This is a genomic window from Gramella sp. AN32 (genome assembly GCF_023718305.1).
GTDB lineage: Bacteria > Bacteroidota > Bacteroidia > Flavobacteriales > Flavobacteriaceae > Christiangramia > Christiangramia antarctica.
On the sequence record NZ_QEYO01000016.1, the window covers coordinates 57,672 to 115,342 of the forward strand.

Sequence of the window (57,671 nt, forward strand, 5' to 3'; positions counted from 1 at the left end):
TACTGCTATCCTGTCTAATATCCAGGGTAGCGAAATGATAGCCGAACAGATACAGTTTATTAAGAAGATCATCTACTTCCTCCACAAAGAGTGATTGATGTTTTTCTTCTAATACTGTACGAACATCTTTTAATTTCTGCTTGAAATCTTCCAGACTTAATTTTATCCTTCCAGATTGTGAAACGGCAGAATAATAAATATCGTTTTCAATTTCAGACATAGTGTCCTGAAGTCCACGGAAGGTTAATCTTCTTTTCAGTTTTCTAACATCGCGATAATAGTTGAGCAGGATAGTTCTTCTTAATCGTTCTGCAACTTTTAAAGTAATTTCAGTGGTCACAAAAGGATTTCCATCCCGATCACCTCCAGGCCAAAAACCTAAGCTGATTACTTCATTTCCAATATCTTCCCCATCAAAAACATTCTGCTGAATGTAATTATGAATCTTACTTGCACTCTGATAAAATACATTTTCAAAATACCAGATCAGGGATACCGCTTCATCATAAGGAGTTGGCTTTTCTTTATTAAAAAACGGTGTCTTTCCTAATTGCGCTAGTAACAACCGAATTTTAATCAGGTCATTCTTTTGGATCGCTTTATCCAAATCTGTGATTATCCCTAATACAGATCCTGGATAAAATTGTGTGGGATGAGCGGTAAGCGTAGGGCGTACACTAAACCTTTTTAAAAATTCCTGCAACTCCCCCAATTTTTGTTTTGCTTCGGCTTCTTCCTTTACATTCCGTAAGGTTCCACGACCTTCCATATTATTTACGATGGGAAAAGAAGCATCTTCAATAGCATCAAATAAAACCACCTGTCTTTCGATATATTGGATAAATCTAAAGAGCAAGTCTATTTTTTCTTCTTCTGAAGGCTTTTCCCCATATTTATCAAAGAAGCGTTCTACGATTTCTGAAGGATTCTTATTCATTTGAAAACCTTTCTCACAAATCTCCTGAAACAAAGGCAGTAATGCTCCCGTTTTTTTGATTTCAGTATAAGGTAAGGTTAGAAAAATGCTGTTATAGACATCATACTTGGCAAGTACATTGTCATTAAATCGGTCTAATTTTGGTTCTCTGTTCATAAATTATGTTTCGAGGTGGTTAATTTTTATAAAAAAACCCTTTAAACCTGGCAGCTTAAAGGGTTATGAAAATAAGTTCAAGCTGCCTACATTTCTTTAAAAATAGAATGCATCAGGCGTTTTTTATCATTAATACTTTCTTCCATAGAGATCATAGTTTCAGTACGGTAAACGCCTTCAATATCATCTAACTGAAAAATAATTTCTTTCGCATGTTGGGTATTTCTCGCACGAATTTTACAGAATACATTGAATTTACCAGTAGTCACATGGGCTACCGTAACAAAAGGAATTTCATTGATTCTTTCTAAAACAAATTTCGTTTGTGAAGTATTCTGAAGAAAAACTCCTACGTATGCAATAAAAGCATAACCAAGTTTTTTATAATCCAAGGTTAATGAAGAACCGATAATAATTCCCGCTTCTTCCATTTTCTTTACGCGAACATGAACAGTTCCCGCTGAAATGAGTAATTTCTTTGCAATATCCGTAAAAGGTGTACGGGTATTTTCAATCAACATATCAAGAATCTGATGATCTGTTTCGTCTAATTTAAACTTGGCCATTTTTAAAAGCTGTTTTTTAATGAAGTTCAAAATTAATACAAAATCATTGAATATTTAATAATTAATTGGATAATTCTGCCGGAAATAAATCTAAATCTTCACTATTTATGACAATTTTATTAACTATAACGTTTTCGATAATTTTATCTTCGGTGATAATCTGGACATTATCAGTTTCTGCATTAATTTCAAGATGGCCATACTTTAGGAGGTCATTTTCTATTGAATCTATAACCGGAACGAATTTTATCTGATTATTTTTCAATTCTTCCCTAAACTGAATGGAGATATCTTTTCTCTTGCCTTTGAGCTCATAATTTCTGATTAATATATCATTAAACAGTTTTGCATTTTCAGGAATTTCAAAATATTTTTTATAATCTTTTTTTAGATCTGAATTTTGAGCGATTTTAAACAAACAGGTTATAATTGCTTTAAAAACATATTTCCTGGTTTCCTCCCGGGAGTAATCTTTCGGAAAATGTCCGGCTTCAAATAAGATGGTAGGCGTATTCAGGCTTTGAAAAGTATCACCCGCGCAATTTATATTAAAGGCATCATCATATCTACCCACTTTTCCCGGGATCCATTTTTGAAGTTCTGCATTGATGCTGGCTATTAAACCCATACTTGCTTTTCTGCTTTCATCAATCGAACGCTCTTCATTCCTGGATGGTGTTAAAAAAGATAATGTAGCTGGCTCTTTTTTATCTCCCGCACTAAAGATGGTGCGCTGATCGTGAAGATTAAGACAGAAATCAGGTTGAATTTTATGATATTGTTCTTTAAGAATCACGCTTTCCGGCTGACTTAATTCCTGAAGGTCTCGGTTCAGGTCGATCTTGTTTGCATTGAAACGGGTATAATTTTTAGCCCCATCTGGATTAAGAATAGGGATGACATATATAATGATAGATTTTTTTAAAAATTCTACCAGCTTATTTTTCGGTTCTAGATTGAAAAAATTAAAAAGATCAAAAACGGCTTTGGTGGTCGTAGCTTCATTTCCGTGCATTTGTGACCAGGCCAGAATTTTAATATTTCCCTCTCCAAATTGAATTCTGAAAATAGATTCCTTCTCAACAGAGTTTCCAATTTCAATTTTTTGAAAGGAATCATCTAAGCAATTCAGAAATTTTTTAAGATGCCCCGCATGCAAATGTCTGCCTTTGATACCAGAATATTTTTGCGTTAAATAAGCCTCTTCTGAAATAAATTTTTCAAGATTTAAAGTATCCATGTTTACAAAATTAAACATCTTAAATTTTACAATTGTAAACATTTAAAAATACTTTATTCTTACACAATTGTAAACAGAAATAGTTCAAATAAGATTATGAATTTTGGAAATAATCCAACTGATTAAAAATTGTAAGTTAAATAATTGTATTTTAGTATTTTATATTTGTTTATATGAAGTAAAAGATACAGTTATTCATTTGAGATATTCTTTAATATACATAAAAAAATAAATTATAATTACAATTGTAACAAGGGAATTTGCTATTTTAGATTTCACAATGGTAAACACTAAAAACTTCACCGAAAGACTCGAGAAAATCATGAAATATTATGATTTATCGGCTGCTTCATTTGCTGATAAAATTGAGGTGGGCCGCTCCTCCATCTCCCACCTTCTTTCCGGAAGAAATAAACCAAGTCTGGATTTTGTCATGAAGATTGTGAAGAGTTTTCCTGAAGTTGAATTGTACTGGCTACTAAATGGAAAAGGAACTTTTCCCTCCTCTCATCAAAAACCTGGAAAGTCAAACCCTCTCACAATTCCAGAAGACCTAAATCCTGGATTGTCCTCAGAGAAGAATGATCGTCCCGAAAAAACTGACAAAATTCAGCCAGGCGCGTCAAAAGATATACAGAGAATAGTGATCTTTTATAAAGATGGGACTTTTGATGCCTTTGAAAATTGAATTTTAGAAAGAGATTGAGTTATTTTGCAGTATGAAAAGATTGCTGCTTCTATTCTTCCTTTACCTTTTAACTTCTTCATGTTTCAACCAGGAAAAGAGGTGTACTGACTTCCATACAGGTACTTTTCAATTCGAAACTTATTTGAATGGAGAATTGGTGACTTCTGAATTTATAAGAAATGATTCTATTGAAATCGAGAAATTTCAGGGAAAGACAGATACTTCAAAGGTGCGTTGGATAAATGATTGCGAATATATCCTCAGAAACACCAATCCGAATAGTATGGCGGAGGAGAAAGCAATCCACATGAAAATACTCACCACCACTAAAGATGGCTATACCTTTGAATATGGACAGGTGGGAGAATCTCAGAAAGCGCGTGGTTCAGTAAAAAAGATAAGCGACTAAAGGTTTCTTTCTTTCAGGATGCGGTTTTGCTCTTCCATAAGGTCGTTCAAATTGGCCAGCAATTCAATGTCTTTAGGGGTAACCACTTCCTTGTTTTTAGGGTCCTGGGCTTTGTTGCGAAATCGGTTCATCAGTTTTACGATAATAAAAACTACGAAGCCAATGATGATGAAATCTATAAAAGTTTCAATTAAAAGCCCGTAGCCAATGGAAACTTTTTCCACATAGTTTTCGCTCCCTTCAACCCCAATGGCTTCCTTAAGCACGACCTCTTTATCTGAAAAATTTATGCCGTTGGTCATCATTCCCAGAGGCGGCATGATAATTTGTTTTACGAGAACGTTCACAACATTATTAAAAGCGGTACCAATAATGATCCCCACCGCCATATCTACCATATTACCTTTTACGGCAAATTCTTTAAATTCTTTAAATATACCCATTGTTATTCGTCAAATAATTTTGTTTGAGACTCTGAAGAATTCTCCGGATCGGGTTTGTTTATGTCTCCATTTTTAATCACTTCTCCGGTTATTTCCGAAATATTTATTTCGTCATCTTTCTCTTCCTCAGTCACTTCTTCCTGGCCTTCGTAGGGCATGGGATCCAGTAAATTAATTTGGTTTACCTTTTCAGTAGTTAACTGGTTACCAAGAGCTTTAATACCCTTCACCGAAATAAATTCTTCAATATTGATTTCCTCACTTTCTTTACGCTCTTTACCTTTGGTTTTAGTAAAAACGATCTCTGCCATTGGATAATAATCTGTAGAAACAAGCTCCAAAAATGAATCCTGATGTTCACTGATAAAAGATTCTTCTTTATCTGAATTTTCTAATAGAAAACGCTTTACATAATAACGTTCCTTCTCCGGTTCCCAATAAATTGCGGAAATTGGCTTGTCTTTGATCCATTTCTCCAGCACGATCATTTCTTCATCAAAACGCGTAGTGAGTTCTGGCTTTATAGTTTTAGCAACCCCATCCTGGGTAATGATCAATAAGCGATCTTCTCCTTTAAATTCGCCTAAAAGTTCACCACGTTCATCCACATTCAATCTTTTCACGGTTTCATCAAACCATATTCTACGCGGTTTTAAGGTAGAAACCCCTTCTTCTTTTAATTCTATTTTCTTAACCGAATATTTAGTAACAATATTCCCTTTTACTTTACGGCCTTTTATAAGGATTTCAGAGAAATCAAGATCAAATTTCAGCTTTTTGATACTTCCCATTTGCCTTAGGAAAATAGTGATGATCTCTGCCTCTCCATTAGGATTGGCCGAAAAATAGAGCACTTTAGAATCTTTCTTTCCCTGTGCCATATCATAATCCCTATCCCGGGTTACTGAAGTTACACTGAAACGCTTTACATAGGCCTTCCCGGCCTTCCCATCACGATAGATCATGTTGTAGATAGTGCGCTTATCTTTCTTCTTGAAAATGGCCACATGAATGATATCTTTACCAATAAAGGTTTTTGCGTCCACTTTAGTGACCATCATTTTTCCATCTGCCGTAAAACAAATCACATCATCAATATCTGAGCAATCAGCAACATATTCATCCTTTTTAAGACTGGTTCCCACAAAACCTTCCGCTCTGTTCACATAGAGTTTTGTATTGCGAATAATCACTTTGCTGGCTTCTATGTCATCAAATAATTTAAGCTCTGTCTTACGCTGCTTTCCTTCGCCGTAATCTTTTCTTAACTTTTTAAAGTAATCTACCGCAAAATCAACAATATTGTCAAGGTGATGCTTTACCTGAGCGATCTCACCTTCCAGTGCTTCAATCTTTTGTTGCGCCTTACCTAAATCGAATTTTGAGATTCTTTTAATGCGAATTTCTGTAAGCCGAACGATATCTTCTTCAGTAACCGCTCTTCTTAAATGTTTTGTATGTGGCGCCAAGCCTCGATCTATCGCCTGGATTACACCTTCCCAGGTTTCTTCTTCTTCAATATCCCGGTAAACCCTGTTCTCAATAAAAATCCTTTCCAGGCTGGCATAATGCCACTGTTCCTGAAGTTCATGTAGTTTTATTTCAAGTTCCCGCTGAAGCAAATGCAACGTATGGTCTGTAGATCTGCGCAATACCTCAGAAACTCCCAAAAATATCGGCTTATGGTCGATAATTACACAACCTAAAGGCGCAATAGAGTTTTCACATTGGGTAAATGCAAAGAGCGCATCAATGGTTTTATCAGGAGAAATGTTGCTGGGAAGATGAATAAGAATTTCAACTTCGGCAGCGGTGTTATCTTCAATTTTTTTGATTTTGATCTTTCCTTTGTCGTTAGCCTTCAGGATAGAATCTATTAAACTGGTTGTAGTTGTGCCATAAGGCACTTCAGAAATGATAAGTGTATTTTTATCAAGCTGATTTATTTTTGCCCGCACCCGAACCCTTCCGCCACGAAGGCCATCATTATAATTTGAAATATCGGCAACACCACCGGTAGGAAAATCGGGATATAACACAAATTTCTTTCCGCGGAGATGTTTTATCGAAGCATCTATTAATTCCAAAAAATTATGCGGAAGCAACCTGGTGCTCAATCCCACCGCAATACCTTCAGCTCCCTGGGCCAGTAATAAAGGAAATTTAACCGGTAAATTCACCGGTTCCTGTTTTCTCCCATCATAGGATAATTGCCACTCTGTAAGCTTGGGGCTATATAGAACTTCCAAGGCAAATTTGGAAAGCCTTGCTTCAATATATCTTGGCGCAGCAGCTCTATCCCCGGTTAGGATATTTCCCCAGTTTCCCTGGGCGTCGATCAAAAGGTCTTTTTGGCCAATTTGCACCATGGCATCACCAATACTGGCATCTCCATGGGGATGATATTGCATGGTATGGCCCACGATGTTTGCCACTTTATTGTAACGCCCATCATCGAGGTCTTTCATAGAATGCATAATCCTGCGTTGTACCGGTTTAAAACCGTCTTCTATCGCAGGGACGGCCCTTTCCAGGATCACATAAGATGCGTAATCCAGGAACCAGTCCTTGTACATTCCGGTAACTTTTATTAATTCTTCGTTATTTTCAAATTGCTCGTCCTGAGCATCAATATTTTCTTTCATTAGGCGGTAACTTTCGGTGTGGTTTCTAAAACTTTGTTTAAGGAAGCCACCATCCCCTTTTTCTTTTTACTGCTTAAAAATGTTGTGTTGAAGGTGTACTTTTTATATCCGCTCCTTCTTCGGGATTTAATATAAATTGTAAGTGCAGCATAGAACCCGACATCTACGAATTTGAATTTGGCTAATTTGCGTTTAGGAAATTCGGCTTTTTTTACCCGATATTCCATGAATTTCGAAAAGAATACTCCGTTATTTTTAAAATTCAAGGTTTCCCCATCACTATCAAAATCAAACGACTGCCCGATTCTATGCACATAAAAAGCAAGAATGAATGTGATAATATTGGGTAGAAAATGGCTGAAGCTTATTTCCTGCTCGCTATCAGAAGCCATGATCTCAATATTCACAAAAATATTGGTCACAAACACCGCTATCAAAACAATGTAGATAGAAGGGATTATTTTTATCTCACTTTTGTTATTACACTTCATGCGCCCAACTCTTCAATTAGGTCCACTTCAACTTTGAGATTATCTATAATGAATTCCTGGCGATCAGGTGTATTCTTGCCCATATAAAAACTTAACATTTCTTCAATAGATTTATCCTTATCCAGCATCACCGGATCGAGACGGATATCATCCCCAATAAAATGTACAAATTCATTCGGGGAGATCTCCCCCAAACCTTTGAATCGCGTAATCTCAGGTTTTCCGGATAACTTCTGGAGTGCTGCCCGGCGCTCCATTTCACTGTAACAGTAAATAGTTTCCTTTTTATTTCTTACCCGAAAAAGTGGCGTTTGTAAAATGTACAGATGATTTTCTTTGATCAATTCCGGAAAGAACTGCAGGAAAAAAGTGATCAATAATAACCGAATGTGCATTCCGTCAACATCGGCATCTGTGGCGATCACAATATTGTTATATCTAAGATCTTCCAGCGATTCTTCAATATTTAATGCCGCCTGAAGCAAATTGAATTCTTCATTTTCGTAAACGATCTTTTTTGAAAGTCCGTAACTGTTTAAAGGTTTCCCTTTTAAGCTGAATACCGCCTGGGTCATCACATCCCTACTTTTAGTGATCGATCCGCTCGCGGAATCTCCCTCGGTAATAAACAAGGTAGTTTCCAGACATTTTTCGTGTTTACTATCACCTAAATGAATTCTGCAATCCCTTAATTTCTTATTATGTAAACTGGCTTTTTTCGCACGATCTTTGGCTAGTTTCCTAATCCCGGAAAGATCTTTTCGTTCCCTTTCTGCCTGAAGGATTTTTCGTTGGAGTTTATCAGCCGTTTCGGGATTTTTATGCAGATAATTATCCAGATTGGTTTTTAAAAAGTCGTTAATATGAGTTCTAACCGTTGGAAATTTCCCGCCCATATCTGTAGAACCAAGTTTTGTTTTCGTCTGACTTTCAAAAACGGGCTCCATTACTTTAATACTTATCGCCGAAACGATAGATTTTCGAATATCACTCGATTCATAATTTTTTCCATAAAAATCACGAATCGTTTTCACGATAGATTCCCGAAAAGCCGCGAGATGTGTTCCACCCTGTGACGTATTTTGCCCATTTACAAACGAATGATATTCTTCGCTGTATTGGGATTTACTATGCGTCATGGCAACTTCAATATCATCCCCACGAAGGTGAATAATAGGATATAACATATCTTCTGCGTTGATGCTATCTCCAAGAAGATCTTTTAAACCATTTTCTGAATAGAATTTTTCCCCATTAAAAAGGATAGTCAATCCCGGGTTGAGATACACATAATTTTTAAGCATTTTCTCTATATATTCATTTCTGAATTTATAGTTTTTGAAAATTGCTTCGTCAGGTATAAAAGTAATCTTGGTGCCCCTTCTTCTGGAAGTTTCATCAAGATGTTCTTCCTCGGTAAGATTTCCTGCTTCAAATTCAGCAGCGTGGCTTTTACCGTCACGAGAAGATTCTACACGAAAATAAGAGGATAAAGCATTTACGGCTTTTGTACCAACTCCATTAAGCCCTACAGATTTTTTAAATGCTTTGGTGTCATACTTTCCTCCGGTATTCATTTTCGAAACCACATCCACTACTTTACCAAGCGGAATTCCACGTCCAAAATCACGCACAATTACGCGCTGGTTCTGTACAGAAATTTCAATAGTTTTCCCGGAACCCATCACGAATTCATCGATACTGTTATCGATTACTTCTTTTAGGAGGATGTAGATCCCGTCATCCTGACTACTTCCGTCGCCAAGTTTCCCAATATACATCCCGGGACGCATGCGGATATGTTCTTTCCAGTCCAATGACCGAATGTTATCTTCGGTATATTTAGTTTCACTCATAAAAATTGCGGAGTTTCGGTCTAAATATAAGGTTTAGCTTAAAGAGCTGAAATAGCAAACGCTTAAAGTAATTAACAATGATTTAAGGAAAAATGTTAATTAGTTTGGGGTTCGTGGTTCGGAGTTTATAGTCTATAGCGCGATTGCCTTCGGGGAATTATATAGATTAAATAATCAAGATTACCACCTACAACTAACGACTACCAACTACGGACTAACTATACGTTAAATCGGAAATGCATAACATCGCCATCTTTTACGATATATTCCTTTCCTTCCACACGCATCTTTCCGGCTTCTTTTACTTTTGCTTCGCTACCGTGTTCCACATAAGTATCATAGCCAATAACCTCAGCACGAATAAAGCCTTTTTCAAAATCGGTATGAATAACCCCGGCAGCTTGTGGCGCAGAAGCCCCCACAGGAATAGTCCAGGCCCGCACTTCTTTTTCACCAGCGGTAAAATAAGTTTGCAGGTCTAATAAAGTATAAGCTCCTCGTATCAGTTTAGCTGAACCAGGTTCATCCAGGCCAATATCCTGAAGGAACATTTGTCTTTCTTCAAAATCTTCCAGCTCGGCAATATCTGCTTCGGTTCCAACGGCAAGCACCAAAACCTCGGCGTTTTCATCTTTTACAGCTGCTTTTACTTTTTCAACAAAATCATTGCCTGTAGTTGCTGAATTTTCATCTACATTACAAACATACATTACCGGTTTATCTGTAATAAACTGAAGTGGTTTTATAAATTCTTTTCGGTCGTCTTCAGAAAGTTCTATTGATCGAACAGATCTTCCCTGTTCCAATCCCGCCTTTATTTTCAATAAAGCCGCTTCTTCCTTTTGAGCTTCTTTATTTCCGGTTTTGGCCGCCCTTTTTACTTTCTCGAGTTTCTTATCTACCGTTTCAAGATCTTTCAACTGCAATTCCATGTCGATAGTTTCTTTATCTCTAATTGGGTCTATAGAACCATCTACATGCACAATATTATCATCCTGAAAACATCTGAGGACGTGGAGGATCGCATCTGTTTCGCGAATATTGCCGAGGAACTGATTTCCCAAACCTTCACCTTTACTGGCACCTTTTACAAGACCTGCAATATCTACGATCTCTACCGTTGCAGGTAAAATTCGTTGCGGATTTACCAATTCACCCAATTTCTTTAAACGGGAATCCGGAACGTTTACCACACCAATATTAGGTTCGATGGTACAGAAGGGAAAATTGGCACTTTGAGCTTTGGCATTGCTCAAGCAATTAAAAAGCGTTGATTTTCCAACATTAGGTAATCCTACAATTCCGGCTTTCATATATTCTGAATTAAATGCTTTGTTTTTGCGGCTGCAAAGATAGGAATTAGAAATAGAAAATCCCGGCATTCAGTAAAGTGAAAACCGGGATTAATTTTGAGTTTGTTTATCTATTTTTTTAACTTCTCATTTGGCTGAAATAGAGGATGGCCAGATTGCCAGTAAAAAAAGGAGAAAGCATTGGCAAAACTTTCAAAAGCCTTTGTTTTATTATCTCCAATCCCATGGCCACTTTCAAAATCGGTTAAAAATAAAATAGGGGCATCTGAAGAGGAATAATTTTGAGCTTTTGCCGCGAATTTTGCCGGCTGCCAGGCAATTACCCGTGGATCGTTCATTCCCGCAGTAATAAGCATGGCGGGATATTTTCCACCTTCCTTTAATGCATGATATGAATCCATAGCCATTAAACCTTTAAATTCACCTTCATCCTTTACCGTCCCAAATTCAGGAGCATTAACAGGTCCATTAGGGGTTTCTTCAGCTCGAACGGGATTCATTACACCCACTTCTGGTGCGGCCGCAGCAAAAAGATCTGGCCTTTCAGTTATAGACCTGCCCACAAAAATTCCGCCAGCACTTCCACCTAAAATTGAAAGTTTATCTGAACTGGTATAACCATGATCAATTAAATATTCCGCAGTAGCAATAGCATCTTTCCAGGTATTTGGTTTATTCTGTTTTTGTCCCGCTCTATGCCAGGCATCTCCTAATTCTCCGCCACCACGAACGTGGGGAACTACTAAAATACCACCATAAGTGGTGTAGGCAAGAGTAATAGGACTAAAAAACGGACCTGTAGATATCCCGTAAGAACCGTAACCATAGATCATAGCTGGGTTTGAACCGTCCATTTTTAAATCTTTATTATATATTATGGAGACCGGAACCTCAATCCCATCATGTGATTTTACCATAATTTCCTCTACCATGAGGTCTTTTAATTCAGGATATTCCACTGCTGAACTGAGAGTTTGTAAGGTAAATTTATCCTCTTTAACATTATAGTGATAACGTTTTAAAGGCTGCGTCCATCCAATTAAATTCACCCATACATCATCTGAAGAACCGGCCGTACCAGAAAGTCCAATATTCCCTGCTACAAAAGGCAATTCGATTTCACTGGATTCTTCTGAATCTTTTGAAAGATAATAAAGCCTACTGCGAACACCATTCTCTTTTATGGAATAAAACAATCCCAGATTATTTGCGAAAATCCCGGTGATAGTCCCATTTTTTGGTTCTTCTACCACGACTTCTCCAGAACCTGGTGAAGGATCTTCCAGAGATGACTTTACTATTTTATAATTCGACGCATCTTTAAAAGTTAAATAGTAAACTCCGTGTTTGGTGATATTTGGGATTTCGATCATATCTTCTTTGGAAGCAACCTGTTTCCATTTTCCGGGAATCTCATTTTCTGCCATATATATTTTAGCAGCTTTATCTACGCTAACCACAGCTCCATAATATTGATCGGTAAGATCTTCATATATAAGAATGGGTAGTTCCATTGGGCTAATCTTCAATTCAGGATTGGTAGTATTTGAAAAGACTGGAATATCGTTTTTTGGATCATCCCCTAAAATATGCTTATAGGTTTGCGTATTCATTTGCCGGGTCATATCTGAAATATCTGCAGAATTGAAGCGTGGATAAAAGATTGCCTGGTCATTCTTATCCCAGCTTATATTGAAAGCAGCAAGTTCTAAAGTCTCAGAATGTTGTGTTCCATCTTTATCTATAAATACAATCTCCCCGGTTTCAGAACCATTGGGCGCAAGTCTTACTGCCACCATTTCTCCACTAATACTGGGTTGCATTCCATGTATGGTATAATTTACCTCTCCATCTTTTTTATAGTTTTCAGGATCAAAAATTAATGATTCTGCACCTTCAAATCCTTTTCTATAATAAAGTTTTCCGGTTTCATCTTCAGGAAGACGTTTTAAATAATAATAATCATCATTTTTTGAAATGAATAAATTCGAGACAATGGAGCTTTGCCTGCTGTCCATTTCCAGCATTTTCTTCATTAAATCTTCCTTTCCCGGGATTTTATCCAGGACAGATTCAGCATAACTGGCGCTTTCTTTCATCCAGTTGAGCACTTTTGGATCCTGCATATTTTCTATATACCGGTAATCATCCTCTACTTCTACACCATGGTACGTATCAACTACTTTTACAGGTTCCAAATGTTCTGGGGATACAACTTCTTGTGCAGATAGATTTATTGCCAGAAGCAAAACTAAAATTGCTAGAATGTTTTTCATAATTTTTGGTTTAGATAAGTGTTAGAACTAGCTGGTTAGCATGGAAAAACAAACATCGGATGAGAAATATCTATAAATATAGTAAAATACTGAATAACAGCTAGTTGTATTTTTATATTTCTACAGAAGAAGAACGTTAAATAACTCTCCACATTTTGTTTAGTATTTCTTTAACTGACAAGGCCTGGGTTATTTTCTAAATTTAAACTTCATTAATTTTATTCAAAAATTTTAAAAATTAGTCCATGACCGAAAATTCCGGCAACAAAGAAAATTTATGGTATAAAGACGCCATTATTTACGAATTACATATAAAAGCATTTTTTGATAGCAATGGTGACGGAATTGGCGATTTTAAGGGTTTATTACAAAAGCTTGATTATCTTGAAGATCTTGGTGTAACCGCGATCTGGTTACTTCCCTTCTACCCTTCTCCATTAAGGGACGATGGCTATGACATAGCCGATTATTATAAAATTAATCCTTCCTATGGAAATATTGAAGATTTTAAACGCCTGGTTCAGGAGGCGCATGATCGTGGCTTAAAGGTGATCACAGAACTGGTGATCAATCATACTTCAGATCAACATCCCTGGTTTCAAAGGGCCCGTAAAGCACCAAAAGGTTCTCCGGAAAGGGATTATTATGTCTGGACAGATGACCCGCAACAATATAAAGACGCCCGTATCATCTTTACAGATACGGAACCTTCCAATTGGAGCTGGGACGCTGAAGCTCAGGCATATTACTGGCATCGCTTCTTTTCACATCAGCCAGATCTAAATTTTGACAATCCCGAAGTTCAGAAAGAGGTTTTCGATATTTTGGATTATTGGTGTAATATGGGCGTAGACGGTTTTAGACTGGATGCTGTGCCTTACTTATTTGAAAGGGATGATACAAATTGTGAAAACCTTCCGGAAACACACGAATTTCTAAAAAAACTCAGGGCGCATGTAGATAAGAACCATGATGGGAAATTATTACTCGCTGAAGCCAATATGTGGCCGGAAGATTCCGCGGCCTATTTTGGGGATGGGGACGAATGCCAGATGAATTATCATTTTCCTATTATGCCCAGGATGTTTATGGCGGTAAAAATGGAAGACCGCTACCCTATTATCGATATTATTGACCAAACCCCCGATATTCCCGAAAATTGCCAGTGGGGAATATTTCTCAGAAATCACGACGAGCTTACTCTGGAAATGGTCACCGACGAAGAGCGTGATTATATGTATAAAGTTTATACCAAAGATCCGCAGGCCAAGATCAATGTTGGGATTCGTCATCGCCTTGCCCCTCTTTTGGATAACAACCGGAATAAGATCGAGTTGATGAATGTCTTATTATTCTCTCTTCCAGGAACCCCTATAGTCTATTATGGTGATGAGATTGGAATGGGTGATAATTTTTACCTGGGCGATCGTGATGGCGTTAGAACTCCCATGCAATGGACCTCAGATAGGAATGCCGGTTTCTCGATGGCAAATCCGCATAAATTATATCTACCCCTAATCATCGATCCCGAATATAAATATGAATCGGTTAATGTGGAAACACAACAAATGATCTCTTCGTCCCTGCTTTGGTGGATGAAACGAATCATTGCCATGCGTAAAAAATATAAAGCCTTTGGTCGTGGGGATATAGATTTTTTCGCACCTTCAAATTCAAAAGTGATCGCATATACGCGTACTTATGAGGATGAAAAAATTCTGGTTATCGGGAACCTTTCCAGATTCTCGCAACCTGCGGAATTAGACCTGGAAGAATTTAAAGGTTATACTCCGGTAGAAGCTTTCAGTCATAATAAATTTCCGAAAATTACGGAGAGGCCTTATTTATTCACTTTATCACCTTATGGTTATTACTGGTTTATTCTGGAAAAAGAACGGGATCGTGTGGAAGGAGATCATAATATTCCGCTGATTAAAATTAAATCATGGGAAGATTTACTGAAGCCAAAAACAATGGCAAAGCTATCCGGAGATATTTTACCACCTTATTTACGCAATCGCAGATGGTTTCAAAGTGAAGGAAGAATTATACAGGAGATTAATATTCAGCAAAATATCCCACTGGATATTGAAGAATTCCAAAGCAGTATTGCCATTTTAAATATTGTTTATAATGATGGCCTTCCTGAATTTTACCAATTACCCATAGCTTTTATTGAAGAAGATCAAACCCATATTTTAAGTGAAATTCCTAAAAAAGGCTTTATTGCTGAACTTCATATTAGTGGAACAGAAGGTTATTTGGTGGATGCTGTTTTTGCTGAAGCTTTTAGAACGCATCTTATTTCAGAATTTATATCTGATAAAAATTCATTGAATAATGGATTAAAATATCAGGTGAAAGAAGGTTGTTTTGAAAAAGATGAAGAAATTCCCGGATCTGAATTAGCCGATACCGAAAATAGACAAACCTATATAAATTATGAGAATAAGTTCTCTTTCAGGCTATATCGCAGGTTAGATAGAACTTCCAATCCAGATGTGGAAACCATAAAATTCCTTTCAAATTCTAATCATTTTAAAAATATACCGGAATACTGTGGACTTTTAAGTATCCCGGGGGCTCAAAATTTTGTGCTGGGAATGCTTCAGAAACCTGTAGAAAATCAGGGGGAAGCCTGGATACATGTTAAAGATGCAGTAGATCGATTTATTGATACGTTGCTTACAAGATCAAAGGAATTTGAATTTCCAGAGAAGAAGGAAAACTTTCTAGTGCCCTTACAATATGAGGAACTTGAGGAGCAACAAAAGATACTACTGGGAGCAGTGTTGCCAGATCGTATTATGGAGCTGGGAATATTTACTGCGCAAATGCATAAAGCACTCTCCAGTGATTCTTTAGATTCAAATTTTGATAAGGAAGCTTCTTCGCTGCATTACCAGCGCTCATTATTTTCTGGGTTACAAACATTAACACGAACTACCTTAGAAAATCTTAAAAAAAACCTTGAGAATTTACCGGAAGATCACCGGGAAGAGGCAAAAGTTGTTCTAAAACTAAAAAGTGAAATCCTGCAAAGTTTTAAAAACATCTATGATCATAAAATAGAGATGATGAAAATTAGAACGCATGGAGATTTTCATCTGGAAAAGATCTTATGGACGGGACGTGAATTTATTATGAATAGTTTTGAAGGGGATTCTTCCAAATCATTTAGTGAACGAAGGATAAGAAGGTCGGCTATGCGCGATCTTGCTGCTATGATAAGGTCTTTTCACTATGTCGCTTATAGCAGTTTGTTGAATTCTGAATTTATACAACATCGCAAAGGTGGAAATCTGGAAGATTGGGTCGAGCTCTGGCATAATCATATTACCAAGCTTTACCTTTCAGCTTATTTGGAAGAAGCCAATGATGCAGATTTTGTTCCGAAGAATAAAGAAGATTTCAACATTCTTATGCGAACATTTTTGCTGGAAAAATCACTTTTGGAACTAAATTATGACCTAAAGCATCGCCCGGAATGGGCAATTATCCCTATAAGGGGAATAAAAGCGGTTATTAGTTAAACAGCTATTTCCCTTATATACCTCCCGCGGAAAGACAATTATTTTCCTGAAGACAAAAATTGATTCAAAAACTGTTTGAAAAGTTTAAATTCTGACAGTTTTTGGATCAATTTTTTTGTAATCTATTTCTTCTCCTCTTTTTTAACTAATCCCTCGCCTGGTGTTATCTTAAAAATATTTACATCAAATACAATGGGATTCATATCATTAAACCCTTAATTTTCATTATATTGTATAAGTTTATGTTAACTCAAAATAATCTGCCATGGAAAAAATAAAAACACTGAATTTTGCGGGATATTTTCGCAACTTCGCACCGATATTACTTTTGTTTTTTATTACCTCTACTGGCTTCGCATTTCAGGATGATAGGGATTTTAATGAATACAGCGGGGAAATTTTAAATAATAAAAACGGAAAGGCAATTTCCTCGGCCTATCTTTCCTTAAATAATTCAAATATTTCAACCGTTTCAAATACCGATGGGGAGTTTTCCTTAAAGGTCCCGAAAGATTTAATGGATGCTACGGTCACCGTTTCAGTTTTAGGATTTCAGAGTAAAACCCTGCCTTTAGATTTTTTTAAAGTAGAAGGTACTGAAGTAAGGTTGATTGAAAATGTTGAAGAACTTTCCGAAGTAACTCTTTATAAAGCTACCAATGCGAGACTGCTGGTACAGGATATGCTGGCAAAGAAGGATGAGAATTATTTAAGTGATGAAAGTATTATGACTTCTTTCTACCGCGAAACTATCAAGAAAGGCTGGACGAATGTAAGTCTTTCTGAAGCTGTGGTGAAAATTGCCAAGAGTCCCTACAATTCTTCAAAAAAGGATCTGGTATCGCTTTATAAGGCACGAAAAAGCACCGATTATGATAAACTGGATACCATCGCCTTAAAATTAAAAGGTGGCCCATTTAATACCTTATTTCTGGATATGATGAAGTATACTGAATATGTACTTCGGGATGAAATGTTAGATAGTTATAATTTCTCTTTCGATCAACCCACGAAGATCAATGATCGTTATATGTATGTGGTGGATTTTAAGGAAATTGATGAAAGCGATCCATGGTATTATGGAAAATTATTCATTGATGCTGAAACTTCAACGCTGGTAAAAGCAGATTACAGCCTGAATGTAGATGATAAGAAAAAAGCTGAAATGATGTTTGTAAAGAAAAAACCCAGTGGTTCAAAAGTATATCCTACCGAATTGAATTATCAGGTAGATTATGCGCAAAATGGGGATAAATGGCACTATGCATATGGAAGGGCGCAAATGGAATATGTGGTGAACTGGAAGAAGAAAATCTTTAATTCCAAATATAAGATCGATAGTGAAATGGTAGTGACCAATTGGGAAAAGTATGCCGGTGATAACTGGAGAAGTGAAAATACCCTGATAAGACCAAATATCGTCATGGTAGATGATGTGTCAGGATTTAATGATGCCGATTTTTGGGGAAGCAGTAATATTATAGAACCTGAAAAATCTATTCAAAATGCCATTGATAAGATCAAAAGAAAATTAGATTAGGTGATTTAATTAATAGTTGATAAATGCGAACGCCCGTTGACTCCTGGTCAACGGGCGTTCTGTTTAGAAAAAGCCTTAGTTTTTAAATGGAGATTTTTTCAGTAAAAACTTTGTTGTCTAGTTTTACCGTAGCAGAGTAATCACCTTTTGGCATTTGTGAGAAATCAAGCATTTTCTTGATCACTACATTATCACTCTTTGCAGTTCCCACTAACTGGCCGCTGTTATCATAAATTTCCAGAACCGCGTTTTTAGAGTCAGGATTAGCCAGGAAAAAATATATCTTCTTCCCTACTTTCTTAAAAGAAGGTTTAAAAAGAATATTCATTTCCGGGGTTTCCACAGTTATTTCTTCTCCTCTTTTTGTGATGGTGGTAGAAAGAACAGAGAATTTCTTATCGAGGCTTAGAACATATTCGCCATTTGGAAGATCATTAAAATCCAAGGTTTTAGAATAGGTGTGTTCTTCAAAAAATTTGTCTTTAAATAAGATAAGGCCTTTTTCATCCTTTAAGATCAACACTGCACCTTTTTCAATCTGCTGAACATTCACTACTAAGTTTTGCCTGTTGTTCACTTTTAGATCTAAATCATCAGATGCTGTAGCACTCATTGCAAATAAAGCCACCAGTACCAATACCATTGTTTTCATCGTTTTTTTCATAATCATAAATTTTAAAGGTTATAACTTCGGTTAAAATCTAAAGTAAAATTACCTCAGGATCCCGGTTTTAAATACAGCAAATTATGCCAATGTATATGCTTAATTAACCTAATTGTTAAGACTGAAAACGTTTTCGGTTAAAATAGAATAGTTAGCGGTAAATTCTGTATATCTTCCGTTTTGCTAATCCGCTTAATTTTATAAAAAAATCTATATGCCATTACTCCAACAACCTACCCTAGAGAAAATAGATCCTGTATTTGGAAGCTCTTTCAGCTATCGTACCTATTTACCTAGTATGAATCAGCGTAAGGATTCATTCTGGCACTATCATCCTGAAATTGAAATTGTATATGTGAATGGCGGTTCAGGAAAAAGGCAAATAGGAAGCCATATTTCATATTTCAGAAATGGTGACCTTATCCTTATTGGTTCTAATCTTCCCCATTGCGCATTCACCGATAGTTTGACCGAACATAAATGTGAAACGGTTATCCAGCTAAAACCCGATTTTCTCGGAGAGGCATTTTTCGGAATTACAGAAATGAAGGGAATTAGAAATTTGCTGGACATGGCTCAAAAAGGAATCATCTATCATGGAAATACTAAAAGAAGGATTGGTAAACAAATTGAAGGCCTCTCTAAAAAAGAAAATTTCGAAAAGCTGATAGGCCTATTGAAAATATTTCGAGATCTGGAAACTGCTGAAAATCATACCGTTTTAAATGCTCAGGGTTTTGTATTGGAAACAAACCTACAGGATAATAATCGAATCAATATTATCTTCAATTTTGTAAAAGAAGAATTTAAGCGACCTATTAGCTTAGATGAGATCAGCGAAAAAGTGAGCATGACCAATCCTGCTTTCTGCAGATATTTTAAGAAAATTACGGGGAAGACATTTACCAAATTCGTGAATGAATATCGCCTTGCGCATGCTGCGAAGTTGCTACATGAAGAACAAATGAGTATCACTGATGTTTGCTATGAAAGTGGCTTTAATAATTTTAGCCATTTTAATAAAGAATTTAAAAAATTTACTGGAAAATCGCCTACAGTGTATCGCAACGAGTTAAAATATATGATGACATAAAAAATCCCGCTCTGTTGCGGGATTTTTATTCTTATAGAGCTTTACACTCCATTATGCATAAATCGCTGCTTCTCCAGTAAAGTTTCTTCACTTTCCACATGGTCTTCATCGGGAACACAACAATCTACCGGGCACACTGCCGCACATTGTGGTTCTTCATGAAAACCTTTACATTCCGTACATTTATCCGGGACGATATAATATATTTCGTCACTTACTGGTTCCTGAGCTTCTTCTGCATTCGCCGCTTTTCCGTTAGGAAGTACAACATTCCCTTCCAAATCAGTTCCATCAGCATAACGCCAGTCGTCAGCGCCTTCATAAATTGCGGTGTTGGGGCACTCCGGCTCACAAGCTCCGCAGTTTATGCATTCATCGGTTATTACAATTGCCATAGCTACTTTTATTTGTAAATTTAAAAAGACTAAGAGAAAAGATCCCTGCTTTTACCAAAAATTATGGTTTTAAGCTTAAGATACTTTAATTTCGCTGCACAAATTTAAGTCTCGATTAACTCTTAACCAAATATCCAATGACAATTGATAATCACAAGTCACATCTTGTGGAACTTGGCAAGTTTCTAGGGCAGTTTCAATTAGAAAAAACTGAAAAGGATGACACTATAAAAGGAAATGCCCGGTTTTTTGAAAAAATGCAGCAGGAAATCGATGCCGCAGTTCATTATAATGGCTGGTTCAATAAAGAAAATGTGATTTTTGCCCTTCAGCAATGGTCTCAGGCTTTGACTCCGCGCAACCTGCATTTATGGCTTACAAATTATACTTTTAAACCTCTGGAAGAAAAAACTGTTGGGATTGTAATGGCTGGGAATATTCCCCTGGTTGGATTACATGATTTTATTTCTGTATTGGTTTGCGGTCACAAGCTTAAGATTAAGCTTTCTTCAAACGACCAGCGACTTGTTCCTCTTATTGCCGAATATTTAAAATTCCTGGATTCTCGCTATGAAAATAGAATCCTTTTTGTTGAAGATCATTTAAAAGGTTTTGATGCAGTGATCGCAACGGGAAGTGACAATACAGCACGTTACTTTGAACATTATTTTAAAGGGAAACCCAGTATTATTCGAAAAAACCGAAACTCAGTAGCCATTATAACCGGTGAAGAATCGAAAGAGGAACTGGCAGTGCTCGGAGAAGATATATTTCGCTATTATGGTTTAGGATGCCGGAATGTTTCAAAATTATATGTACCGAAAAACTTCAAATTCGATAACTTTTTTGAAGCGATTTATTCCTGGAATGATATCATCAATCAGAATAAATATGCCAATAATTATGATTACAACAAGGCAGTTTATTTAATGAGCGAATTTAAATTATTAGATAATGGGTTCTTAATGCTAAAGGAAGATGCAAGGTTTGGCTCCCCTATCGCAACCTTGTTTTATGAACAATATGAAGATGAAAACGATTTACAATTAAAACTGAAGGAGCAGGAAGATAAAATCCAGTGTATCGTAAAAAATGAAGCTGATAAAACCGAAGTGAGTTTTGGTAAAACGCAACATCCTGAATTATGGGACTATGCCGATAACGTGGATACTATTGAATTTTTACTGAATCTATAAGGCTTTAATTATAGTTTTCCTAACATCAATTCTTTTCGATTTTCTCATCTTTGTTTTAAATCATTTACCAGCTTATGAAAAAGCATAATTTTAGCGCAGGTCCCTGCATATTACCAAAAGAGGTTTTTAAAAAGGCTTCTGAAGCAATTCTGGATTTTGATAATTCCGGTCTTTCTTTATTAGAAATCTCGCATCGAAGTCCGGCATTTGTCGACGTTATGGAGGAAGCAAGATCGCTGGCTCTGGAATTATTGGATCTTAAGGATAAAGGTTATAAAGCCTTGTTCTTACAAGGGGGTGCCAGTACTCAATTCCTAATGACAGCTTATAATTTATTGGAAAATAAAGCGGCTTATTTAAATACGGGTACCTGGAGCGATAAGGCGATCAAGGAAGCAAAGTTATTTGGAGAAGTAATTGAAGTAGCATCAAGTAAAGAGAAGAATTTCAATTATATACCAAAATCTTATACCATCCCTAAGGATACAGATTATTTTCATTGTACGAGCAACAATACGATCTTTGGAACGCAAATGAAATCCTTTCCAAATACAGATAAGCCTTTGGTTTGCGATATGAGTTCAGATATTTTTTCCAGAAAATTGAATTTTTCAAATTTTGACCTTATTTATGCCGGGGCTCAAAAAAATATGGGTCCGGCCGGGGTAACTTTAGTTATTATAAAAGAGGAAATCCTGGGCAAGGTAACCCGAAAAATTCCTTCGATGTTAGACTATGCTGTCCATATTTCCAAAGACAGTATGTTCAATACACCTCCGGTCTATGCCGTTTATGTTTCTCTATTAACGTTAAAATGGATTAAAGAAAATGGCGGAATTGCCGGTATGGAAGAAAATAATAATCGTAAGGCGACACTTTTATATGCTGAAGTAGATCGAAATCCATTATTTAAAGGTTTTGCTGAAAAAGAAGATCGCTCCCCCATGAACGCCACATTCAATCTAACCAATTCGGGGCATAAAGAGGCTTTTGACAAACTTTGGAAGGATGCCGGAGTAAATGGGTTGAACGGCCATCGAAGCGTTGGCGGCTATAGGGCTTCTATGTATAATGCCCTGCCGATAGAAAGCGTCCAGGTGGTTGTAAATTGTATGAAAGAACTGGAGCATAAAATTTAAAGATTAAAATATGAAGGTTCTTGCGAACGATGGAATTTCTGAAAGTGGAAGGCAAATGCTAGAAAGTGAAGGTTTTGAAGTTATAGTTACCAAGGTGGCTCAAAATCAGTTAATCGATTTTCTGAATAATAACAATATTGAGGTTATTTTAGTGCGCAGTTCTACAAAAATTGGCAAAGATATTCTGGATGCCTGCCCTAAATTGAAAATTATTGGTCGTGGTGGTGTTGGCCTTGATAATATTGAAGTTGGTTATGCCCAATCTAAAAATATTGAAGTGATCAACACGCCAGAAGCGTCTTCAGGCTCTGTAGCTGAACTTGTTTTTGCCCACCTCTTTACCGGAGCTAGGCATTTACATGATTCTAATAGAAATATGCCTTTGGAAGGTGATTCCAGATTTTTGGATCTTAAAAGATCATATGCTGCGGGAGTTGAACTTAGGGGTAAAACTTTAGGGATTATTGGTTTTGGGCGAATTGGTAAAGCAGTTTCAAAAATCGCCCTGGGACTTGGAATGAAAGTAATTGCGAGCGATAGTGAAGTGGGAGAAGCAAAGATCGAGCTTACTTTTCATAATCATCAAAGTATAAAAATTCCAATTAAAACTGAACCCATTGATCAGTTAATACAACATTCAGACTTTATTACGTTACATGTCCCCGCGCAGATATCGCCTATTCTTGGAGCTAAAGAATTTGGTGAAATGAAACAAGGTGTGGGGATTGTGAATACAGCTCGTGGTGGGATAATAGATGAAGAAGCTTTGGTCGAAGCCCTAGAAGATGGCCATGTTTCCTTTGCAGCTTTAGATACATTTGCTGATGAGCCAACACCATCAATAAAAATCCTGATGAATGAAAAGATTAGTTTAAGTCCACATATCGGCGCTGCGACACTTGAAGCCCAAAAAAGGATTGGGGAAGAACTGGCTACTCAAATCATCTCCATATATCAAAAAGAAAAAGCTTAAATTCAAGACCTATGGCATCTATACTTGATCTTTTAAAAACACAAACCGGTTCTCAACTCATTAGCAAAGCTAAAAACGAAACCAGTTATAATGATTCAGAAATAAAAGCTTTGTTAGGAGCAGCATTACCTTTGCTGGTAAGTGTCATGGTAAAGAACTCAAAATCTTCAGAGGGTGCCAAAAATCTAAATGAAGCACTTGCAGATCCCAGGCATAACGGGGATTTACTGCAAAATTTATCTTCAGCCAAATCAAATATGCTGGAACAGGAAGGTGGTAAAATCCTGAACCATGTTTTGGGAAATAATCAGGGGGATATTTCTAAAGTCCTGGCCAACACACTGGATCTCGATGCAAATTCAGTTACAAAAGTACTGAAAATTGCTGCTCCAGTATTACTGAGTATCTTAGGTAATCAGAAAAGGAAGGATAATGTAAATGAAGGCAGTATTTCCGATTTGATAGGTTCAGTACTCGGAGCAAATTCATCCCATGACCGCTCATTTCTGGAAACTATCCTGGATAAAGATAATGATGGAAATATTATTGATGATATTGGCGGTATAATTCTTGGTGGTGGATTAGGAAACAAAAAAGGCGGAGGTAGCATATTAGGAGGTTACGCCGGCGGAAGATAAAATTTCAAATTATGATCAAGAATATTCTTTACGTTGCTGCAATTGTACTATTTATAGCATCTTGCGGAACAACTAAAAACAGAAATCTTGGAAATTCCAACGCTTCCAACGATACAGTAAGAATTGCCAATGATAGCCTGGAATATGAAATTATTATCATTGAACCCGGCTTTAATTCTTTTATAAACTCTTATGCTAAACCACGCGGTTATTTTGAACAAAATTACCTGGAAAATAAAAACAGGTTTTTAGTTACTGAATATAACCAGCGGGTGAGGCAACCATTACAGTATAATTCGAATCTCTATTTGAATGAAATTAATTATGACCAAAACGTAGATTACGGTTATGAAGTGAATTATTTACTATACAACTACTTTGTGTATTTTAGTAGACAATACAACCAGTCGTTTGGAATTCCAACCCGTATTTGATTTTCTAATGATTCCCCTATATTTGCACTATGAAAAGACTCAAGAAAAAATGGGGGATCGATTCTAATTTACAACTCACCCTTATTTTTATTGTTTTTGCGATCACAGGTTCTACCGCAGCAAAGATTGCCGCACCTGTATGTGAATTCCTGGGGGTTACTAAAGATAATAGTGAATGGTTTGTCTACTGGCCGCTTAGGGTTCTTTTAGTTTTTCCAATTTACCAGGTATTGCTGGTTGTATTTGGAACCATATTTGGTCAATTTCAATTTTTCTGGAATTTTGAAAAGAAAATGTTATCTCGCCTCGGTCTTGGAAAAATCTTTAATTTAAGTTGAATTCAGTAAAAAAAATAGGGCTTATAATTTCGGCACTGGTGATCCTATTTCCACCAGTTGTTGAATTTTTCCATATTTTTTTAAAACACGATCATAAAATATGTGATCAGTACGCTGAAGTTCATTTTCACAAAAAGAATGTGGATTGTCAACTTTATAAATTTCATAAAAATCCTATTCTGGATTTTGAAATCTTCAATTATGAATTAGTTGAATTTGCAGATGAAATTCAGCAGCCTACCTCCTATTATCAATTTTTAAATAATTATGAGCCACTTGCCTTCGATACTCGTGGCCCTCCCCTTCTCATTTATATTTAGTAAAAATTTCTTAAACCGACTAGCTCCCTAAGCAGAGCCGTCGTGGAATTATTAGAGTAAAAGAGAATTAATTATTTAAAATACAATCATGAAAATTTATTTTTTTGGATTACTGCTTTTAGCAGTAATACCATCATTATACAGTCAACATACTTTAAAAGGCATAATTACAGATGCTGCTACACAAGAACCGGTATTTAACGCCAATATTTATTTGCCTCAGGTTGAAAAAGGGAGCATGAGTGACCTCGAGGGTAATTTTACCATTCAAAATCTACCTTCAGGTAATTATAAGATCCTTGTTTCCATTCTGGGATACGAAACCTATTCTTCAACGATAACGATTCCATCTGAAAATTTGAATATTAGCCTCAAACCCACGGCAATGGAAATGGAAGAAGTGATCGTCTCTACACCTTTTCATCAATTACAAAGTGAAAATGTGATGAAGGTAGAGAGGGAAAGTGTTTCAGAATTAAATAAAAAGGGTGCCATCACGCTTGCCGATGGAATTAGCCAAATTGCAGGAGTAGAAAGCGTGACCACAGGAATTGGAATTGGAAAGCCGGTAATACGTGGCTTAAGTTCTAACCGGGTATTGGTATATACCCAGGGCGTACGTTTGGAAAATCAGCAATTTGGAGATGAACATGGGCTAGGGATAAGCGCTAAGGGGATTTCCAGTGTGGAAGTAATAAAAGGCCCGGCTTCTTTACTTTATGGGAGCGATGCTATTGGCGGGGTACTGTATTTAAATCCTGAAAATTATGCCCCTGCAAATTCATCTAATGCAGGATTAAATACAGATTATTCCAGTAATACCCTGGGTTATCAAACAAGTTTAATGGCTAAATCTTCTGGTGAATTCTGGAAGTTTTTGACGCGGGGAAGTTATACAGCGCATAGTGATTATAAAACCGGCAGCGATTATCGTGTTACCAATACCAGATTTAATGAAAAGGATCTAAAAGCCGGAATTGGTTTTCAGAAAAATAATTACAAAGCTGATTTACGCTATAACTATAATAATAGCGACATTGGAATTCCTGAAGAATTAGGCGCTCAAACCTTAACCAAAGATCCTCAACTTCCCTATCAGGATTTGCAGAACCATATTCTTAGTTTAGAAAACCGACTTTATTTTGGAGAATCTGAGCTTAATCTTAAGATTGGTTATCAGTTTAATGACAGGAAAGAGTTTGAAGAACACGCTGGGGAGGAAGATTCTTTGGAGGAGGTTGAAACCCCCGCCTTAGAAATGCACCTGGAAACATTTAATTATAACCTGAGATTTAATTTTCCGGAAAAAGGGAGGTTTCAAACGATTGTGGGAACTCAGGGAATGTTTCAAACTAATAAAAATTTAGGTGAGGAAATTTTGATACCCGATGCACAAACTATTGATTTTGGTATTTTTTTAACCAGTCATTATCATGTTGAAAAATGGGATTTCCAGGGAGGTTTGCGTTATGATCTTCGGGATTTAGATACAGAGCAGTTTTCTACAGAAGGCAATGATATAATACCTGGAATAGAAAAAAATTATAATTCTTTCAATGCAGCTTTAGGAGCCAAATACCAGTTTGATGAAGGATTAAATGTAAGGCTCAATCTTGCTAGCGGATTTCGAGCACCAAATATTTCTGAACTCACTTCAAACGGAACTCATAATGGGGCCAATCGCTATGAAATTGGGAATTCTAACTTGAATAATGAGCAAAATTTTCAAATAGATTTGGCTATGGAATTCCGCAATGAACATTTTGAAGCTTTTATAAATGGTTTTCATAACGCGGTGAACGATTATATTTACATCGCTCCTACAGGCGAAATCATAGACAATGAGAATGTTTACAGTTATACACAGAAAAATGCAAATCTCTATGGTGGTGAAGCTGGTATCCATATTCATCCCCACCCATTAGACTGGTTACATTTTGAAAGTAGTTTTGAAACAGTAACCGGAAAATTAAATAGGGATACATATCTTCCATTTATCCCTGCAAATAGCATAAATAATATGTTAAGGGTTGAATTCGCTCAGGGCGATTTATTTACGGAAAAATTTGCCTTTATTAGATTGCAAAGTACAATGGATCAGGAACAGCCCGGTAATTTTGAAACCAGAACGGGAGGTTATAGTTTGCTGAGTTCAGGTTTTGGTACCAGTTTAGTACTTTCAACAGGAATCCTTTCTATAAATATCTCCGGAAATAATTTACTGGACAAAGATTACGTTTCACATTTATCCAGGTTAAAACCGGATGGAATCTCCAATATTGGAAGAAATTTCCAGGTGTCCCTGAATTGGGATATCTAAAATTAAAAAGGCTGCCTGTAACGGCAGCCTTTTTAACATAGGTGTTAAGGGTAGATTAATATGCTTCCACTTCGATAACCTGTGGTTGTTGTTCAGGCACTTTTTTCCAAACATGTGTATATATATACATGAGTGTAAATGATGGAATTACATCTGTAAATGGTAAGATCTCTTCTATAAATACTAATACAGATGCAATTTTACCTTGTTTCCCGGGATACATTTCCTGCATTTTCTTTGCGGCATAAGGTGCCCAAAGTATATCCAAAAATGGTCCTATGAGCGGAATTCCAACAGTTGCCATACCCACAGCGTCGTAAAAAAGTCCTTTTATAAATTTTTTATTGTTTAAAAGTTTCATGTTTCCTGAATTGGTTCAATAACGAAAAGCAAATAAAATGCCAAAGATTATTTGAGGTCTGAGCTTATTAGTTTTAAAAATTCATTTCTGGTTTCAATTTCCTTAAACTGGCCACGAAAACCCGAAGTTGTAGTTGCAGAATTTTGTTTTTGAACACCGCGCATCATCATACACATATGTACGGCTTCAATCACAACAGCAACCCCCTGGGGTTTCAAAGTTTTATTCAAACATTCCAAAATGTCATGGGTTAACCTTTCCTGAACCTGTAGCCTTCGGGCAAAAACATCTACCACTCGGGGCAATTTGCTAAGACCTATTATTTTGCCATCAGGAATGTAAGCAATATGGGCTTTCCCAAAGAAAGGCAACATATGGTGCTCACATAATGAATACAATTCAATGTCTTTTACCACAACCATTTCATCGTAATCTTCATTAAAAATGGCTTTGCTCAGAATTTCTTCTGCATCCATTTCATAGCCCTGGGTTAGAAATTGCATGGCTTTGGCCGCTCTTTCAGGGGTTTTTAGAATACCTTCCCGGTTTGGATCTTCACCGACTCCGGTAATAATATCCTTAAAATTATTTTTTAGTTGATCTGTGGTTTCTATATCGTATTCTTCAAAAAATTTATAAGACATTATTTATTTTACTTTTAATTTTTCTGAAAATAATTTATTCAATTTCGCAATTTTGGGATCTATAATATACTGGCAATAGGGTTGCTGCCTATGCTGATTGTAGAAATCCTGATGTTCCTCCTCTGCTTTGTAAAAAGTCTCTGCTTCAGTGATCTCTGTAACTATAGGTTTACCTTCGAAAACATTCTGTTCCGTAAGTAATCCCACAACGTCCTCTGCATCCTTTTTTTGAGTTTCAGAATGATAAAATATAGCGCTTCGATATTGCGTACCAACATCATTTTGTTGACGGTTAAGGGTTGTAGGATCGTGCGTGGCAAAAAACACCAATAAGATATCTTTAAAACTTATGGCTTCAGGGTTAAATTTAATTTCAATAGCTTCTGCATGTCCGGTCCTCCCCTGCACAATTTCTCTATAAGCTGGATTTTTTATAGTTCCACCGGTGAAACCTGAAGTAACACTTTCCACTCCCTCCAATCTTTGAAAAACCGCTTCTGTACACCAAAAGCATCCGCCGGCAAGCGTTGCGGTTTCCAATTTATTCTGAATTTTCAAAGTACTATTTATTTTTGTTGATCAAATTTAAATTTTATTTAAACGAATAAGTTTGGTTTAACTTCATTTTATCAATTTTTGTTGGTCTTTCGAAATGCGCAGACTATTTTTGCGGAATCCATAATTTCCAGCCTTAAAAATGCCAATTCGCTACCTATTTTCAATTATATTTATTTTGATATTTTTTGGCAATTCTTCTGCCCAAAAGACTTCCGAAAGAAAAGTCTTTCAGGTTAGCAGAATTACTTCGGAACCAGAAATTGATGGAATTTTTAACGAAGATATTTGGCGAAACCTCCCATCTGCCGAAAATTTTGTGATGGTTGAACCCGGTGATGGCAAATCGATTCCTGCCAGTCATGATACTAAAGTGCAAATTGCCTATAATGATGAGGCAATCTTTTTTGCAGTGAGATTGTTGGAAAATGAACCCAATGAGCTTGTAAAACAATTTACCCAGCGGGATAACCTTCAGCAATCAGACTTTTTCTCAATTGATCTTAATACCTACGATGACGGTGAAAATCAAACAAGATTCATAGTTACGGCCGCCGGCACCCAGGCCGATGCGAAAATGACCGGAGATAGGGAGGATTATAGTTATAATGTTGTTTGGGAATCTGCAGTTTCAAGAGATGATGATGGCTGGTATTTGGAAATTAAAATTCCGTATGCTGCTTTACGTTTCCCTGAAGCAAAGCAGCAATTGTGGGGAGTTCAATTTTCAAGGAAAATAACCCACCTAAATGAAACCTATGTATGGAATTATATTGATAAATCGGTTGGACAGGCCAGTCAATACACCGGGCTTCTCACCGGAATTGAAAATATAGATCCCCCGGTGCGTCTTAGCTTTTATCCCTATTTATCTTCGGCGGTAGATTATTTTGACGTCGATACGCAATTTAATTTTAGTGCCGGGATGGACCTCAAATATGGCATAAACGAATCGTTTACACTGGATATGACCCTGGTGCCCGATTTTGGTCAAACTGCCTATGATGAAGTTGAATTGAATTTGGGGCCTTTTGAGCAAATCTTTGGAGAAAACAGGGCATTCTTTACCGAAGGCACCGAGCTCTTTACCAAAGGCAATTTATTTTATTCCCGAAGAATTGGTAATGCACCCATTGGTTTTAACAATGCGCAGGATGCTACACTTGAAAATGAACGAGTTTTAGAAAATCCTTCCAGAACCGATCTTTTAAATGCCCTGAAAATTTCCGGGCGTACTCAAAGCGGTCTCGGAGTTGGATTTTTTAACGCAGTTACCAATTCTGCTGAAGCCTCTATTTTAGATACAATAACAGGGATCCAGAGAAAAATAAAAACCGAACCCCTGGCTAATTATAATATTTTGGTGCTGGATCAGCGTTTTAATAAAAATTCATCGATCTCGCTGGTAAATACAAATGTTACCCGGGATGGACATTTTAGAGATGCGAATGTCTCCGCATTCTTGTTTGATATTTTTAATAAAAAGAATTCTTATAATTTCTCCGGACAGGCAACTATGAGCAATGTGAATTTCCCGCAACAGAATATCACCGGTTTTGCTTCAGAATTAGAAATTGAAAGAACCAAAGGGAATATTCGCTATGGTTTGGAACATGAATTTGCGAACGAGACCTATAATATTAACGATCTTGGTATTAGCCAGATCAATAATTTTAATAATATAAGTGCCTATACTTCGTACCAGATTTTTGAGCCTCAGGGAATCTTTAATTTCTATCGAATTGAAGTGTATGGCCAGCATTTAAGAAGATACAAACCTGATATTATGGTGAATACAGGAATGGGTGGTGGATTTTTTGCTTTTACAGCTTCCCGCTTTGCTTTTGGGGGAAATATAGATGTGAATTCAAAATTTCGGGATTTCTTTGAAACCAGGACCGCAAATCGTTATATCACCTATAAACCAAGTACGTTTGCCAGAGGATTTGTCTCGTCAGATTATCGAAATCCCTTCGCTTATGATATTAAGGCTGAATATCAGCATTACTTCAATAGTGAATATAAAGAGTATGAATTGAATATCGAACCTCGCTTTAGGTTCAATGATAAATTCAACATGGTTTATGAATTTCAAATTGGACTGGAAAAAGGCCGGCCCAGTTTTGTTGGAAAAAGTTCTGGAGAAATTATTTTCGGTTTAAGAGATTTAAAAAGTCTTGAAAATAGTCTTCGGGCAAATTATAACTTCAGCACTAAGCAGGGAATCAATTTAAGTTTTAGAAATTTTTGGTCTACAGCAAATTTTTCCGAAGATAAATTTTCCACGCTTCAGCAAAATGGAAATTTACAGGCTTATAATAATGATGATTATAGTGAGGATAGAAATCCCAACGCTAATTTTAATATCTGGAATTTAGACCTTAGTTATCGCTGGCAATTTGCACCAGGAAGCGAAGCCGTTTTACTGTATCGAAATTCTATCTTTAATCGCGATGCACTTAGTAAATTAAGTTATCGCGAGAGTCTGGATAATTTATTTGCTCAACCGGCAAGACATAATTTAAGTTTGCGCGTGGTCTATTTTGTGGATTATAATCAGTTGAAAAACTTATTCCAGAGTTAAGCTTTGCGGAATGCCTGCAAATTGGCTATTTTCGGGATTCTAAATTTTGCAGATGATAATTGCTAAAAATATCCATAAATATTACGGTGACCTTCATGTTCTTAAAGCTGTGGACCTTCACATTAAAAAAAGTGAAATTGTATCAATAGTTGGAGCTTCCGGAGCAGGGAAAACTACCTTGCTTCAAATTTTAGGTACTTTGGATAGGCCGGCTAAAAATGAGCAGTCTCAATTGGAGATTAATGGCATTGATATTTACGGTTTAAAATCCAAGGAACTTTCCAAATTCAGAAATGAACATATTGGGTTTATTTTTCAGTTTCACCAGCTTTTACCAGAGTTTACTGCAATTGAAAATATTTGTATCCCGGCATTTATAAAAAATACCTCGAAAAAGGAAGCGGAAAAGCGGGCGAATGAGTTACTCGGTTTTTTGGGTTTGCAAAATCGGGCGTCCCATAAACCCGGAGAATTAAGTGGTGGGGAACAACAAAGGATTGCCGTGGCCAGAAGCCTGATCAATAATCCGGCGGTGATCTTTGCCGACGAACCTTCAGGAAATCTGGATAGTGAGTCTGCTGAAAATTTACATGAATTATTTTTTAAACTTCGGGACGAATTTGACCAAACTTTTGTGATTGTCACCCATAACGAAGAACTCGCAGATATGGCCGATAGAAAACTTACTATGGTGGATGGTAAGATCATTTAAAATCTAATTTTTGAAAAGAGACGAAGTAAAAGCATTTTTGGATTACAAAGCCCAACAGTACAATAATCCCAACTTTATTGAAACCGATCCAATCCAAATTCCGCACAGATTTTCCAAGAAAGAAGATATCGAAATTGCCGGTTTTTTAACTGCCACTATTGCCTGGGGCAATAGAAAAAGTATTTTGAACAATGCAGATAGGATGATGCAGATGCTGGATCATGCTCCTTATGATTTTGTTATAAACCACTCAACTTCTGATCTGGAGAACCTTAATGGTTTCGTACACCGTACATTTAATGAACGTGATCTTAAATATTTCATTATAAGCCTTAGAAATATTTATCAAAATCATCATGGACTGGAAAATGTCTTTTCTGAAAATGCTTCGGATACTTCAATACAAAAATCCATTCATCATTTTAAAAAATTATTCTTTAGTCTGCCGCATGAAAACAGAACTCAAAAACATGTGAGTGATCCATTAAAAAATTCCGCAGCAAAAAGAATTAACATGTACTTGAGGTGGATGGTTAGAAAAGATCAAAACGGTGTAGATTTTGGTATTTGGCAAAAATTAAAACCCTCTCAATTGTCCTGCCCCTTGGATGTTCATTCCGGGAACGTGGCCAGGAAATTGAAAATTCTCCACCGGAAACAAAACGACGCCAAGGCATTGAATGAATTAGATACTTATTTGCGAAGTCTAGATGAATTTGATCCGGTAAAATATGATTTTGCCCTGTTTGGGCTTGGAGTATTTGAAAAATGGAATAAATAATGCAAATATTCACTCACCTTTACCTACTTTAACCAATTATATTAAAATTTAGTGATTAAACCAGCCTTTCCTTCTAATGAAAATCAGCGACTTAAGTCGTTGGAAGATTTAGATATTTTTAAAAGCATTCCAGAAGAGAGTTATGATAATATTACACGCCTCGCCTCTTTTATTTGCGAGACACCCATTGCTTTAATTTCTTTGGTAAATTCGAACGAACAGTGGTTCAAATCTAAAGTTGGAGTAGATTTTACAGGTGGTGAACGTGAATTATCCTTTTGTGGACATGCTATTTTAGAACCGGAAAACATCATGGAAGTACAGGATACAACTAAAGATTTACGTTTTATCGACAATCCTTTTACTCATGAGGATGGTCATGGAATAAAATTTTATGCTGGTGTTCCTTTAAGGAATGAAAAAGGTGTCGCTCTGGGTACTTTGTGTGTTCTGGATAGAAAAGCTCATAAGCTTACAAATGACCAGTTATATGCATTGAAGGCTTTGGGAAAACAGGTGGAATCATTATTCGAGTTGAGACGAAAGAATATTCAATTAGAGAGAGCTACAAAAAATCTTAACGAAACAAATAGCGTTTTAAGGGAATTTGCCAGTAATGTATCCCATGATCTAAAAATGCCCCTGGCCAATATGATCCTCACTTCAGATTTTCTTAAGATAAAGTACAAAGATCTAATGGACGAGGAAGGTTTGGAACGTTTAAATTACCTGAAGCAAAGCGGCTTGAAGCTAAGTGATTATATATCGGGATTGTTGGAGCATTACTCGAGTTCCAATTCCAGTATACCAACCTATGAAGAATTTTTCCTGAATGATATTTTAGAAGATATTATAGATTTACTACAAATTGCAGAAGATTGTGAGATTTCTATTCCAGATCACAACCTTAAAATTTATGCGAATGAGGTTGTTATTGGGCAAATCTTTATGAATTTAATTAATAATAGCCTAAAATATAATAATCAGGAGAAAATTATAATTTCAATTGACTGTGTGGAAAATGAAGAATTTTTCACTTTTAGCGTGAAGGATAATGGAATTGGTATTCCCCCTGATAAACTTCCTTTCATATTTGATCTTTTTGCTATTGTTGGTGATAAAGACCGAAAAGGTAAGACTGGGCACGGGATTGGACTTTCTACCGTTAAAAAACTGGTTACCGGAATTGGCGGGGAAGTGCATGTTGATTCTGAAGTTGGTGTAGGAACACAGTTTACTTTTACCTCTAAGAAAGCCAACCTATTAGATTAGCATTTTTTTATAATATTCCAATTATTATTTAGATATCTTTAGTGTCGATTCTATGGGGGAAATGCCACACAAAACAGTACCATTTAACGAAAAACTAAGGCTTGCTGCACTCAAAGAGTATGCAATCTTAAACTCAGGACCAGATCAGGATTATGACAGCCTAACTTTCTTAGCTGCCAAACTCTGCAATGCCCCTGTTTCCAAGATTAGTATTGTAGATAGTGAACGTATTTGGAATAAATCTACCTATGGAGCACAAATTTCTGAGATCTATCGCAAAAACTCATTCTGCGATTATGCAATTCATAGTGATAAAGATATTGTAATTCTTAAAAAGTCTCAAAACAAAGGGATTTTTGATCGGGCTAAGGGGATTTACGATAGGGAGTTTTCTTTTTATGCCGGTGTACCACTTCATAGCCACCAGGGTCACGCCATTGGTGTACTTTGTGTATTTGATACTGAAGAACGTGATATTGATGAGAACCAGAAAAAAGGTTTAAAAGCACTTGCAGATCAAACCCTTAATTTATTTGAATTTAGAAAGCAAAAACGAAAGCTATATAAAGTTCAAAATAAACTGAAGGAAAAATATGGAGAATTGGAAAAATTTTCAAGTCTAGTTTCCCATGATATAAAAAGCCCCCTGGCAAATATTATCTCTTTAAGTGAACTTTTGCGTGAAGAGAACCGTGGGAAATTTGATGAGGATTCAGAACAATATCTTGAGTTTTTGGTAGATGCATCCTATACCCTTAGAAATTATGTGGATGGTATACTAGGTTTTTACCGAAGTGATCATGTATTAGAAAGGGACCATGAGAATGTAAATTTAAAGAAATTATTAAAGGGTATTGCTGATCTGTTTCAGGTTGCAGATGATATTGAGATCAACTATCCAGATGACGTAATGCTTCACAACGTAAATAAAGCTGCACTTACGCAAATTTTTATGAACCTTATTGGTAATGCTTTAAAATACAATGACAAGGAAACTCGAATTGTTAATGTGGAATTCAGCAAAGACGCAGAGTTTTATAATTTTAAAGTGACAGATAATGGGATGGGAATTCCGCAGGAAAAATTCGATCAAATCTTTGAATTATTTTCAACTTTAGACAATACAGATAGGGACGGAAATGTGGGAAGTGGGATTGGCCTTGCAACAGTTAAGAAGTTAGTGGAATCTTTAGATGGTTCCATATCTATTGAATCAAATCCAGGCAAAGGAAGTTCCTTTAATTTTAGCATTAGGAGAATTTAAGCTCTTCAGGATTTTCTATATTTGAGAAATCATTTCCTGAATATGCAATTTCAACATCCGGAATTACTTTATGCGCTTATTCTTCTCGTAATCCCGTTGATTGTTCACCTTTTTCGCCTTCGGAAATTTCAAAAGGAAGATTTTACTAATGTAAAATTTCTGAAACAGGCCATTCAGGAGACCAGAAAAAGTGCAAAACTCAAAAAATTTTTAATCCTATGTACCCGCCTACTCCTCCTCGCCTGCCTGATTTTGGCCTTTGCACAACCATTTATTCCATCTAAAAAAATATCAAAAGAAGATTCTAAAGTTTTAATCTATCTGGATAATTCCTTGAGTATGCAGGCCCGTATAAATGGTTCTTCCCTCCTAGCTTCAGCAGTGAATGATCTTTATGAAAATTTGAATAATGAAAGAACCTATTCTTTGATCACGAATAGCCGTGAATTTTATGAGGTCTCGGGTTCAGAATTAAAGCAGGAAATTCAAAATATCGACTTTACTTCTGAAAAAATAGATTTTAGCGGCCTTAATTTAAAGGCTGGCTCTTTCTTTCGAAATTCAACTTTCAAAAATGAACTGGTGATCATTTCAGATTTTCAATCAAATCTTTCAGAAGTGAAAAATGATTCACTGGAGCGAAATTTTGTAATCACCAATATTCTTCTAAAGAACGCGAACCGAAATAATATTAAAATTGATAGTGTATATCTGGAAAATATAGATCCGGAAAATTTCAATCTTTCAGTTAAAATTAGTGCAAACTATGAGGCTTCCCCTACTTCAGTGTCTGTTTATGACGGTGAACAATTATTAGGAAGGAATTCAGCTAATTTTGAGACTGGAGAACAACAACTACTCAATTTCAGATTAAATCAGGATAGTATTACCAACGGGATTGTGGAATTAGAAGATTCGAACATTGCCTATGATAATAAGATTTTTTTTAGTTTAACCAGGAAATCACCTGTACAAATTGGGATTATTGGAGATGCGCCTTCTAATTATTTAAATCGAATTTTCACGAAACCTGAATTTGACATTAAAAGTTATTCGCCCAATCAGATTGATTTTGATGTTTTCTCCAATGCAAATCTTTTGATTTTGAATGAAGCCAAAAATATTTCAGCTTCGCTAAAGACAAATATTGAAAATACTATTTCAAATGGTGCCAGTCTTATTTTTATTCCAGCATCAACTTCTGAAAATTCGAATAATTTTGGATTTAACTTCGGGAATAAAGCCAGCGGTCAGAAATTAATAACAACCATAAATTACGAAAGTCCGCTCCTTAGGGATATTTTCGATGAACAAACTCAAAACTTTGAATATCCTTCAGTTCAGGAAAATTTACAATTAAGAGGTGGAAGATCCATTTTACAATTTTCAGACAATGCTTCATTTCTATCTGCCCGGGATAATGTGTATGCATTTTCAGCCCCTATAAATTCAAATAATAGTAATTTTCAGAATTGTCCTTTGATCGTTCCTATATTTTACAAAATAGGTTTGGAAGCATTAGCTCAACCAAAGATTTATTATTCTCTTGGAATAGAAAATACGATTGATGTTCCTGTAAAGATTAACAATGACGAGGTTTTGGAAATTTCGAACGGAGAAGAAAATTTAATCCCACAACAAAGGAATTATAACCATAAAGTTCAAATTTCTACGGAGCAATTAAATCTTAAGCCGGGAACTTATAAGGTTTTGCAAAAAGATTTACCTGTTGGCAGGATAAGTATGAATTACGATAGAACTGAAAGTGAATTACCTTACCTGGATATGAGTGAGTTTAATTCAACTAAAATTCACGAAACCGTCGATGATTATTTTTCAAAAATGAAAGCTGACACAGAAATTACCTCGCTTTGGAAATGGTTTGTTATTTTTGCGCTTATATTTTTAGGAATTGAAACACTTCTATTAAAATTCTTCAAATGAAAATACTCTTAAAATCTGTTCAAATTTTTGATGAGAATTCCAAATTCAATAATTCGAAAAAAGATATTTTGATTGAGGATGGAAAGATAAAGAAAATAGATTCTTCCATAAAAGTAAAGACTGATACAGAGATTGCTCTTGATGGGCTTTCCGTTTCACCGGGCTGGTTTGATAGCAGTGTAAGTTTTGGGGAGCCTGGTTTCGAAGAACGTGAAACTATCGCCAATGGCCTGGACACCGCGGCTAAATCTGGATTTACGGCGGTAGCTTTAAATCCCAATACGCAACCGATTTTAGATAATTCCGGAGCAATTGCTTCGGTTAAAGCTAAGTCTGCAGGACATCCAGTTACTTTATACCCCATCGGTGCCTTGACCAGAAATGGTAAAAATAAGGATTTGGCGGAGTTACTGGATATGCAGGATGCCGGGGCGATAGGATTTTACGATTATAAATCTTCTATTTCCAATGCTAATTTGCTGAAAATTGCCCTGCAATATGCCCAAAATTTTGATGGCCTGGTACAAAGCTATCCGCATGATCTTTCAATTTCAGGTTCTGGAAATGTAAATGAAAACAGGAATAGCACCTATTTGGGACTAAAAGGCATTCCTAATTTAGCCGAAGAATTGAATGTGATAAGGGATTTATATCTTCTTGAATACACCGGTGGAAAACTTCATATTCCAACCATATCTACACAAAAATCTGTTCAGCTTATTAAAGAGGCCAAAAAGAAAGGTTTGGATGTAAGCTGCAGTGTAGCCATTCACAATCTATTTTTAACTGATGAAGAATTAAAGGAATTTGATTCTAACTCCAAGGTTTTACCCCCTTTAAGAACTGAAAAAGATAGAAAAGCATTAATCAAAGGTTTAAAAGAGGGCACCATAGATATGGTAACCAGTGATCACAATCCCGTTGATATTGAGCATAAAAAAGTAGAATTTGAAAATGCCATGTTTGGGACTATAGGTTTAGAGTCGGCTTTTGGGGCGCTAAATACACTATTTTCTACGGAAGATTCGGTGAAGTTTTTAACTGCCGGAAAAGAACGATTTAAAATAAAAAAACATTCAATTGAAGAAGGTGCAATGGCCGATTTTAGTTTATTCCTTCCAACTGAAGAATACAAATTTAGAAAAGAGCACATTTTTTCAGCTTCAAAAAACAGTATTTTTTTAAATAAAAAACTGAAAGGCAAACCGATTGGAGTTATAGCCAATGCCCAAATTCTAATTCAGAAATAAATTATGAGTGAACGCAATTCACCAAAAACTACGGCTATGGTGGCCTATTTGACTATAATTGGGACCATCATCGCTTATTTTATGAATCTGGATAACAAAGATAAATTTGCCAGTTTTCATATTCGCCAGGCATTTGGAATCCATATACTTTTCTATGTTATTGGGGCTTTAATCGGAATTTTTGATAGTGCCCTCATAGTGGGTGCATTTTATATTTTTTTCATCGTCCTTTGGGGATATGGACTATTTACCGCAATTTCAGATAAAACAGAACCCGTTCCAATCTTAGGTCCCCTTTTCCAAAAATGGTTTAGCTCAATAACTTAATGACAGCAAATTTTTCCCTACAACACCTCGTTCGTGAACCCAAAATTAAAACTGAAAAATCCCCGGTACTAATTATGCTTCACGGCTATGGCAGTAATGAAGAAGACCTATTTTCATTTGCCAGTGAATTACCAGATGAACTTTTAATAATTTCAGCAAAAGCGCCCTACCCTATGCAACCTTATGGAAATGCGTGGTATACAATTCACTGGGATACTCACAACGGGAAATTTAGCGATAATGAACAGGCAATAGAATCCCGGAATCTTATTAAAGATTTTATAAGTGAAGTCAAGCAGCATTATCCTGTTGATCCAGATAATCTTACTCTTCTAGGTTTTAGCCAGGGAACTATCTTAAGTTATGCCGTTGCGCTTTCTTATCCTGAAATTGTTAAAAATGTGGTGGCGTTAAGTGGATATATCAATCAGGATATATTAAAAGAAGATTTTGAAAATAATGACTTTACAAAATTGTCGTTTTACTGCTCCCACGGTTCACAGGATCAGGTAATTCCCTTAGCCTGGGCCAGGAAATCCAAACCTTTTTTAGATGCATTAAATATTGAAAATAAATATTCTGAATTTCCCGTGGGCCACGGCGTTGCGCCCCAAAATTTATTAGAAATTATCCAATGGCTTAAAGAGAAAATTTAAGATTGCGGATAGAGAAAAGATTTTTCTGTAGTATAGGTTATGGTGCCATCATCTTCCACTACGTAGGTTATAAACAATTCTCCCCAGTAGGTTCCATCGGTAAAATCTGCCAAAATCCATTTATGATTAAGCACCTTCACCTTATTGATTTTCATCGTTCCGTTCATTCCATCAAAAGGGACTGATGAATTATCTATAGTTGCCGAATTCTGATTGATAAGATCCTCTTCTAATTTTACTTGTAGTTTTTCAGGATCTATGCCCCTATTTTCAAAATAAGTATAGGCACTTTCATTATCCTGAAAAGAAAAATAATCCTCATTATCCATGTTACTTTCGACAGTTTCAGAAGATTCAATATCTGATGCCGCAAGCTTAGTTTCCAGGCTTTGAATTCTTTGTTCTTTCGAATCTAAAATCTTTTTGTCATTTACATAAATAAAAATGACAAAAAGCATTGAAAAAATGAAAAGATACATGAAGATTTTACTGCGCATTTGATATTTCTATTTTTAAATTATCATAAGCCAGATAGACATTTTCAGGTAACCTGGCCTGTACTTCATCATGAAATCCCATCATATGGCTTATATGGGTGAGATATGCTCTTTTCGGATTTACCAGCCTTATGAATTCCAAAGCTTCTTCCAGGTTAAAATGAGAATGATGCGGTTTAATTCTCAATGCGCTAACTACCAGTGTATCAAGATTTTTTAGCTTTTCTATTTCCTGATCTTCGATAGACTTTAAATCGGTTAAATATGCAAATTGCCCTATTCTGAAACCAAAAACCTGCAGCCTATTATGCTGAAATTCTACCGGTATAATTTTTAAACCTTCAAATTCAAAAGGCTTATTGGTAATCTCATGTACCTTAACCCCGGGAGCTCCGGGATATTTATTTTCCGTAACAAAGATATAATCAAACCTTTTACTCAACGCATCAATTACCCGTTTATGGGCATAAACAGGAATATCTCCCTGCCTAAAAAAAAATGGTCTAATATCGTCAAGACCTGCTGTATGATCATTATGTTCGTGGGTATAAAGAATGGCGTCCAGATGTTTGACGTGATTTGAAAGCATTTGCTGTCTAAAGTCTGGACCACAATCTATAAGAATATTAAACTCATTCCAGGAAACTAATACAGACACCCTTAAACGTTTATCTTTTGGGTTATTGCTAAGACACACGGGATGATCACTCCCTATAATTGGAATTCCCTGAGATGTTCCTGTACCAAGAAAAGTAACTTGCAATCGGTCTAATTTTAGCATTGCAAAAATGCGAAAAAAAGATACTTCTCACAATTGATTGGCTATTATTCGAATTCTATTTTAATAAGCTAAAAGATTGAATAGCGATGCCGAGGATAAGAATAAGAAGTAGTTTAAGCCCGGAAAGAAAATTAAAAGTTAGAACCGATCTTTGAGCAATAAATTTTTTCTGTTTAATTCTATTTCTTTCTTCCAGAGAGTTAATCAGAAATACAAACGCAATCACATTAAACACTAACAACCCGATAATTAATCCCATGTTTACCTCTTCTATTAAAGGAAGTATGGTAATACTCCCACATTTATTCCCACAATTGAGAATCCAACTACATTTATAACTTTCAGATTAATTGATCTAAAAGATCGATCAATTAATTTTATAAATTTAATTTTTCCTACCTTTCATAAAACCTAAACTATTGTTAATAAATCTTTTATAGTATTAATTATAGGATATGGGTTATTTAAGATGAATTTTATAAGAATTACTTACAGAAATAATTTGAACTATCAAAGATTAAAGAACTTCGGTTAAGTGATTTTTTTTTGGGTAAGATGTAAGTTCACTCATATATTCAAATTCATGGAATAGTTATTGAATTCACAAAGAGGTGAAGATTAGGACGAAAATTTATAATTGATAATATTAACACAAAAGCATTTTAATTTTTTTGAATGGCAAGCCTATTTAGTACTTTTAACCATTCAATAAAGTGCTGACTTAAAAGAAAAAATATGCCAATTACTATAATGGGCGATAAGGAATTTGAAAATGTTCCATCTATAAACAGTAAAGCCCTCCGCATTAATCTTAATGATAATATTTACGGTACTTTTTCAGAAATTGGTGCAGGACAGGAAACGGTACGTAATTTTTTTCGTGCTGGTGGAGCTTCAGGAACAATTGCAAAAGCAATGAGTGCTTACGATAAAGATTTCAGTGATGCCATTTATGGAATTGAAGAAGATCGCAGATATGTTACAGAAGCGCGGTTAAAAAAAATGCTTTCTCATGAGACCGGTTTGATTGAGCAAAGGATTTCCAGAGAAAAACATCCGACTAAATTATTCTTCACTTATGCGAATACTGTAGCGACAATAGATTTTGCGAAAAAATACAAAGGGCATGGTTGGGTTGGTGTTCGATATCAGGTAGATCCTAAAGAAGACTATAATGAAATTCTTCTCCACGTACGATTTCATGAAAATGATGCCAGGCATCAGCAGAATACGTTAGGAATTCTTGGGGTAAACCTTATTTATGGCGCTTATTATAAATATGATAATCCGAAGAAATTACTGCGTTACCTATACGATCACATAGATAAGGATCAAATTGAAATTGATACCATTAATTTTAGCGGACCCCGTTTTGCCAGTGTAGACAATAGATTAATGAGTTTACAATTAGTTAAGAATGGAATGACCGATGCCGTGATGTTTGGACCAGACGGTAATAATGTATTACCTGCCAAGATCCTTTATAAGAAAAATATCCTTGCCTTACGAGGTAGTTTTAGACCTGTGACCAAGGTAAATATGGATATGTATGAAAGATCAAAGGAGTTATTTTTAAAGGAAAGTAAAGTTGCTGAAGATAATACAGAGATCATTTTTGAAATTACCCTTTCCAACCTTCGGGCCGAAGGTGAAATCGATGAACGCGATTTTATGGATCGTGCAGAACTTTTATGTTCGCTTGGTCAAACTGTAATGATCTCGAACTTTCAGGAATATTATCGTGTCGTAGAATACTTCTCGCGCTATTCAAAACAACGCATGGGATTAACGATGGGCGTAAATAATCTTGTAGATATTTTTGACGAAAAATACTATCGCCATCTAAGTGGTGGGATTTTAGAAGCTTTTGGGAAAATGTTTTTCAAAGATTTGAAAATTTATTTATATCCACTTAAAGATCCTGAAACTGGAGAACTTATGACGAGTGATACCCTGAAAGTCCATCCTCGTATGAAAGAACTTTATAAGTTCTTTAAATACAATGGAAGGGTTGAAGACATTACAGATTTTGATCCTAAAATTCTGGACGTTTATTCCAGAGAAGTTTTAAAACTGATTAGTGAAGGAAAAGATGGCTGGGAAGAGATGCTGCCGGAAAAGACCACAAAAATGATAAAAGATCAAAATCTATTTCATTATAAGGAGAATAAGAAAAAAGCTGAAACTGAAGTGTAGTGTAATCCGGCTTGATATAAAAAAAGCTGCTCCTTCGAGCAGCTTTTTTTATGGGTAATAATTTTTTATTCGATTCTCTCAATCTTTGCACCTATCGCTTTTAAGCGGCCTTCAATATTTTCATATCCACGATCTATTTGTTCAATATTGTGGATAGTTGATGTTCCCTTAGCCGAAAGGGCGGCAATTAATAAGGATATTCCGGCTCTAATATCTGGAGAGGTCATCGTAGTTGCCTTAAGTTGAGATTCGAAATTATGACCAATTACCGTAGCGCGATGTGGATCGCATAAAATAATTTTAGCGCCCATGTCTATTAACTTATCTACAAAAAATAACCTGCTCTCAAACATTTTTTGATGGATTAGGACACTACCCTTTGCCTGAGTGGCGATTACCAACATGATGCTTAGTAAATCAGGAGTGAAACCCGGCCAGGGTGCATCACTAATATTCATTATGGAACCATCGATAAAACTTTGCACCTCATAACCATTGTTATGGGCAGGAATAAAAATATCATCACCTTTCCTCTTAATCGTTATTCCAAGTTTTTCAAAAGTTACCGGAATTAATCCCAGCATTTCCCAATTTACATTCTTAATAGTGATCTCACTTTTGGTCATGGCAGCAAGGCCAATCCAGGAGCCAATTTCAATCATGTCTGGCAAAATGGTATGCTCACAACCTCCCAATTTTTCAACACCTTCAATCGACAATAAATTAGATCCAACTCCGCTGATCTTTGCTCCCATTGAATTCAGCATTTTACAAAGTTGTTGTAAATATGGTTCGCAAGCCGCGTTATAAATGGTAGTGGTGCCTTCTGCAAAAACAGCCGCCATCACAATATTCGCTGTTCCTGTTACTGAAGCTTCTTCCAGAAGCATATAACTTCCCTTTAGTCCGTTTGGTGCTTCCACACCATAAAAACGGTCTTCTTTATTATATCTAAAATCGGCCCCCAGTTTCATAAAACCTTCAAAATGGGTATCGAGTCTTCGTCTTCCTATTTTGTCACCACCAGGTCTTGGGATAAATCCTTTACCAAATCTTCCCAATAAAGGACCAACGATCATGATAGAACCACGCAATCCTCCCCCGTCAACCTTAAATTGTTCGCTTTCCAGGTAATCCATATTCAAATCATCACTTTGAAATGAATAACTGTTTTTTCCCAATTTTTCGACCTTCACCCCTAAATTCCGAAGTAAAGTGATAAGCTTATTTACATCCAGGATATCTGGGATATTGTTGATTTGTACTTTTTCATCAGTACATAAAACAGCGCATAAGATTTGCAGTGCTTCGTTTTTAGCTCCTTGAGGTTGAATTTCTCCGCTTAAACGATGCCCGCCTTCAATTTTGAAAGTTCCCATTAAAAGTTATTGAAATTAGTGGCGTTTGTTGCGTCCGCCTTTTCGGTTAGACTTTTTATTACTGCTTTTTACGTATTTCTTTTTATTTGTAGTATTACTACCCCTAATAAGTTCTGATGCCTGAGTGAGATCTTCATCGGCATTTTTGAGATTGATCTTTCCCTGGCTAAGATCACGAAGATGTTCAAAGATTACTTCATCATCAACCGTATCGCGATTCCAGTTTAAATAAGATTTTTTCATGTGATTGGCGATAGTCAACACCAAGGCATCTTTAAGATCGCCTTCTTCATAATCTTTTGCCTCATCGATCATACGTTTAATATTATTGCCGTAGAAACGATATTTTGGGTTGTTTTCAGGATATTGAAGCATTTCCGGGCGCTCTGCGAGCATTTCTCTGGTGGGCTTGGGAAATGGGGATTCTACATCCAGCTTAAAATCGCTGATCATAAATAACTGATCCCATAATTTATGCTGAAAATCTGGTACATCGCGCAAATGCGGATTCATGTTTCCCATCACGGCGATAATCGAATTCGCAACCTTATTGCGTTCTTTATCATCCTCAATGCTCACACAATGTTCTACCATCTTTTGAAGATGTCTTCCGTATTCGGGAATAATCAAATGACTCCTTTCAGAGTTATATTCTAATGCGTTTATCAAAATTGAAAATAGTTTGGTATTGTTCTGAAGTTAACTTCTGCCGCAAAATACTAAATATTACGCAAGTTTAGCAAAAAATCACCCCTATTCGTTAAGATTTTAAAGAGAAATTACACCTTCCACCTTTTCTGCCACTTCCCTATATTTAGCAATCACTTCGTCTGGATCCTTCATACGAACATTAATGGAAACACTGGTGTATTTTCCTTTTTTCGATTGCTTGGTTTCTATTACAGCTCCTAAATTGTCAAAAATGTCCTCTACCTGCTGGATTTGCCCGCCTTGTGTAGGAACTATAAATTTGTAAAGATATTCTGCCGGCCATAAAGAGGTATCCTGTAATTGTTTTTTCAATTTACTATAAAACTCTTCTGGATTAATCGATTCACTCATAAATTTTCTTCTTCTTTTTCACAAAGATACAAGGAATGCAATTATTTTTATAATCAAATGTAATTTCCGAAATTTGGCGGGTGAAAAAGTTAAAAATCGTAATTACCGGTGGCCCCGGAACCGGAAAGTCTTCTATTATTCACGAGCTTGAAAAAAGGGGAGAAAAATGTCTCCACGAAATTTCCCGGGATGTCATCCTGGAAGCGAAGAAAGAAGGTATCGACCAACTTTTTTTGGAAGATCCCATCTTATTCAGCAGGAAATTGCTCGAAGGACGTATCAAACAATTTCATCAAGCAGAAGGTATTTCCGAAAATTTAGTTTTTATTGATCGAGGTATTCCTGATGTGGTTGCATATATGGAATATTTAGGAACGGAATATTCAGAATTATTTGTAACTCCCTGCGTGGAGTATAAATACACCAAAATTTTTTTATTACCTCCCTGGCAGGAAATCTACCTGAACGATAATGAGCGCTATGAGAATTTTAATCAGGCTAAGAAAATTTCCGCTTATCTTTATGATACTTATAAAAAATATGGTTATCAACCCATGGAAGTACCGAAATTGAGTGTTAAGGAACGTACTGACTATATTTTGAATACTATCTAAACAGTGAATAAAGAAGCTTTAGAAATACTTAATAAATACTGGGGCTTCAATAATTTTAGACCGCAACAGGAAGAAGTTATTCAATCTATTTTAGAAGGAAAAGACAGCCTTACCTTATTTCCAACAGGTGGGGGAAAATCCCTTTGCTTTCAGGTGCCTTCAATGATCCTAGATGGCATTTGTATTGTGGTTTCACCATTAATTTCCCTGATGGAAGACCAGGTGCAAAATCTTCAGCAGAAAAATATTAAAGCGATGGCTATAACTGGCGGGATATCCTATCCTGACCTTGATCGCCAACTGGACAACTGCATCTTCGGAAATTTTAAATTCCTCTATCTCTCACCGGAAAGGCTTCAACAGGAATTAGTAAGGGAACGCATCAGGCAAATGAACGTAAATTTAATTGCCATTGATGAAGCACATTGTATTTCACAATGGGGCCACGATTTTAGACCTGCCTATCGTAATATTTCAGAAATTAAAGACCTTCTTCCCGGGGTTCCTTTTGCCGCCTTTACTGCTACTGCCACGAGTATTGTCGCTGAAGATATTTGTAAACAGCTTCAGCTCAAAGCTCCAGCCATTCATAAAGTTTCCTTTGTGCGGTCTAACCTTGCTTACGAAGTCCTGAGGACTGAGGATAAATATTTCAGGCTAACCCAAATACTCAAGAAGGATTCAGCGATTATATATGTTCGTAGTAGGAATGCCACGGTAGAAATTTCAGGATTTTTAAAAAAGCAGGGGATTTCAGCCGCCGCTTATCATGGGGGGATTAAAAAAGAATTGAAAACGAAATATTTTAATGACTGGCGCAATAACTCCTTGCAGGTTATGGTGGCAACCACGGCATTTGGGATGGGAATAGACAAACCAGATGTTAGAACCGTCATTCATATGGATTTACCCGAAAGTTTGGAAAGTTATTTTCAGGAAGCTGGAAGGGCGGGTAGAGACGGGAAAAATTCCCGGGCGATCATCCTTACCAATGAAAGTGATATTCCGGTTTTAAAAAATCAATTTTTAAATAATCTTCCTTCTGTAGAAGAAGTAAAACTCGTCTACAGGAAATTGAATACTTATTTTAGAATAGCTTATGGTGAAGGGGATGAAACTGAACATGATTTCAATTTTTCAAATTTCTGCCATCAATATCAATTACCATCCGGAAAAACTTATAATGCCCTACAAATTCTAGATCGATGCAGTATCCTGAAACTCTCGCAAAACTTTCAGAAAAAAACCGAAATTCAAATCTTAATTTCCGGAAACCAAATAGATTATTTTATTGATAACAATCCGAAATATTCAGCATTGCTAAGAGTGATCCTTAGAAATTATGGTGGAGTTTTCGATAGCATCATCCCGGTGAATTTAAATTCAATTTCAGAAAAGAGTATGCTTTCCGAAAGTGAAGTAATTGAATATTTTGAGGAGTTAAAAGCTCAGGAAATAATTGACCTCAATATTTCAAAACACGATGCGAGTATTGTTTTTCTGGTTCCCAGAGAGGATGATCATAGCATAAACCCGTATTCCAAGTTTATTGAACTATATAATCTCTCTAAACAGGCTAAAATAGATGCCGTCCTGGAATTTGTTTATAATGACGAAATTTGTAAGCAAAAACTGCTTCTCGCCTATTTTGGAGAAGCGCCGGGAAAGGAGTGTGGAAAATGTTCTGTTTGCAAAAAGAAGGATAGCACACTTAGCAAGGTTGATATGAATGAAATTTTTTTAGGTATTAAAAAAATTCTTGGAAAAAATGCCAAAACCTCCAGGGAAATCACGAGTAATTTGAATTATAATGAGAAGTCTGTAGTAAAAGTTTTAGGTTTGTTATGCGAGAAGGGAGTTATAAAAAGAACTCCAGATAATAAATATAAATATGTTTCTTAGATGAGAGAACTTCGGGTTTTATTCATGGGCACGCCAGAGTTTGCCGTAGAAAGTTTGAAAGCAATACTTGAGGCAGATTTTAAAGTAGTGGGTGTCATTACTGCTCCAGATAGACCTGCGGGCCGCGGACGTAAGCTTACTGAAAGTGCAGTGAAAAAATTTGCAGTTTCTAAGAATCTGAAAATTCTTCAACCCACCAATTTAAAATCAGAAGATTTTCAGGAGGAAATAAAGGAATTAAATCCAAATGTCTCGGTTGTCGTAGCTTTTAGAATGCTTCCAGAATGGCTCTGGAAATTTCCGGAGTTTGGCACTTTTAATCTGCATGCTTCGCTCCTACCCGATTATCGCGGAGCTGCTCCCATAAACTGGGCTATAATGAATGGGGAAAACCGAACAGGAATAACGACTTTTTTTATTGATGAAAATATTGACACGGGAGCAACCATTCTTCAGCAGGAAGTAAAAATTGAAAAACATGAAAATGTAGGACATTTACATGATAAGCTAATGGAAAAAGGATCGGCCTTGGTTGTGAAAACACTTCATCAGATTCAAAAGGATAATATAGAGAGAATTCCACAAAAGGATAATGGACATTTAAAAAAGGCTCCTAAATTAGATAAGGAAAATACCAAGATCGACTGGAACCTCCCTTTAAAGGATATTTATAACCATATACGCGGATTGAATCCCTATCCAGGAGCCTGGTGTTATTTAGAGAATTCTTCGGAAGAATTTCAGGTGAAAATTTTTGATGTAGAAGTGATTAGCCAGGAACATCATTTACCAACCGGAACCGTTACTGTACAGGAGAAAAAAATAAAAGTTGCGGCTAAAAATGGTTTTATCATCATTAAACAAATTCAGCTTCCAGGTAAAAAAAGAATGGATGCAAAAGATTTGCTCAACGGCTATCATTTCGCGCCGGACAGCAAACTGGGTTAAACCCTTATTAACACTGATTCTGTTGCATTTTAATAAAAAACAATTATCTTTATTAACAATAAAGTGAAGTTATCAACAAATACGGCCTTTTCCCTTGTCATTCCTTGCATGGACGAGAAATCCGTATAAATTTGTATATCAGTTTAACAGAATGTTTAACCAACAATTAATTTAAAATTCAAATTATGAACAAAACAGATTTAATCGATGCAATGGCTGAGAATGCTGGAATTTCTAAAGCTGCAGCAAAAAAAGCATTAGAGTCTTTTCTTGAAAACGTAGAGAAATCACTTAAAAAGGGAGATCGAGTTTCTTTAGTAGGTTTCGGATCATGGTCTGTATCTAAAAGAGCAGCTCGTGAAGGTAGAAACCCTCAAACTGGAAAAACTATTAAAATTGCAGCTAAAAACGTTGTGAAGTTTAAAGCGGGTGCAGATTTACAAAAAGCAGTAAACTAATCACCTATTAGTATAAAATTTTAAAAGCCTTCTTTTAGAAGGCTTTTTTTATGCAAAATTTTTCGTGAAGTATTGTTTTATTAACAATTAATAATTAGTTTAGACCAAAACACTGCTACAAATGATTGCGTTAAGACCAACCAAAGGCCATCTTCTAGTTGCAGAACCTTCCATAATTGGGGATGTTTCCTTCAATAGATCGGTTGTGTTACTAGCCGATCATTCCGATAATGGATCTGTTGGATTTATCCTTAATAAGATTTTGGATTTCAAACTAAAAGATCTTATTCCAGATATAAAAGGAAATTTCAAGGTTTACAACGGGGGTCCCGTAGAACAGGACAACCTTTACTTTATACATAAAATTCCCGACTTTATTCCTGAAAGCATCGAAATTGCCAATGGGATTTACTGGGGTGGGAATTTCGAAGCGGTTATAGACCTGATCTCTAAAAAGCAAATTACCGATAAACAAATTAAATTCTTTTTAGGTTATTCTGGTTGGGATGCAAACCAGCTTGAAGAGGAACTAAATTCTGGCAGTTGGATAGTGACTATGAATGATGACCAGACAAATTTGATAGAAAAGCCTTACAATTCTTTCTGGAAGGATAAAATGGTAGCTTTAGGTGGGGAATATATGTTATGGTCTAATTCTCCTGAAAATCCCAGCTATAATTAAGCTAATCTTGCCCTCATATTAAGTTTGGCCAAGAGATCCTTGGCTACTTTATCTTCATATTCCTTTTTTCGATACTTGGTCACAGGCTGTATCCCGATCCCTACATTGGTGATAAATAGTTCATCGGCTTTTTGTAGTTCGAAAGGAGAAATCGATTCTTCGGAAAAGGAGTAAGCGGGGAGTTTTTTTAAAATTTCGATAATTTGTTTCCTGGTAATTCCATTTAAAGCGCCATCAGTTATTGGCGGGGTTTTAATGTGATTATCCTTCACAAGAAAAAAGTTAGCATTCAAAGCTTCACAAACCTGCTTTTTTTCATTGAGCAAAAGGCAATTATCATAGTTATTTTCAGAAGCAAAAATACTTCCCAATACATTTATGGCGCGATTATTATGTTTGATTGTAGAAAGCAGCCCACTATTGATATAATGGTCTTTAAATAATTCAATCTCATAGGGAGAATCATTCAGAAGATAAAAGGCGTTTTCCATTTCCCAGGCCTGAATAAAATATTCAATATCCCTAAATTGAGGTGTATACTTTCCTCCCTCTTTTCTAAAAACCGAAAATTTAATCCGGGCAGGCTTATTTTCAAGATTTCGAGCCTTTATTAAATCCACTATTTCTTCTTCGAGAAACTCCGGAGAAAAAGTAGAAGGAATTTCCATACGCATAATCCTCATAGAGGCCATTAGCCTAAAATAATGATCTTCCCAGAACATTATTTTGCGGTGGATCACACGAATAGTTTCAAAAACCGAATCGCCATAGGCAAAACCACGATTGTTGATTGAAAGATTAGCTGTTTCCTTATTTATTATTTTTCCGTTAAAATTGACCATAAAAAAACCCCGTTTTTTAGAACGGGGCAAAGGTATAAATTTCTATATATTTTAAGCAGATCCCAGGATTTGTTTAAGATCTGAAATCATATTATCCCATAACATTTTACCCTCTTCAATTTCATCGTCTTCAGCAAAATCTGTAATCATCAAGGAAACATCTTTAGTAATATCATCAACCTGGATGCGTAATTCGAAAAAATATGGTGTGTCCTCGTCTTCAACCCATTTGAATTTTATGCGCTCATCGCTTTTTTTGCTTAAAAGTTTGGCTTTTTCCTCACTACCTTCCCAAATAAAGGTAAAAAATTCACCTCTAGAATTAACGTTATCTGCATACCATTCACTAAGTCCGGAAGGTGTTGAGATATATTGGTATAATAATGAAGGAGAAGCCTGAATTGGGAATTCCATTTCGTATTTTTTCTTTTCTTCCATTTCTGATTGATTAGTTTCGGGCAATATAGATATTAATCGCAAAGTTTAAAAGAAATCAAATAATAATTTGGAAAATAATGTTTGTCCTGATTTAAAATAAATTTTATATTTGCACCCGCATTCACAAAAGCTGAAATCATTCATGAAATAAGGTTTTCGGCTAGATTGGCACAATTAGAATATGTATGGCGAGGTAGCTCAGTTGGTTAGAGCGTCGGATTCATAACCCGGAGGTCGGGGGATCGTGCCCCCCTCTCGCTACTAGAAAACAAAGGGCTTTCAAGAAATTGAAGGCCTTTTTTTATTTAGGTTAGTACAGAATAAGTACAGAATAGCAAATTTTCTTCCTGAAACCTGATGTATATGTTTATTTGATCTTATTTGAGATTAATTGATATTTCTGTTCAAAAATTTTACTTTTCAAATAATAGGTTAGAGAGTTCTAAAACCAAAAGAAGGTAATTGCTGTATTTCTTGTTTTTAAGGCCCGGTAGAATGAACACCAATAGAAGAAGGTTCTGCTTGTTGCTAAAGAATTAAATTGTGGAAAACTAGACAGTAAAGCCTATATATCGTCAAATTCATGAAAAATTGATTTCGTCTTTGAAACGAAATAGAAAAGATTCTGAAAATCCAGTATAGTTAAGAGTCTTATACCAAAGCCTTTTTTGTTTATTTGTGTTATTATTTGTTACAATCCAATAAATACCAGAAATTACTACAAAATTAAAAAAAGTTGTCGATAATTTTTCATCAAGGATCCTCCTCACCGGTATTTCTGGTTTTACTTCCCTATGAAAATAGAATTGGATTATTTATTTAAAATATACCTTTTAACTATCGTTCCTAGATCTTTTTCCGAAAACCATATATCCTCTGGATGAAGATGAAGCACAGGAGCCTGTTCACATTTATTGTTACAGTCCATACCCTCAACTTCAATTTTATCTTTCAGTTTATATTTCTTTATATAATAATCTAAAAGTTTTCCTTTTTTCTTTCGGCAGTTTACTCCATTACACTTATAAATGACGGGCTTATTATTTTTAGAATCTTCCATAATGGTAGTGTTTGTAGTGAATGCTCAATTTTTTGCTTCCACATTTTAAATAGCAATCATTAATGTATAACTGTCTTTGATTTCATTTGATCTGATTTCTAACATTTTTTTTCGGCCTAAGAAAGAGAAACACGACTAGTAGCAAGGACAGGGTAATAATCCCGCCGTAGAGAAATTCCTTTTCGGGGAAATTAGTCCCCAAAAACCCGGCTATAGGATAGGAGATCGCCCACCACAGATGTGAAAACGCAAAATGGGAGCCATATACTTTCCCTTGTTCACTATCCGGTATATTTTCGCCGATAAGTGTTTCCGAAGGTATTTCTGCCAAACTTTGTCCCAAACCCGCAAAAATCCAAAACACAAATAGCAGGGAAAAATTTAGGTAATTTGCGGCACTGATTGCTAGGCCTAATGTCAATACCCCCAGAATCAAGGAAACCTGTCTTGATCTGGATTTATCAATAGCCCCGGAAACGAAGGCTGCCACGGTAGCTCCAATACCGAAGGCGGCCATAATCAAACCATAATCCTTATCCGGGAGGTTCAATCCACCCTTGACAAGAACAATGGTATTTACCAATATGAAAGCTCCGGCCATCGCCGATACCAGTTCTATGAAAAGGGCAAAACGTATATATTTGTTCTGAAACAAGAGCTTAGCCCCTTTTGTAACATCTTGCCAAGTGGTAGGGCGTTCCTTCGAAACATCTTCCTTGGGTGCATTCAAAAAACTTTTTGGAAGGGTTAAGAGCAAAATCCCTGCGATAATAAATGTTGCTGCATCGACCAAAAATATTTCCCTAGCACCCAACCAGACTGCAAGTATACCCGCCAATCCCGGTCCTAAGACCCCTAATAATTGATATGTGGCAGCGGATAAACCGATAGCTTGCCGATATAATTTTTTATCAACTATTTGTGGAATGATAGACCTATAAGTTGGGCTGAAAAAGGCATTGAAAACATTCATAAGAAATACCAGTACATAAATTTTCCATTCGGCGGTAATGAACGGTAGCAAGGCAACAAGGCCCATTCTAATAAAATGGGTCGTGTACAGAATCTTTTTTCGGTCTATCCGGTCTGCAAGCACACCTGCAAAAGGTGAAAAGATAATAAAGGCGGTTACCCGCAATGTGAGGGCTGTGGCCAAAATTATCGCTGCCCTGCCTTCCCCAAATTGATAGGCCAATAATGCCAAACCAACCCAGGTAAAGGCATCCCCTAATAGGCTAATTGTTTGCGCCAGATATACTTTAGCAAACAACTTGTTTTGTAACGCCTGAAAGGGTTCTGTTAATCTGGATATCGCCTTGTCTATTTTCATCCTGATCTTTTAAAATTAGCCTACTCTTCTTCCTCAGAATTTCTCAAGGCAGACAAGATAGAATAAGTGTTTTTGGTAACAGGCTTAAAATTCTTGACATCGGCACTTTCAGCAAAAGTTATGGCCGTGTACCCTTCCTGCTCAATTCCTTTTTTAACCTGTTCCAATCTAAATGTATAACCGTTCTCAGATTCTTCGGTTTGAAAGATTACAAAATCCTTCCCCTCATATTGAACAAGGGCTTCCAATGGGATTGCATTTTGTTTTTCGGTTCCTGATTCCACCCAAGCTTTCACATACATTCCCGGTAATAAATCTTCTTTGTCTTCTTTTTTTAAATGGCAATGTACCGGGGTGATTCGATCGTTTCCGGTAGCTTTTCCTATTAAAAAAACTTCTGCGGTACGGTTGAACGTATTATCATTGGCAAGGGAGAATTTTACGGTTTGTCCTACTTCAATTTTTCCCAGATCTTTTTCAAATGCGTTCAATGCCAAATGCATATCGTCCAAATTAACTATCTCAAAAAGCACATCTTGTGGCGATACATAATCACCGATATTCACATTGCTTGCTTTTATAAATCCTGAAATAGGAGCATAAAGATTCGCGGTTCGTGTTATATTTCCATTTTGGACCGAACTTCTACTGATTCCCGCAAGCGCAAGTTGTTGTTCGTACGCCTTGACTCGACCTTGTGTTATTTTATAATCTGAAGAAACCTGTTGAAAAGTTTTTGCAGAATTGATGTCTTCCTCCCTTAATTGTTTTTGTCGGCTGTATTCTTCTTCCAGAAATTGGAGTTTACTCAGACTTTCCAAATAATCCTGCTGGATTTGGATAAATTCAGGATTCTCGATCGTAGCCAATACCTGTCCTTTTTTAATTTCTTCACCGGGCAGTCTTCCGGCGGTTTTTAAATATCCCCCCAAAGGTGCAGATACAGAGGCCATACTTTTTGGCTCTACATTAACAACACCGTTTAGCTTCACGATGTTGCTAAGATTTCTCATTTCGATCTCTCCGGTTTCAATTCCGGCGAGATTGTATTGATCTTTGGTAAAAGTGATCTGTTTGGATCCGTTAGCAGGTTGTTCCTCTTTCATAGAAGATTCTTTGGAAGAATCCATTTTTTCAGAATCCTTGTTGCCGCAAGCCACTATAAATAGGGTGGATAAAATGAGTAGCGAAATTTTTGTATTGAATTGAATTTTCATCTTTTTATATTTTAAAGTGATATCACTTGATTTTTACAAGCCCAATAAGGCTTCAATTACTATGATGGACTGTTTATATTGATAAAGTGTGTTTAAATATTCTGTCTGAATACTATTCGCCAAAGTGAGGTTTTGCAGGTATTGGGCATAAGAAACATTACCGCTCTTAAAGCTCTTTTCAGAATTATCAATAATGAGTTCCGCTTGTGGCAGCGCTTCATTTTGATAGTAATTTAAAGTACCTTGAAGTTTATAATATTCCTGCAACAAGTTTTGTAACTCCCCTTCCAATTGGGTCTGGTTCAGTTCAATTTGAGATTGGGCGATATCCTCTTCAATTTTTGCAGCCTTGATCTTGGAACGGTGTCCTCCAGGGAAAATGGGAATTGCGATACCTACCTGAAAAGAAGAGAACCTGTCATCGTTACCAAAATTTTGGTTTGCTATACCGCTATTTTGAACACCATTGAAGGTTTGGCTGTTATAACCGAACATTAAATCCGGTAAAAGTTGGTTCCTTTCCACATTGGTCTCCCGTTCCCTTACCTCTAGCTGTTGTTTTAAATAAACGTAGAACGGACTTTGTTCCACAGATTGGCTTTCAATATCCATATTTATCTCCCGAGGAACCAGCTCAGCACCTGTTACATTAATATTGTCATTTATGTTCAATAAAACCTGTAAGCGTTTTTTGGCGATTCTAATATCGGCCGCATTCTGTTGAAGCTTGTTCTTTATCTGCATCGATTGTGTGGCCGAGGTCACACTTTCCAGTTTTGTGGATTCGCCCGTTTTATAACGCATCGAGCTTGATCTGTCCAGATTGCTGTAAAGGCTATCTTGACGCTGCAACAGATGTTTATTCTCCATTAAGAACATATACCTTAAATAGGCCGATTTTACATCTGCAATCAGTTCATTTTCTTCTATGATCTTAAGTTGCTCACTGCTATTGACCCTGGCTTTCGCCAACTTGAACTGACTGGTGTAAACCGTAGGGAAATTGATTCGCTGGGTAACCCCATACAGATTATCCTTTAGCGTGGGCGTATTGAATTCACCGTTTGAATAGGAAAATTCTGTTTTGGGAATGGTTATCGCACCATACTTTCCTGTTTCCTGAACCTCAATTTCATATTGCGCGATCTTCATCCGGTTATTGTTCTGTAATGCAATTTCAATGGCCTGCTCTAAAGTAAGTTCCCGCTCCTGCACCTGATCCATTTCTTGTGCCTGAAGTTGCATTGCCGGAAAGAACAGTCCGCCGATCACGATCAAAGTGGTGGCTATTTGCTTTTTCCCGAAATTGGACCTAGCTTTTCTGTCGGTAAAATAGATGTACAAAACGGGCAGTACAATAAGGGTCAATGCTGTAGCCGTAATTAAACCACCTATTACAACAGTAGCCAATGGCCGCTGTACCTCTGCACCTGAAGATGTTGATATTGCCATAGGCAAAAACCCTAAGGCGGCTACGGTGGCTGTCATTAATACCGGTCTCAGTCTCACACTTGTCCCTTTACGAACACGTTCATAAATATCTGTAACCCCTTCTTCTTTGAGCCTGTTGAATTCTGCGATAAGTACAATTCCATTTAAAACGGCAACCCCGAACAACGCAATGAACCCGACCCCAGCTGAAATACTGAAAGGTAGATCTCGTATTAAAAGAGCAAAAACACCTCCAATGGCCGATAAAGGGATCGCCGTAAAAATGAGCAAACCTTGTTTTAAGGAACCAAAAGCAAAATAGAGCAAAATTAAAATCAGCAACAAGGCTACTGGTAGAGCGATCATTAAGCGTTGATTGGCCTCTTTTAAATTCTGAAATTGACCGCCATAGGTTACATAATAACCTGGTGGCATATCAACATTAGAAGCCATAATTTGTTTGATATCCTCAATAATACTTTGAACATCCCTGTCACGTACATTGAAGCCGACCATAACCCGACGTTTTGCATTATCCCGTTGTATCTGGACGGGGCCAGGCTCAAAGGATACATTGGCAACCTCACTAAGTGGGATCTGTTGGCCTTCAGGAGTACCTATGTATAGGTTTTCAACATCGGTTATATCGCCACGGCTTTCTTCTTGCAGACGTACTACGAGGTCGAAACGCCTTTCCCCTTCAAATACCATTCCCGCTACTTTTCCGGCGAAACCGGTTTCGATAGCGGTATTTATATCCGCTACATTCAAGCCATATTGCGCAATTTTATCACGGTTTAATTCAATCTTGATTTGAGGTAAACCAGTAATCTCTTCCACATATAAATCGTTGACCCCTTCAACGGACCTTATCTTTCCGC

The 57,671-nt window shown here is 36.4% G+C and carries 53 protein-coding genes and 1 tRNA gene (2 of these 54 cut by a window edge); 29 read left to right on the forward strand and 25 right to left on the reverse strand.

Going from position 1 to position 57,671, the window contains the following annotated elements; genetic code table 11:
* From DHD80_RS15380 to DHD80_RS15390, 3 genes are all read right to left on the reverse strand, one after another.
* A protein-coding gene (locus DHD80_RS15380; RefSeq protein WP_251742347.1) for a phosphoenolpyruvate carboxylase crosses the window boundary here: on the reverse strand, positions 1-1,093 show its 5' end (the start). Its footprint begins 1,487 nt before the window's first position; only the first 1,093 of its 2,580 coding nucleotides appear in the window; the start codon lies at positions 1,091-1,093; the stop codon falls past the left edge of the window.
* An 86-nt stretch (positions 1,094-1,179) separates the two neighbouring features.
* Entirely contained in the window at positions 1,180-1,659 is a 480-nt protein-coding gene (locus DHD80_RS15385) for a winged helix-turn-helix transcriptional regulator (RefSeq protein ID WP_251742348.1), read from the reverse strand.
* A 61-nt stretch (positions 1,660-1,720) separates the two neighbouring features.
* Positions 1,721-2,941 carry a M14 family zinc carboxypeptidase gene (locus DHD80_RS15390; RefSeq protein WP_251742349.1) on the reverse strand — a complete coding sequence of 407 codons (1,221 nt, stop codon included), beginning with the start codon at positions 2,939-2,941 and terminating at the stop codon, positions 1,721-1,723.
* Positions 2,942-3,179: 238 nt separating this feature from the next.
* On the opposite strand from DHD80_RS15390, the gene DHD80_RS15395 reads away from it, so the two are divergent.
* Together DHD80_RS15395 and DHD80_RS15400 are read left to right on the forward strand one after the other, a co-directional pair.
* Positions 3,180-3,587: a helix-turn-helix transcriptional regulator gene (locus tag DHD80_RS15395; protein WP_251742350.1), complete on the forward strand. Its 408-nt coding sequence runs from the start codon at positions 3,180-3,182 to the stop codon at positions 3,585-3,587.
* A 31-nt stretch (positions 3,588-3,618) separates the two neighbouring features.
* Entirely contained in the window at positions 3,619-3,996 is a 378-nt protein-coding gene (locus DHD80_RS15400; protein ID WP_251742351.1) for a DNA topoisomerase IV, read from the forward strand.
* On the opposite strand, the gene mscL is transcribed toward DHD80_RS15400, so the two are convergent.
* From mscL to DHD80_RS15430, 6 genes are all read right to left on the reverse strand, one after another.
* The gene (gene mscL, locus DHD80_RS15405; protein ID WP_251742352.1) at positions 3,993-4,439 is read right to left on the reverse strand and encodes a large-conductance mechanosensitive channel protein MscL; all 447 of its coding nucleotides are present in this window, start codon (positions 4,437-4,439) and stop codon (positions 3,993-3,995) included. The two genes, DHD80_RS15400 and mscL, sit on opposite strands and share 4 nt — an antisense overlap.
* 2 nt (positions 4,440-4,441) lie before the next feature.
* Positions 4,442-7,084 (reverse strand): DNA gyrase/topoisomerase IV subunit A, encoded by a 2,643-nt coding sequence (locus DHD80_RS15410; RefSeq protein WP_251742353.1) that lies wholly within the window; start codon positions 7,082-7,084, stop codon positions 4,442-4,444.
* Entirely contained in the window at positions 7,084-7,575 is a 492-nt protein-coding gene (locus DHD80_RS15415; protein ID WP_251742354.1) for a hypothetical protein, read from the reverse strand. Before DHD80_RS15415 ends, DHD80_RS15410 begins: the two co-directional genes overlap by 1 nt.
* On the reverse strand, positions 7,572-9,431 hold the full coding sequence (locus DHD80_RS15420; RefSeq protein WP_251742355.1) for a DNA topoisomerase IV subunit B: 1,860 nt from the start codon (positions 9,429-9,431) through the stop codon (positions 7,572-7,574). The genes DHD80_RS15415 and DHD80_RS15420 overlap by 4 nt, the downstream gene beginning before the upstream one ends.
* A 218-nt stretch (positions 9,432-9,649) precedes the next feature.
* Positions 9,650-10,744, reverse strand: a complete 1,095-nt coding sequence (ychF, locus tag DHD80_RS15425; protein ID WP_251742356.1) for a redox-regulated ATPase YchF — start codon at positions 10,742-10,744, stop codon at positions 9,650-9,652.
* A gap of 110 nt (positions 10,745-10,854) precedes the next feature.
* Complete coding sequence (locus tag DHD80_RS15430) at positions 10,855-13,020, reverse strand: prolyl oligopeptidase family serine peptidase (protein ID WP_251742357.1); 2,166 nt, start codon at positions 13,018-13,020, stop codon at positions 10,855-10,857.
* Between the two features lie 245 nt (positions 13,021-13,265).
* Between DHD80_RS15430 and treS the strand changes: the two genes are divergently transcribed.
* A complete protein-coding gene (gene treS / locus DHD80_RS15435) occupies positions 13,266-16,553 on the forward strand; it encodes a maltose alpha-D-glucosyltransferase (protein ID WP_251742358.1) in 3,288 nt (1,095 codons plus the stop codon).
* A gap of 265 nt (positions 16,554-16,818) precedes the next feature.
* Positions 16,819-18,093 carry a carboxypeptidase-like regulatory domain-containing protein gene (locus DHD80_RS15440; RefSeq protein ID WP_251742359.1) on the forward strand — a complete coding sequence of 425 codons (1,275 nt, stop codon included), beginning with the start codon at positions 16,819-16,821 and terminating at the stop codon, positions 18,091-18,093.
* Positions 18,094-18,175: 82 nt separating this feature from the next.
* On the opposite strand, the gene DHD80_RS15445 is transcribed toward DHD80_RS15440, so the two are convergent.
* Positions 18,176-18,757: a T9SS type A sorting domain-containing protein gene (locus tag DHD80_RS15445; protein WP_251742360.1), complete on the reverse strand. Its 582-nt coding sequence runs from the start codon at positions 18,755-18,757 to the stop codon at positions 18,176-18,178.
* Positions 18,758-18,971: 214 nt separating this feature from the next.
* On the opposite strand from DHD80_RS15445, the gene DHD80_RS15450 reads away from it, so the two are divergent.
* Entirely contained in the window at positions 18,972-19,850 is an 879-nt protein-coding gene (locus DHD80_RS15450) for an AraC family transcriptional regulator (RefSeq protein WP_251742361.1), read from the forward strand.
* A 41-nt stretch (positions 19,851-19,891) separates the two neighbouring features.
* Here DHD80_RS15450 and DHD80_RS15455 read toward each other — a convergent pair whose 3' ends face one another.
* Positions 19,892-20,245, reverse strand: coding sequence for a 4Fe-4S dicluster domain-containing protein (locus DHD80_RS15455; RefSeq protein ID WP_251742362.1), 354 nt, complete (start codon positions 20,243-20,245; stop codon positions 19,892-19,894).
* Between the two features lie 137 nt (positions 20,246-20,382).
* On the opposite strand from DHD80_RS15455, the gene DHD80_RS15460 reads away from it, so the two are divergent.
* The 8 genes from DHD80_RS15460 (at position 20,383) to DHD80_RS15495 (ending at position 27,603) form a co-directional block, all read left to right on the forward strand.
* Complete coding sequence (locus DHD80_RS15460; RefSeq protein ID WP_251742363.1) at positions 20,383-21,441, forward strand: acyl-CoA reductase; 1,059 nt, start codon at positions 20,383-20,385, stop codon at positions 21,439-21,441.
* A gap of 74 nt (positions 21,442-21,515) precedes the next feature.
* Positions 21,516-22,580 carry a 3-phosphoserine/phosphohydroxythreonine transaminase gene (gene serC / locus DHD80_RS15465; protein WP_251742364.1) on the forward strand — a complete coding sequence of 355 codons (1,065 nt, stop codon included), beginning with the start codon at positions 21,516-21,518 and terminating at the stop codon, positions 22,578-22,580.
* A 10-nt stretch (positions 22,581-22,590) separates the two neighbouring features.
* Complete coding sequence (locus DHD80_RS15470; protein WP_251742365.1) at positions 22,591-23,553, forward strand: D-2-hydroxyacid dehydrogenase; 963 nt, start codon at positions 22,591-22,593, stop codon at positions 23,551-23,553.
* Positions 23,554-23,564: 11 nt separating this feature from the next.
* Positions 23,565-24,191 carry a DUF937 domain-containing protein gene (locus DHD80_RS15475; RefSeq protein WP_251742366.1) on the forward strand — a complete coding sequence of 209 codons (627 nt, stop codon included), beginning with the start codon at positions 23,565-23,567 and terminating at the stop codon, positions 24,189-24,191.
* A gap of 14 nt (positions 24,192-24,205) precedes the next feature.
* A complete protein-coding gene (locus tag DHD80_RS15480) occupies positions 24,206-24,625 on the forward strand; it encodes a DUF6146 family protein (RefSeq protein WP_251742403.1) in 420 nt (139 codons plus the stop codon).
* A 29-nt stretch (positions 24,626-24,654) separates the two neighbouring features.
* A complete protein-coding gene (locus DHD80_RS15485) occupies positions 24,655-24,963 on the forward strand; it encodes a DUF6787 family protein (protein WP_251742367.1) in 309 nt (102 codons plus the stop codon).
* On the forward strand, positions 24,960-25,283 hold the full coding sequence (locus DHD80_RS15490) for a hypothetical protein (protein WP_251742368.1): 324 nt from the start codon (positions 24,960-24,962) through the stop codon (positions 25,281-25,283). Before DHD80_RS15485 ends, DHD80_RS15490 begins: the two co-directional genes overlap by 4 nt.
* An 88-nt stretch (positions 25,284-25,371) precedes the next feature.
* Positions 25,372-27,603, forward strand: coding sequence for a TonB-dependent receptor (locus tag DHD80_RS15495; RefSeq protein ID WP_251742369.1), 2,232 nt, complete (start codon positions 25,372-25,374; stop codon positions 27,601-27,603).
* Between the two features lie 55 nt (positions 27,604-27,658).
* Here the strand turns inward: DHD80_RS15495 and DHD80_RS15500 are convergent, their stop codons facing one another.
* The 3 genes from DHD80_RS15500 to msrA are packed head-to-tail and all read right to left on the reverse strand — an operon-like array spanning position 27,659 to position 29,166.
* Complete coding sequence (locus DHD80_RS15500) at positions 27,659-27,964, reverse strand: hypothetical protein (protein ID WP_251742370.1); 306 nt, start codon at positions 27,962-27,964, stop codon at positions 27,659-27,661.
* A gap of 47 nt (positions 27,965-28,011) precedes the next feature.
* Positions 28,012-28,608, reverse strand: a complete 597-nt coding sequence (gene folE / locus DHD80_RS15505) for a GTP cyclohydrolase I FolE (protein ID WP_251742371.1) — start codon at positions 28,606-28,608, stop codon at positions 28,012-28,014.
* 3 nt (positions 28,609-28,611) lie between these two features.
* Positions 28,612-29,166 (reverse strand): peptide-methionine (S)-S-oxide reductase MsrA, encoded by a 555-nt coding sequence (msrA, locus tag DHD80_RS15510; RefSeq protein ID WP_251742372.1) that lies wholly within the window; start codon positions 29,164-29,166, stop codon positions 28,612-28,614.
* A 175-nt stretch (positions 29,167-29,341) separates the two neighbouring features.
* Here msrA and DHD80_RS15515 point away from each other — a divergent pair, with 175 nt between their 5' ends.
* The 9 genes from DHD80_RS15515 to DHD80_RS15555 all read left to right on the forward strand — a co-directional run bounded on the left by DHD80_RS15515 (position 29,342) and on the right by DHD80_RS15555 (position 39,953).
* Positions 29,342-31,747 carry a DUF5916 domain-containing protein gene (locus DHD80_RS15515; protein WP_251742373.1) on the forward strand — a complete coding sequence of 802 codons (2,406 nt, stop codon included), beginning with the start codon at positions 29,342-29,344 and terminating at the stop codon, positions 31,745-31,747.
* A gap of 52 nt (positions 31,748-31,799) precedes the next feature.
* Positions 31,800-32,459 (forward strand): ABC transporter ATP-binding protein, encoded by a 660-nt coding sequence (locus DHD80_RS15520; RefSeq protein WP_251742374.1) that lies wholly within the window; start codon positions 31,800-31,802, stop codon positions 32,457-32,459.
* Between the two features lie 10 nt (positions 32,460-32,469).
* On the forward strand, positions 32,470-33,240 hold the full coding sequence (locus DHD80_RS15525; protein ID WP_251742375.1) for a TIGR02757 family protein: 771 nt from the start codon (positions 32,470-32,472) through the stop codon (positions 33,238-33,240).
* A gap of 51 nt (positions 33,241-33,291) precedes the next feature.
* Positions 33,292-34,512: a GAF domain-containing sensor histidine kinase gene (locus DHD80_RS15530; RefSeq protein WP_251742376.1), complete on the forward strand. Its 1,221-nt coding sequence runs from the start codon at positions 33,292-33,294 to the stop codon at positions 34,510-34,512.
* A 61-nt stretch (positions 34,513-34,573) separates the two neighbouring features.
* Positions 34,574-35,776, forward strand: a complete 1,203-nt coding sequence (locus DHD80_RS15535) for a GAF domain-containing sensor histidine kinase (RefSeq protein WP_251742377.1) — start codon at positions 34,574-34,576, stop codon at positions 35,774-35,776.
* Positions 35,777-35,818: 42 nt separating this feature from the next.
* Positions 35,819-37,720: a BatA domain-containing protein gene (locus tag DHD80_RS15540; protein WP_251742378.1), complete on the forward strand. Its 1,902-nt coding sequence runs from the start codon at positions 35,819-35,821 to the stop codon at positions 37,718-37,720.
* Complete coding sequence (locus tag DHD80_RS15545) at positions 37,717-38,970, forward strand: dihydroorotase (RefSeq protein ID WP_251742379.1); 1,254 nt, start codon at positions 37,717-37,719, stop codon at positions 38,968-38,970. Before DHD80_RS15540 ends, DHD80_RS15545 begins: the two co-directional genes overlap by 4 nt.
* Positions 38,971-38,973: 3 nt before the next feature.
* Positions 38,974-39,297 (forward strand): hypothetical protein, encoded by a 324-nt coding sequence (locus DHD80_RS15550; RefSeq protein WP_251742380.1) that lies wholly within the window; start codon positions 38,974-38,976, stop codon positions 39,295-39,297.
* Positions 39,297-39,953, forward strand: a complete 657-nt coding sequence (locus DHD80_RS15555) for an alpha/beta fold hydrolase (protein ID WP_251742381.1) — start codon at positions 39,297-39,299, stop codon at positions 39,951-39,953. The genes DHD80_RS15550 and DHD80_RS15555 overlap by 1 nt, the downstream gene beginning before the upstream one ends.
* Here DHD80_RS15555 and DHD80_RS15560 read toward each other — a convergent pair.
* Both DHD80_RS15560 and DHD80_RS15565 read right to left on the reverse strand, forming a co-directional pair.
* The gene (locus DHD80_RS15560) at positions 39,950-40,432 is read right to left on the reverse strand and encodes a hypothetical protein (protein ID WP_251742382.1); all 483 of its coding nucleotides are present in this window, start codon (positions 40,430-40,432) and stop codon (positions 39,950-39,952) included. The genes DHD80_RS15555 and DHD80_RS15560 overlap by 4 nt on opposite strands.
* A 7-nt stretch (positions 40,433-40,439) precedes the next feature.
* Complete coding sequence (locus DHD80_RS15565; protein ID WP_251742383.1) at positions 40,440-41,213, reverse strand: MBL fold metallo-hydrolase; 774 nt, start codon at positions 41,211-41,213, stop codon at positions 40,440-40,442.
* A 753-nt stretch (positions 41,214-41,966) separates the two neighbouring features.
* Between DHD80_RS15565 and DHD80_RS15570 the strand changes: the two genes are divergently transcribed.
* On the forward strand, positions 41,967-43,427 hold the full coding sequence (locus tag DHD80_RS15570; RefSeq protein ID WP_251742384.1) for a TonB-dependent receptor: 1,461 nt from the start codon (positions 41,967-41,969) through the stop codon (positions 43,425-43,427).
* 65 nt (positions 43,428-43,492) lie between these two features.
* Here DHD80_RS15570 and murA read toward each other — a convergent pair whose 3' ends face one another.
* The 3 genes from murA to DHD80_RS15585 all read right to left on the reverse strand — a co-directional run bounded on the left by murA (position 43,493) and on the right by DHD80_RS15585 (position 45,868).
* Positions 43,493-44,806, reverse strand: a complete 1,314-nt coding sequence (gene murA, locus DHD80_RS15575; RefSeq protein ID WP_251742385.1) for a UDP-N-acetylglucosamine 1-carboxyvinyltransferase — start codon at positions 44,804-44,806, stop codon at positions 43,493-43,495.
* Positions 44,807-44,821: 15 nt separating this feature from the next.
* Positions 44,822-45,475 (reverse strand): DUF4290 domain-containing protein, encoded by a 654-nt coding sequence (locus DHD80_RS15580; protein ID WP_251742386.1) that lies wholly within the window; start codon positions 45,473-45,475, stop codon positions 44,822-44,824.
* Between the two features lie 99 nt (positions 45,476-45,574).
* Entirely contained in the window at positions 45,575-45,868 is a 294-nt protein-coding gene (locus DHD80_RS15585; protein WP_251742387.1) for a DUF493 family protein, read from the reverse strand.
* Positions 45,869-45,948: 80 nt separating this feature from the next.
* Between DHD80_RS15585 and DHD80_RS15590 the strand changes: the two genes are divergently transcribed.
* From DHD80_RS15590 to DHD80_RS15610, 5 genes are all read left to right on the forward strand, one after another.
* The gene (locus DHD80_RS15590; RefSeq protein WP_251742388.1) at positions 45,949-46,482 is read left to right on the forward strand and encodes an ATP-binding protein; all 534 of its coding nucleotides are present in this window, start codon (positions 45,949-45,951) and stop codon (positions 46,480-46,482) included.
* Positions 46,483-46,485: 3 nt separating this feature from the next.
* Positions 46,486-48,384, forward strand: coding sequence for an ATP-dependent DNA helicase RecQ (locus tag DHD80_RS15595; RefSeq protein ID WP_251742389.1), 1,899 nt, complete (start codon positions 46,486-46,488; stop codon positions 48,382-48,384).
* Positions 48,385-49,332 carry a methionyl-tRNA formyltransferase gene (fmt, locus tag DHD80_RS15600; protein ID WP_251742390.1) on the forward strand — a complete coding sequence of 316 codons (948 nt, stop codon included), beginning with the start codon at positions 48,385-48,387 and terminating at the stop codon, positions 49,330-49,332.
* A gap of 185 nt (positions 49,333-49,517) precedes the next feature.
* Positions 49,518-49,790, forward strand: coding sequence for an HU family DNA-binding protein (locus tag DHD80_RS15605; RefSeq protein ID WP_006990442.1), 273 nt, complete (start codon positions 49,518-49,520; stop codon positions 49,788-49,790).
* A gap of 121 nt (positions 49,791-49,911) precedes the next feature.
* Positions 49,912-50,472, forward strand: coding sequence for a YqgE/AlgH family protein (locus DHD80_RS15610; protein ID WP_251742391.1), 561 nt, complete (start codon positions 49,912-49,914; stop codon positions 50,470-50,472).
* On the opposite strand, the gene DHD80_RS15615 is transcribed toward DHD80_RS15610, so the two are convergent.
* Together DHD80_RS15615 and DHD80_RS15620 are read right to left on the reverse strand one after the other, a co-directional pair.
* Entirely contained in the window at positions 50,469-51,314 is an 846-nt protein-coding gene (locus DHD80_RS15615; RefSeq protein ID WP_251742392.1) for an aminotransferase class IV, read from the reverse strand. The genes DHD80_RS15610 and DHD80_RS15615 overlap by 4 nt on opposite strands.
* A gap of 51 nt (positions 51,315-51,365) precedes the next feature.
* Entirely contained in the window at positions 51,366-51,752 is a 387-nt protein-coding gene (locus DHD80_RS15620; protein WP_251742393.1) for an START-like domain-containing protein, read from the reverse strand.
* A gap of 187 nt (positions 51,753-51,939) precedes the next feature.
* Here DHD80_RS15620 and DHD80_RS15625 point away from each other — a divergent pair.
* Positions 51,940-52,013 (forward strand) — tRNA-Met (locus DHD80_RS15625).
* A 550-nt stretch (positions 52,014-52,563) separates the two neighbouring features.
* Here the strand turns inward: DHD80_RS15625 and DHD80_RS15630 are convergent.
* The 4 genes from DHD80_RS15630 to DHD80_RS15645 form a co-directional block, all read right to left on the reverse strand.
* Positions 52,564-52,812: a (2Fe-2S) ferredoxin domain-containing protein gene (locus DHD80_RS15630; RefSeq protein ID WP_251742394.1), complete on the reverse strand. Its 249-nt coding sequence runs from the start codon at positions 52,810-52,812 to the stop codon at positions 52,564-52,566.
* Between the two features lie 82 nt (positions 52,813-52,894).
* Positions 52,895-54,142: an MFS transporter gene (locus DHD80_RS15635; protein WP_251742395.1), complete on the reverse strand. Its 1,248-nt coding sequence runs from the start codon at positions 54,140-54,142 to the stop codon at positions 52,895-52,897.
* Between the two features lie 20 nt (positions 54,143-54,162).
* Positions 54,163-55,359 (reverse strand): efflux RND transporter periplasmic adaptor subunit, encoded by a 1,197-nt coding sequence (locus DHD80_RS15640; protein ID WP_251742396.1) that lies wholly within the window; start codon positions 55,357-55,359, stop codon positions 54,163-54,165.
* A gap of 33 nt (positions 55,360-55,392) precedes the next feature.
* Positions 55,393-57,671: part of a CusA/CzcA family heavy metal efflux RND transporter coding region (locus DHD80_RS15645; RefSeq protein WP_251742397.1), annotated on the reverse strand (this coding region is incomplete at its 5' end). Its footprint extends 1,404 nt past the window's final position; the window shows 2,279 of its 3,683 annotated nt.

Excerpts from the sequence above, each read along its gene's own strand:
- DHD80_RS15540 (WP_251742378.1), top strand. The coding sequence starts at position 35,819 with ATGCAATTTCAACATCCGGAATTACTTTATGCGCTTATTCTTCTCGTA.
- DHD80_RS15570 (WP_251742384.1), top strand. The coding sequence starts at position 41,967 with ATGCCAATTACTATAATGGGCGATAAGGAATTTGAAAATGTTCCATCT.
- DHD80_RS15440 (WP_251742359.1), top strand. The coding sequence starts at position 16,819 with ATGGAAAAAATAAAAACACTGAATTTTGCGGGATATTTTCGCAACTTC.
- DHD80_RS15550 (WP_251742380.1), top strand. The coding sequence starts at position 38,974 with ATGAGTGAACGCAATTCACCAAAAACTACGGCTATGGTGGCCTATTTG.
- DHD80_RS15585 (WP_251742387.1), bottom strand. The coding sequence starts at position 45,868 with ATGAGTGAATCGATTAATCCAGAAGAGTTTTATAGTAAATTGAAAAAA.
- DHD80_RS15460 (WP_251742363.1), top strand. The coding sequence starts at position 20,383 with ATGACAATTGATAATCACAAGTCACATCTTGTGGAACTTGGCAAGTTT.
- DHD80_RS15635 (WP_251742395.1), bottom strand. The coding sequence starts at position 54,142 with ATGAAAATAGACAAGGCGATATCCAGATTAACAGAACCCTTTCAGGCG.
- DHD80_RS15455 (WP_251742362.1), bottom strand. The coding sequence starts at position 20,245 with ATGGCAATTGTAATAACCGATGAATGCATAAACTGCGGAGCTTGTGAG.
- DHD80_RS15615 (WP_251742392.1), bottom strand. The coding sequence starts at position 51,314 with ATGGTCAATTTTAACGGAAAAATAATAAATAAGGAAACAGCTAATCTT.
- DHD80_RS15450 (WP_251742361.1), top strand. The coding sequence starts at position 18,972 with ATGCCATTACTCCAACAACCTACCCTAGAGAAAATAGATCCTGTATTT.
- DHD80_RS15400 (WP_251742351.1), top strand. The coding sequence starts at position 3,619 with ATGAAAAGATTGCTGCTTCTATTCTTCCTTTACCTTTTAACTTCTTCA.
- DHD80_RS15495 (WP_251742369.1), top strand. The coding sequence starts at position 25,372 with ATGAAAATTTATTTTTTTGGATTACTGCTTTTAGCAGTAATACCATCA.
- DHD80_RS15500 (WP_251742370.1), bottom strand. The coding sequence starts at position 27,964 with ATGAAACTTTTAAACAATAAAAAATTTATAAAAGGACTTTTTTACGAC.
- DHD80_RS15535 (WP_251742377.1), top strand. The coding sequence starts at position 34,574 with ATGCCACACAAAACAGTACCATTTAACGAAAAACTAAGGCTTGCTGCA.
- folE (WP_251742371.1), bottom strand. The coding sequence starts at position 28,608 with ATGTCTTATAAATTTTTTGAAGAATACGATATAGAAACCACAGATCAA.
- mscL (WP_251742352.1), bottom strand. The coding sequence starts at position 4,439 with ATGGGTATATTTAAAGAATTTAAAGAATTTGCCGTAAAAGGTAATATG.
- DHD80_RS15445 (WP_251742360.1), bottom strand. The coding sequence starts at position 18,757 with ATGAAAAAAACGATGAAAACAATGGTATTGGTACTGGTGGCTTTATTT.
- DHD80_RS15430 (WP_251742357.1), bottom strand. The coding sequence starts at position 13,020 with ATGAAAAACATTCTAGCAATTTTAGTTTTGCTTCTGGCAATAAATCTA.
- murA (WP_251742385.1), bottom strand. The coding sequence starts at position 44,806 with ATGGGAACTTTCAAAATTGAAGGCGGGCATCGTTTAAGCGGAGAAATT.
- DHD80_RS15470 (WP_251742365.1), top strand. The coding sequence starts at position 22,591 with ATGAAGGTTCTTGCGAACGATGGAATTTCTGAAAGTGGAAGGCAAATG.
- DHD80_RS15560 (WP_251742382.1), bottom strand. The coding sequence starts at position 40,432 with ATGTATCTTTTCATTTTTTCAATGCTTTTTGTCATTTTTATTTATGTA.
- DHD80_RS15420 (WP_251742355.1), bottom strand. The coding sequence starts at position 9,431 with ATGAGTGAAACTAAATATACCGAAGATAACATTCGGTCATTGGACTGG.
- DHD80_RS15610 (WP_251742391.1), top strand. The coding sequence starts at position 49,912 with ATGATTGCGTTAAGACCAACCAAAGGCCATCTTCTAGTTGCAGAACCT.
- DHD80_RS15395 (WP_251742350.1), top strand. The coding sequence starts at position 3,180 with ATGGTAAACACTAAAAACTTCACCGAAAGACTCGAGAAAATCATGAAA.
- DHD80_RS15605 (WP_006990442.1), top strand. The coding sequence starts at position 49,518 with ATGAACAAAACAGATTTAATCGATGCAATGGCTGAGAATGCTGGAATT.
- DHD80_RS15390 (WP_251742349.1), bottom strand. The coding sequence starts at position 2,941 with ATGTTTACAATTGTAAAATTTAAGATGTTTAATTTTGTAAACATGGAT.
- ychF (WP_251742356.1), bottom strand. The coding sequence starts at position 10,744 with ATGAAAGCCGGAATTGTAGGATTACCTAATGTTGGAAAATCAACGCTT.
- DHD80_RS15410 (WP_251742353.1), bottom strand. The coding sequence starts at position 7,084 with ATGAAAGAAAATATTGATGCTCAGGACGAGCAATTTGAAAATAACGAA.
- DHD80_RS15485 (WP_251742367.1), top strand. The coding sequence starts at position 24,655 with ATGAAAAGACTCAAGAAAAAATGGGGGATCGATTCTAATTTACAACTC.
- treS (WP_251742358.1), top strand. The coding sequence starts at position 13,266 with ATGACCGAAAATTCCGGCAACAAAGAAAATTTATGGTATAAAGACGCC.
- DHD80_RS15545 (WP_251742379.1), top strand. The coding sequence starts at position 37,717 with ATGAAAATACTCTTAAAATCTGTTCAAATTTTTGATGAGAATTCCAAA.
- serC (WP_251742364.1), top strand. The coding sequence starts at position 21,516 with ATGAAAAAGCATAATTTTAGCGCAGGTCCCTGCATATTACCAAAAGAG.
- DHD80_RS15620 (WP_251742393.1), bottom strand. The coding sequence starts at position 51,752 with ATGGAAGAAAAGAAAAAATACGAAATGGAATTCCCAATTCAGGCTTCT.
- DHD80_RS15640 (WP_251742396.1), bottom strand. The coding sequence starts at position 55,359 with ATGAAAATTCAATTCAATACAAAAATTTCGCTACTCATTTTATCCACC.
- DHD80_RS15475 (WP_251742366.1), top strand. The coding sequence starts at position 23,565 with ATGGCATCTATACTTGATCTTTTAAAAACACAAACCGGTTCTCAACTC.
- DHD80_RS15415 (WP_251742354.1), bottom strand. The coding sequence starts at position 7,575 with ATGAAGTGTAATAACAAAAGTGAGATAAAAATAATCCCTTCTATCTAC.
- DHD80_RS15385 (WP_251742348.1), bottom strand. The coding sequence starts at position 1,659 with ATGGCCAAGTTTAAATTAGACGAAACAGATCATCAGATTCTTGATATG.
- fmt (WP_251742390.1), top strand. The coding sequence starts at position 48,385 with ATGAGAGAACTTCGGGTTTTATTCATGGGCACGCCAGAGTTTGCCGTA.
- DHD80_RS15520 (WP_251742374.1), top strand. The coding sequence starts at position 31,800 with ATGATAATTGCTAAAAATATCCATAAATATTACGGTGACCTTCATGTT.
- DHD80_RS15630 (WP_251742394.1), bottom strand. The coding sequence starts at position 52,812 with ATGGAAGATTCTAAAAATAATAAGCCCGTCATTTATAAGTGTAATGGA.
- DHD80_RS15555 (WP_251742381.1), top strand. The coding sequence starts at position 39,297 with ATGACAGCAAATTTTTCCCTACAACACCTCGTTCGTGAACCCAAAATT.